Annotated in this window: 48 protein-coding genes and 1 pseudogene (1 of these 49 running past the window's edge); 27 read left to right on the forward strand and 22 right to left on the reverse strand. The window is 63.8% G+C overall.

Annotated elements, in window-relative coordinates; all coding sequences use genetic code 11:
- On the forward strand, positions 1-151 hold the final stretch of the coding sequence (gene lptG, locus AB4Y40_RS36230; protein WP_368691945.1) for an LPS export ABC transporter permease LptG. It extends 998 nt beyond the left edge of the window; only the last 151 of its 1,149 coding nucleotides appear in the window; its start codon lies beyond the left edge, outside the window; its stop codon occupies positions 149-151.
- A 54-nt stretch (positions 152-205) separates the two neighbouring features.
- On the forward strand, positions 206-583 hold the full coding sequence (locus tag AB4Y40_RS36235) for a sirohydrochlorin chelatase (protein ID WP_368691946.1): 378 nt from the start codon (positions 206-208) through the stop codon (positions 581-583).
- 83 nt (positions 584-666) lie between these two features.
- Here the strand turns inward: AB4Y40_RS36235 and cobA are convergent, their stop codons facing one another.
- The 6 genes from cobA to AB4Y40_RS36265 form a co-directional block, all read right to left on the reverse strand.
- Positions 667-1,440 carry a uroporphyrinogen-III C-methyltransferase gene (gene cobA / locus AB4Y40_RS36240; RefSeq protein ID WP_368691947.1) on the reverse strand — a complete coding sequence of 258 codons (774 nt, stop codon included), beginning with the start codon at positions 1,438-1,440 and terminating at the stop codon, positions 667-669.
- A 53-nt stretch (positions 1,441-1,493) separates the two neighbouring features.
- Positions 1,494-2,810, reverse strand: coding sequence for a sulfate adenylyltransferase subunit 1 (locus tag AB4Y40_RS36245; protein WP_368691948.1), 1,317 nt, complete (start codon positions 2,808-2,810; stop codon positions 1,494-1,496).
- A 25-nt stretch (positions 2,811-2,835) separates the two neighbouring features.
- Positions 2,836-3,798, reverse strand: a complete 963-nt coding sequence (cysD, locus tag AB4Y40_RS36250; protein WP_028207775.1) for a sulfate adenylyltransferase subunit CysD — start codon at positions 3,796-3,798, stop codon at positions 2,836-2,838.
- Between the two features lie 99 nt (positions 3,799-3,897).
- Positions 3,898-4,653, reverse strand: coding sequence for a phosphoadenylyl-sulfate reductase (locus tag AB4Y40_RS36255; protein ID WP_368691949.1), 756 nt, complete (start codon positions 4,651-4,653; stop codon positions 3,898-3,900).
- The gene (locus AB4Y40_RS36260; RefSeq protein ID WP_368691950.1) at positions 4,650-5,186 is read right to left on the reverse strand and encodes a DUF934 domain-containing protein; all 537 of its coding nucleotides are present in this window, start codon (positions 5,184-5,186) and stop codon (positions 4,650-4,652) included. Before AB4Y40_RS36260 ends, AB4Y40_RS36255 begins: the two co-directional genes overlap by 4 nt.
- A 43-nt stretch (positions 5,187-5,229) precedes the next feature.
- Positions 5,230-6,900: a nitrite/sulfite reductase gene (locus AB4Y40_RS36265; protein WP_368691951.1), complete on the reverse strand. Its 1,671-nt coding sequence runs from the start codon at positions 6,898-6,900 to the stop codon at positions 5,230-5,232.
- Positions 6,901-7,148: 248 nt separating this feature from the next.
- Here AB4Y40_RS36265 and AB4Y40_RS36270 point away from each other — a divergent pair, with 248 nt between their 5' ends.
- Both AB4Y40_RS36270 and AB4Y40_RS36275 read left to right on the forward strand, forming a co-directional pair.
- On the forward strand, positions 7,149-8,090 hold the full coding sequence (locus AB4Y40_RS36270) for a CysB family HTH-type transcriptional regulator (RefSeq protein ID WP_028210583.1): 942 nt from the start codon (positions 7,149-7,151) through the stop codon (positions 8,088-8,090).
- Between the two features lie 187 nt (positions 8,091-8,277).
- Positions 8,278-9,387: an ABC transporter substrate-binding protein gene (locus AB4Y40_RS36275; RefSeq protein ID WP_368691988.1), complete on the forward strand. Its 1,110-nt coding sequence runs from the start codon at positions 8,278-8,280 to the stop codon at positions 9,385-9,387.
- Between the two features lie 30 nt (positions 9,388-9,417).
- Here the strand turns inward: AB4Y40_RS36275 and AB4Y40_RS36280 are convergent, their stop codons facing one another.
- From AB4Y40_RS36280 to AB4Y40_RS36315, 8 genes are all read right to left on the reverse strand, one after another.
- Positions 9,418-9,705, reverse strand: a complete 288-nt coding sequence (locus tag AB4Y40_RS36280) for a type II toxin-antitoxin system RelE/ParE family toxin (RefSeq protein WP_368691952.1) — start codon at positions 9,703-9,705, stop codon at positions 9,418-9,420.
- Complete coding sequence (locus AB4Y40_RS36285; protein ID WP_368691953.1) at positions 9,702-10,025, reverse strand: type II toxin-antitoxin system RelB/DinJ family antitoxin; 324 nt, start codon at positions 10,023-10,025, stop codon at positions 9,702-9,704. Before AB4Y40_RS36285 ends, AB4Y40_RS36280 begins: the two co-directional genes overlap by 4 nt.
- A 169-nt stretch (positions 10,026-10,194) precedes the next feature.
- The gene (locus AB4Y40_RS36290; protein WP_368691954.1) at positions 10,195-11,343 is read right to left on the reverse strand and encodes a Gfo/Idh/MocA family protein; all 1,149 of its coding nucleotides are present in this window, start codon (positions 11,341-11,343) and stop codon (positions 10,195-10,197) included.
- A 25-nt stretch (positions 11,344-11,368) separates the two neighbouring features.
- Positions 11,369-12,418: a sugar phosphate isomerase/epimerase family protein gene (locus tag AB4Y40_RS36295; RefSeq protein WP_368691955.1), complete on the reverse strand. Its 1,050-nt coding sequence runs from the start codon at positions 12,416-12,418 to the stop codon at positions 11,369-11,371.
- Between the two features lie 13 nt (positions 12,419-12,431).
- Entirely contained in the window at positions 12,432-13,400 is a 969-nt protein-coding gene (locus AB4Y40_RS36300) for a substrate-binding domain-containing protein (RefSeq protein ID WP_368691956.1), read from the reverse strand.
- Positions 13,401-13,501: 101 nt separating this feature from the next.
- On the reverse strand, positions 13,502-14,524 hold the full coding sequence (locus AB4Y40_RS36305) for an ABC transporter permease (protein ID WP_368691957.1): 1,023 nt from the start codon (positions 14,522-14,524) through the stop codon (positions 13,502-13,504).
- A complete protein-coding gene (locus tag AB4Y40_RS36310; protein WP_368691958.1) occupies positions 14,505-15,992 on the reverse strand; it encodes a sugar ABC transporter ATP-binding protein in 1,488 nt (495 codons plus the stop codon). The genes AB4Y40_RS36305 and AB4Y40_RS36310 overlap by 20 nt, the downstream gene beginning before the upstream one ends.
- 169 nt (positions 15,993-16,161) lie before the next feature.
- Positions 16,162-17,238 carry a LacI family DNA-binding transcriptional regulator gene (locus tag AB4Y40_RS36315; protein ID WP_368691959.1) on the reverse strand — a complete coding sequence of 359 codons (1,077 nt, stop codon included), beginning with the start codon at positions 17,236-17,238 and terminating at the stop codon, positions 16,162-16,164.
- Between the two features lie 287 nt (positions 17,239-17,525).
- On the opposite strand from AB4Y40_RS36315, the gene AB4Y40_RS36320 reads away from it, so the two are divergent.
- The 7 genes from AB4Y40_RS36320 to urtE all read left to right on the forward strand — a co-directional run bounded on the left by AB4Y40_RS36320 (position 17,526) and on the right by urtE (position 24,859).
- On the forward strand, positions 17,526-18,179 hold the full coding sequence (locus AB4Y40_RS36320) for a protein-L-isoaspartate O-methyltransferase (RefSeq protein WP_321929254.1): 654 nt from the start codon (positions 17,526-17,528) through the stop codon (positions 18,177-18,179).
- 72 nt (positions 18,180-18,251) lie between these two features.
- A complete protein-coding gene (locus AB4Y40_RS36325; protein ID WP_368691960.1) occupies positions 18,252-18,575 on the forward strand; it encodes a rhodanese-like domain-containing protein in 324 nt (107 codons plus the stop codon).
- 423 nt (positions 18,576-18,998) lie between these two features.
- Positions 18,999-20,303: an urea ABC transporter substrate-binding protein gene (urtA, locus tag AB4Y40_RS36330; protein ID WP_368691961.1), complete on the forward strand. Its 1,305-nt coding sequence runs from the start codon at positions 18,999-19,001 to the stop codon at positions 20,301-20,303.
- Positions 20,304-20,418: 115 nt separating this feature from the next.
- A complete protein-coding gene (gene urtB / locus AB4Y40_RS36335; protein ID WP_368691962.1) occupies positions 20,419-22,068 on the forward strand; it encodes an urea ABC transporter permease subunit UrtB in 1,650 nt (549 codons plus the stop codon).
- Position 22,069: 1 nt separating this feature from the next.
- Complete coding sequence (urtC, locus tag AB4Y40_RS36340; RefSeq protein ID WP_368691963.1) at positions 22,070-23,263, forward strand: urea ABC transporter permease subunit UrtC; 1,194 nt, start codon at positions 22,070-22,072, stop codon at positions 23,261-23,263.
- Positions 23,260-24,141: an urea ABC transporter ATP-binding protein UrtD gene (gene urtD, locus AB4Y40_RS36345; RefSeq protein ID WP_368691964.1), complete on the forward strand. Its 882-nt coding sequence runs from the start codon at positions 23,260-23,262 to the stop codon at positions 24,139-24,141. Before urtC ends, urtD begins: the two co-directional genes overlap by 4 nt.
- Positions 24,142-24,163: 22 nt before the next feature.
- Positions 24,164-24,859 carry an urea ABC transporter ATP-binding subunit UrtE gene (gene urtE, locus AB4Y40_RS36350; RefSeq protein WP_368691965.1) on the forward strand — a complete coding sequence of 232 codons (696 nt, stop codon included), beginning with the start codon at positions 24,164-24,166 and terminating at the stop codon, positions 24,857-24,859.
- Positions 24,860-25,043: 184 nt separating this feature from the next.
- On the opposite strand, the gene AB4Y40_RS36355 is transcribed toward urtE, so the two are convergent.
- A complete protein-coding gene (locus AB4Y40_RS36355) occupies positions 25,044-25,682 on the reverse strand; it encodes a hypothetical protein (protein ID WP_368691966.1) in 639 nt (212 codons plus the stop codon).
- Between the two features lie 386 nt (positions 25,683-26,068).
- On the opposite strand from AB4Y40_RS36355, the pseudogene AB4Y40_RS36360 reads away from it, so the two are divergent.
- The 11 genes and pseudogenes from AB4Y40_RS36360 to ureG all read left to right on the forward strand — a co-directional run.
- Positions 26,069-26,185 (forward strand): annotated as a pseudogene (locus AB4Y40_RS36360) (ABC transporter ATP-binding protein); the annotation flags it as partial.
- Positions 26,186-26,328: 143 nt separating this feature from the next.
- Positions 26,329-26,757: an antitoxin Xre/MbcA/ParS toxin-binding domain-containing protein gene (locus tag AB4Y40_RS36365; protein ID WP_069269414.1), complete on the forward strand. Its 429-nt coding sequence runs from the start codon at positions 26,329-26,331 to the stop codon at positions 26,755-26,757.
- Positions 26,757-27,248, forward strand: coding sequence for an RES family NAD+ phosphorylase (locus AB4Y40_RS36370; protein WP_368691967.1), 492 nt, complete (start codon positions 26,757-26,759; stop codon positions 27,246-27,248). The genes AB4Y40_RS36365 and AB4Y40_RS36370 overlap by 1 nt, the downstream gene beginning before the upstream one ends.
- Before the next feature lie 611 nt (positions 27,249-27,859).
- Positions 27,860-28,435: a GNAT family N-acetyltransferase gene (locus tag AB4Y40_RS36375; RefSeq protein ID WP_368691968.1), complete on the forward strand. Its 576-nt coding sequence runs from the start codon at positions 27,860-27,862 to the stop codon at positions 28,433-28,435.
- A gap of 436 nt (positions 28,436-28,871) precedes the next feature.
- Positions 28,872-29,777 (forward strand): urease accessory protein UreD, encoded by a 906-nt coding sequence (locus AB4Y40_RS36380; RefSeq protein WP_368691989.1) that lies wholly within the window; start codon positions 28,872-28,874, stop codon positions 29,775-29,777.
- Positions 29,778-30,028: 251 nt separating this feature from the next.
- Positions 30,029-30,331 carry an urease subunit gamma gene (ureA, locus tag AB4Y40_RS36385; RefSeq protein WP_028208480.1) on the forward strand — a complete coding sequence of 101 codons (303 nt, stop codon included), beginning with the start codon at positions 30,029-30,031 and terminating at the stop codon, positions 30,329-30,331.
- Positions 30,332-30,348: 17 nt separating this feature from the next.
- On the forward strand, positions 30,349-30,654 hold the full coding sequence (locus tag AB4Y40_RS36390; RefSeq protein WP_368691969.1) for an urease subunit beta: 306 nt from the start codon (positions 30,349-30,351) through the stop codon (positions 30,652-30,654).
- Positions 30,655-30,695: 41 nt separating this feature from the next.
- Positions 30,696-32,402, forward strand: coding sequence for an urease subunit alpha (ureC, locus tag AB4Y40_RS36395; RefSeq protein ID WP_368691970.1), 1,707 nt, complete (start codon positions 30,696-30,698; stop codon positions 32,400-32,402).
- A 9-nt stretch (positions 32,403-32,411) separates the two neighbouring features.
- Positions 32,412-33,041, forward strand: coding sequence for an urease accessory protein UreE (gene ureE / locus AB4Y40_RS36400; protein WP_368691971.1), 630 nt, complete (start codon positions 32,412-32,414; stop codon positions 33,039-33,041).
- Entirely contained in the window at positions 33,028-33,708 is a 681-nt protein-coding gene (locus tag AB4Y40_RS36405) for an urease accessory protein UreF (RefSeq protein ID WP_368691990.1), read from the forward strand. The genes ureE and AB4Y40_RS36405 overlap by 14 nt, the downstream gene beginning before the upstream one ends.
- 16 nt (positions 33,709-33,724) lie before the next feature.
- Positions 33,725-34,369: an urease accessory protein UreG gene (ureG, locus tag AB4Y40_RS36410; RefSeq protein ID WP_368691972.1), complete on the forward strand. Its 645-nt coding sequence runs from the start codon at positions 33,725-33,727 to the stop codon at positions 34,367-34,369.
- A 603-nt stretch (positions 34,370-34,972) separates the two neighbouring features.
- Here ureG and betC read toward each other — a convergent pair.
- Positions 34,973-36,511, reverse strand: a complete 1,539-nt coding sequence (betC, locus tag AB4Y40_RS36415) for a choline-sulfatase (protein ID WP_368691973.1) — start codon at positions 36,509-36,511, stop codon at positions 34,973-34,975.
- Positions 36,512-36,790: 279 nt separating this feature from the next.
- Between betC and AB4Y40_RS36420 the strand changes: the two genes are divergently transcribed.
- The 5 genes from AB4Y40_RS36420 (at position 36,791) to tauC (ending at position 41,867) form a co-directional block, all read left to right on the forward strand.
- A complete protein-coding gene (locus AB4Y40_RS36420; protein WP_069269275.1) occupies positions 36,791-37,681 on the forward strand; it encodes a LysR substrate-binding domain-containing protein in 891 nt (296 codons plus the stop codon).
- A 199-nt stretch (positions 37,682-37,880) separates the two neighbouring features.
- Positions 37,881-39,038: a porin gene (locus AB4Y40_RS36425; protein ID WP_368691974.1), complete on the forward strand. Its 1,158-nt coding sequence runs from the start codon at positions 37,881-37,883 to the stop codon at positions 39,036-39,038.
- Positions 39,039-39,169: 131 nt separating this feature from the next.
- Positions 39,170-40,171, forward strand: coding sequence for a taurine ABC transporter substrate-binding protein (tauA, locus tag AB4Y40_RS36430; protein WP_368691975.1), 1,002 nt, complete (start codon positions 39,170-39,172; stop codon positions 40,169-40,171).
- Between the two features lie 51 nt (positions 40,172-40,222).
- The gene (locus AB4Y40_RS36435) at positions 40,223-41,005 is read left to right on the forward strand and encodes a taurine ABC transporter ATP-binding protein (RefSeq protein ID WP_368691976.1); all 783 of its coding nucleotides are present in this window, start codon (positions 40,223-40,225) and stop codon (positions 41,003-41,005) included.
- Between the two features lies 1 nt (position 41,006).
- A complete protein-coding gene (gene tauC, locus AB4Y40_RS36440) occupies positions 41,007-41,867 on the forward strand; it encodes a taurine ABC transporter permease TauC (RefSeq protein ID WP_368691977.1) in 861 nt (286 codons plus the stop codon).
- Between the two features lie 675 nt (positions 41,868-42,542).
- Here tauC and AB4Y40_RS36445 read toward each other — a convergent pair.
- From AB4Y40_RS36445 to AB4Y40_RS36470, 6 genes are all read right to left on the reverse strand, one after another.
- Entirely contained in the window at positions 42,543-43,247 is a 705-nt protein-coding gene (locus tag AB4Y40_RS36445; RefSeq protein ID WP_368691978.1) for a hypothetical protein, read from the reverse strand.
- Between the two features lie 270 nt (positions 43,248-43,517).
- Positions 43,518-44,099: a TrbG/VirB9 family P-type conjugative transfer protein gene (locus AB4Y40_RS36450; protein ID WP_368691979.1), complete on the reverse strand. Its 582-nt coding sequence runs from the start codon at positions 44,097-44,099 to the stop codon at positions 43,518-43,520.
- A 208-nt stretch (positions 44,100-44,307) separates the two neighbouring features.
- Positions 44,308-44,583, reverse strand: a complete 276-nt coding sequence (locus tag AB4Y40_RS36455) for a PAAR domain-containing protein (protein ID WP_368691980.1) — start codon at positions 44,581-44,583, stop codon at positions 44,308-44,310.
- A 65-nt stretch (positions 44,584-44,648) separates the two neighbouring features.
- Positions 44,649-45,389 (reverse strand): putative type VI secretion system effector, encoded by a 741-nt coding sequence (locus AB4Y40_RS36460; protein WP_368691981.1) that lies wholly within the window; start codon positions 45,387-45,389, stop codon positions 44,649-44,651.
- A gap of 21 nt (positions 45,390-45,410) precedes the next feature.
- Positions 45,411-46,151 carry a putative type VI secretion system effector gene (locus AB4Y40_RS36465; protein ID WP_368691982.1) on the reverse strand — a complete coding sequence of 247 codons (741 nt, stop codon included), beginning with the start codon at positions 46,149-46,151 and terminating at the stop codon, positions 45,411-45,413.
- 21 nt (positions 46,152-46,172) lie between these two features.
- On the reverse strand, positions 46,173-46,696 hold a 524-nt coding region (locus AB4Y40_RS36470; protein ID WP_368691983.1), incomplete at its 5' end, for a putative type VI secretion system effector.

Consider the following 46,696-nt stretch of genomic DNA (forward strand, 5'->3'; position numbering starts at 1 on the left):
CATGCTCGGCATGAGCTTCCAGCTCGTCAACACGCTGTTCTCGCACGTGGGTACACTGAACACCTGGCCCGCGCCGCTCACGGCGGCGACACCGGGGCTCATCTATCTCGCGGTCGGGCTGATCGGGCTCAAATGGGTCGACCGGCATTGATGCCGGTAGCGTTCAGCCGATAGTTCAGCCGCCAATTCGCACAGGCTCGCAAGCATGGGCACGCACGGCATGATTCTCTTCGGCCACGGCGCGCGCGACGCGCGCTGGCAGGAGCCGTTCCAGCGGCTCGCCGCGAAGCTTTCCGCCACGCGCGGCGATGCGGGGCCGGTCGGCCTCGCCTTTCTCGAACTGATGACGCCGAGCCTGCCCGATGCGATCGCCGGCCAGGCCGCGGCAGGCTGCGACACGATCACGGTCGTGCCGGTGTTCTTCGGCCAGGGCGGCCACGTGCGCCGCGATCTGCCCGCGCTGATCGCGCAATGCCAGAGCGAGCATCCGGATGTGCGCCTGCGTTGTGCGGGCGCCGTCGGCGAGGACGATGCGGTGCTCGAAGCGATCGTGCGGTACTGCATCGAAAACGACCGCGACTAGAACCGCTCACGCATAAAAAAACGGGCTCGCCTTTCAGCGAGCCCGTTTTGCTTTGCGAGCCTGTTTCGCGCGGCGCTTATACGTTAAGCGGCGGCGCGGCGGTGTTGACCATCGCCTTGCGCTTCATCATCGTGTTGCGCCTGCCCTGAGCGTTCAGCGAACGCATCGCCGATCATCAGCAGGCTCGGCTGCGCCGGGTCGAGCCACTCCTGCGCGTCGCCCGCTGCGAGACCCGCCAGCGTCAGCGTGAGCGTGCGCTCGCGCGCGGTGCTGCAGGCTTCGACGATCGCCACGGACGTCGCGCCCGCGCGGCCCGCCTCGATCAGCTGGCGCGCGATCTCGGGCGCGCTGTCGCGGCCCATGTAGAACACGAGCGAATCGGCGTTGACCTGCTCGCGAATCTCCTCGCTGCCCGCCGCGCGCGAATACGTGGCGAGCGCCACGCTGCGCGCCACACCGCGCAGCGTGAGCGAGCGTTGCAGCGTCGCCGCGCTCGCCAGCGCCGCCGTAATGCCCGGCACGACTTCGAACGCGATGCCGGCCGCTTCGAGCGCGCGCATCTCCTCGTCGGCACGGCCGAACAGCATCGGATCGCCGCCCTTCAGGCGCACGACCACGGCGTGCTCGCGCGCCGCGTCGACGAGTTGCTTGTTGATGAAGTGCTGCGCCGTGGAGCGTTGCCCGCAGCGCTTGCCGACCGCGATGAACTTCGCGGTTGCCGGCGCGTACTCGAGCATGGCCGGCTCGACGAGCGCGTCGTGCAGTACGACGTCGGCGCTCGCGAGCAGCCGTGCGCCGCGTACCGTGATGAGGTCCGCTGCGCCCGGTCCCGCGCCGATCAGATATACCTTGCCCATATGCTTCGAATCCATTGTTGCGGCCGCGCGCGGCCGCAACCTCGCGCAGCGCCTTACGCCGAGAACGCGCGGATCATGCCCGCGGCCACCGTGTGATGCGTCGCCTCGTCGATCAGCACGAATGCGCCGGTGCCAGGATTCGCATCATACAGGTCGCAGACGAGCGGCTTCTGCAGCGAGAGCGCCACGCGGCCGATATCGTTCATCGCGAGTTCGTGGCGGTCGGTGGCGTGCGAGAGCGTATGCACGTCGAGCACCTGCTTGACCGCGCCGATCTTCGCGAACACCGTGCTCGTGGTCTGCTTGAGCAGGTACTTGCGCTGCGGCGAGAGCGGCTCGTCGTCGAACCAGCAGAGGTCCGCTTCGAGCTTCTTCGCGGGTTGAGTGGCATCGGCCGCCGGCACGAAGGTGTCACCGCGCGAAACGTCCACGTCTTCCGCGAGACGGATCGTGACGGTCTGGCCCGCGAACGCGCGGTCGACCTGCGCCGTGCCGCCCGGCACCGGCGCGATGATTTCGGCGACCGTTGCGCTGCGGCCGGCCGGCAGCACCGTAATGGCGTCGCCGAGCTTCACTTCGCCCGCTTCGACACGGCCCATGTAGCCGCGGAAGTCGTCGGCACTGGAACCGTCCTGGCGCGCGACCCACTGCACCGGGAAGCGCAGCGCTTCGCCCGCCGCCTGCGCGACCGGCAGTTGTTCGAGCACGTCGAGCAGCGGCTCGCCCGCGTACCACGGCATCCGCTCGCTCGCGGCGACGATGTTGTCGCCCTTGAGCGCCGAAACCGGCACGAAACGCACGTCGGAGAGGCCAAGCTGGCGCGCGAGCGCAACATACGCTTCGCGGATCAGGTTGAACGTCGCTTCGCTGTAGTCGACGAGATCCATCTTGTTGATCGCGACGATCACGTGCTGCAGGCCCAGCAGCTTGACGATGGCGCTGTGACGCTTGGTTTGCGGCAGCAGTTGCGTCACGCCGTTCTCGACCGTCACGCGCGTCGGGTCGATCAGGATGATCGCGGCGTGCGCCGTCGAAGCGCCCGTGACCATGTTGCGCGTGTACTGCTCGTGGCCCGGCGTGTCGGCGATGATGAACTTGCGCTTGGCCGTGGCGAAGTAGCGGTACGCCACGTCGATCGTGATGCCCTGCTCGCGCTCGGCTTCGAGGCCGTCGGTGAGCAGCGACAGGTCGATCTCGTCGCCCACCGTGCGCTTGTTCTTCGCACGCGAAAGCGCCGAGAGCTGGTCGCTCAGAACCGCCTTGCTGTCGTATAGCAGGCGGCCGATCAGCGTGCTCTTGCCGTCGTCCACACTGCCCGCCGTGATGAAGCGCAGCACGCCGAGGTCTTCAGGTTGATGCGTCGTAACCATGTCTATTCTTTCCTCTGCGTGCTCTTTAGAAATAACCTTGCTTCTTGCGCTGTTCCATCGCGGCTTCCGACGCCTGGTCGTCCATGCGCGTCGCACCGCGTTCCGTGATCTCGGTCACGGCCGTTTCGGCGATGATCTTCTCGACGTTGTCGGCATCGCTCGCCACCGGGCACGTGCAGCTGATGTCGCCCACGGTGCGGAAACGCACCTGCGCCATTTCGCTGACTTCGCCTTCCTTCATCGGCGTGAGCGGCGTGACCGGCACGAGCAGGCCGTTGCGGCGCACGATCTCGCGCTGGTGCGCGTAGTAGATCGACGGCAGTTCGAGCTTCTCGCGCTCGATGTATTGCCACACGTCGAGTTCCGTCCAGTTCGAGATCGGGAATACGCGCAGGTGCTCGCCCTTGTGCAGGCGCGCGTTGTACAGGCTCCAGAGTTCCGGGCGCTGCGCCTTCGGGTCCCACTGGCCGAATTCGTCGCGGAACGAGAAGATGCGCTCCTTCGCGCGGGCCTTCTCTTCGTCGCGGCGCGCACCGCCGATCATCGCCGTGTAGCCGTATTGCTCGATGGTTTCCAGCAGCGTGACCGCTTGCGCGGCGTTGCGCGAATCGGTTTCGCGGCGCAGGCGCACGGTGCCGCGCTTGATCGAATCTTCGACGTGACCGACCACGAGTTCCGCGCCGATTTCGGCTGCCCGGCGATCGCGGAAGTCGATCACTTCCTCGTAATTGTGGCCCGTGTCGATGTGCACGAGCGGGAACGGCAGCGCGGTCTTGCGGTTCGCGCCGAGGCCGAACGCCTTCAGTGCGAGCGCCAGCACGACGACCGAGTCCTTGCCGCCCGAGAACAGCAGCGCAGGCTTGCTGCATTCGGCGACGAGTTCACGCAGGATGTGGATCGACTCGGCTTCGAGCCAGTCGAGATGGTCCATGCGGTTCGCCGTGACCTGGAGCGGTGCGTTCACTGCTGAGTCGAGCGTGGTGCTCATGTTCGGATCCTTCGTTTATTCGCACCCCTTTTGCTGGGCGCGCGGTACTCGGTATTCGACGTTCGCGCCGTCGTTTCGACAGCGCGACAAAATTCAATCTTAGTTCGCCTGGCCGATCGACGACACTTCGACGACCGGAATGGCCGACACGGACGTGATGTGCAAGCCACATTCCTTCGTGTCGCGCGACTCCCACCACCAGCGGCCCGCGCGGCTGTCTTCGCCGGGACGGATCGCACGGGTGCAGGGCTCGCAGCCGATGCTCGGGTAGCCGCGGGCGTGCAGCGGGTTCACCGGCACCTCGAAGGCGCGCAGGTAGGCCCAGACATCGGCTTCGGTCCAGTCGGCGAGCGGATTGAACTTGTCGATGTCGCGCGCTTCGTCGCGTTCTTCCTCGTGCAGCTCCGCGCGCGTGACCGACTGCTCGCGGCGCTGGCCCGTGACCCAGGCGGAAACGCCCGACAATGCACGGTTCAGCGGCTCGACCTTGCGGATTTCGCAGCAGCGCTTGCGCAGATCGACGCTCTCGTAGAACGCGTTCAGGCCGCGCTGGGCGACGTATTCGTCCACGGCGTCCTGTTGCGGATGAAACTGCTCGATCTCGTAGCCGTAGCGCTCGCGCACCACGTCGAGCATGCCGAGCGTTTCGGCGTGCAGGCGGCCCGTGTTCAGCGAGAAGACGCCGATTTTCACGCCGCGCGAGAGAATCGCGTGCGTGAGCAGCATGTCTTCGGCGGCGAGGCTGCTGGCCAGCTTCACGTCGGCGTGACGCGCCGCGATCGATTCGAGCAGCGCGTCGAGGCGCCCGATCTTCGCCTGCAACTCAGCCGTGATTTCGTTCGCGACGGTGCTCATGCCGCAGCGCCCTGTTGTGCAGCGCGGCGGCGGAACAGCGGCGACGGTTCGTCGAAGGCGCCCTGGTATTGCACCGTGAATTCGGTGAACGCCTTGAGCGCATCGTGGATGTCCTTGTCGGCGCGCACGGCGAACGCATCGAAGCCGCAGCGCTCGTGAAAGCGCAACTGGTCGCGCAGCACGTCGCCGATCGCGCGCAGCTCGCCCTGGTAGCCATAGCGCTCGCGCAGCAGGCGGCCGATCGAGAAGCCGCGGCCATCGCGGAACACGGGGAAGTCCACGCCGATCACCGCGAGCTTGTCGAAGTCGGCGGCGATATCGGCCGGTTCGCTGTCCGGCGCGAGCCACACGCCGAGTTCGTCCTTGCCGCGCGCAGCGACCAGTGCATCACGCTGCGCCTGCCAGTAGGCGAGCGGCACCAGCACCTTGCCCGCGGGCAGCGCGGCAACCTCGGGCAATGCGCCGTCTTCGGCCGCACGCACGACTTGCCAGTTGTCTTCAACGATCTCGCGTTTTTTGATGATCAATGCCATTGCTCGAATCTCGTAGTCTCGTTGCGTGCTTCAGTTGCGTACATTAAGCGTGGGCCGGCTGGCGCGATGCGTACACGCGCTCCTTGAACGGCGCGATGCCGATGCGCTCGTACGTGTCGATGAAACGCTCGTCGTCGATGCGATGCTCGACGAACGTATCGATCACCTTCTGCACCACGTCGGGCATCTCTTCAGCCGAGAACGACGGGCCGATCACGCGGCCAAGGCGCGCGCCGTTGCCCTGCTCGCCGCCGAGCGTGACCTGATACCACTCCGAACCATCCTTGTCGACGCCCAGCACGCCGATGTTGCCGACGTGGTGGTGACCGCATGCGTTGATGCAGCCCGAGATGTTCAGCGACAGGTCGCCCAGGTCGTAGACGAAGTCGAGGTTGTCGAAACGTTCCTGGATTGCGAGGGCGATAGGAATCGACTTCGCATTGGCGAGCGAGCAGAAGTCGCCGCCCGGGCACGCGATGATGTCGGTCAACAGGCCGATGTTCGCGGTTGCGAAACCTTGCGCCTTGGCCTTTTCCCACAGCGCGAACAGGTCGCGCTTCTTGACGTCGGCGAGGATCAGGTTCTGCTCGTGCGAGACGCGGATCTGGCCGAACGAGTATTCGTCGGCCCAGCCGGCCACGGCTTCCATCTGCGCGTCGGTGGCGTCGCCCGGCGCGATGTTGCGCGGCTTGAGCGAGAGCGTGACCGACGCGTAGCCCGGCACGCGGTGCGGGCGCACGTTGCGCTCGACCCAGCGCGCGAACGCACGGTTTTCCAGCAGATGCTTTTCGTACGACGTGTCGGTGTCGGCGATCTTTTCGTATGCCGGCGGCACGAAGTACTGCGAGACGCGATCGAGTTCTTCCTGCGTGAGCGTCGAGGGGCCGTCCTTGAGGTGCTGCCACTCTTCTTCGACCTGCTCGGCGAACTTCGCCGGCGAGAGCGCCTTCACGAGGATCTTGATGCGCGCCTTGTACATGTTGTCGCGGCGGCCATAGCGGTTGTACACGCGCAGCACGGCTTCGCAGTAGGTCAGCAGGTGCTGCCACGGCAGGTCGCGCTTGATGATGGCGCCGACGATCGGCGTGCGGCCAAGACCGCCGCCCGCGAGGATGCTCGCGACGATTTCGCCCTGCTCGTTACGGTCGAGGTAGACGCCCAGATCGTGAATCTGCACGGCGGCGCGGTCTTCCTTCGAGCCCGACACGGCGATCTTGAACTTGCGCGGCAGCCACGCGAATTCGGGGTGGAACGTCGACCACTGGCGCAGGATTTCGGCCCACGGGCGCGGATCGACGATCTCGTCGGGCGCGACGCCCGCGAACTGGTCGGCGGTGATGTTGCGGATGCAGTTGCCCGAGGTCTGGATGCCGTGCATCTGCACGGAGGCCAGCTTGCGCAGGATTTCCGGCGTTTCTTCGAGCTTGATCCAGTTGTACTGGATGTTCGAACGCGTCGAGAAGTGGCCGTAGCCGCGGTCGTGCTCGCGCGCGATCGTGCCGAGCATGCGGAGCTGGTCGCTGCGCAGATTGCCGTACGGAATCGCGATGCGGTGCATGTAGGCGTGGCGCTGGTAGTACAGGCCATTTTGCAGGCGCAGCGGACGGAACTCTTCTTCGCTCAATTCGCCCGACAGGCGGCGGCGGACCTGGTCGCTGTATTGCGCGACGCGTTCGTCGACGATGGTCTGGTCGTACTGATCGTATTGGTACATTCGGGGACCCCAGGGTTTGGTTCAATCGCGGCGTTCCGGTTACGCCGCGCTCCGACTTCTCGACTTCGCTCTTTCCGCTCTGTCCTGCCTCTGGCGAGGCGGCCGCGCCTTCAATCGCGCCGGTCATTTGCTAATGACCAAAACAGATATCCATATTGGAAAAGTTGGAGGAATGGTAATAAACTCGCCTTATATTTCAAACGACTCAAAAATCAGGTCGATATGCATACAGGTTATAAGGGTTATCTATGAACCTGCACCAGTTCCGCTTCGTCCGCGAGGCTGTACGCCAGAACTTCAACCTCACGGAAGCGGCCAAGGCACTGTATACAAGCCAGCCGGGCGTCTCGAAGGCGATCATCGAGCTGGAGGATGAGCTTGGGGTCGAAATCTTTACGCGCCACGGCAAGCGCGTGCGCTCGCTCACGGAGCCGGGCCGGATCATCCTCGCCTCGGTGGAGCGCATCCTGCAGGAAGTGGAGAGCCTCAAGCGCGTGGGCAAGGACTACGCGGCGCAGGACCAGGGCAACCTCACGATCGCCGCCACGCACACGCAGGCGCGCTATTCGCTGCCCGCCGCCATCGCCGAGTTCAAGCGGCGTTTTCCGAAGGTGCACCTCTCGATCCTGCAAGGCAGCCCGACCCAGGTCGCGGAAATGGTGCTCCATGACCAGGCCGATCTGTGCATCGCGACCGAGGCCATCTCCGGCTACAAGGAACTGGTGTCGCTGCCCTGCTTCACCTGGCATCACGTGGCGGTAATGCTGCCCGACCACCCGCTGCTCGAGCGCAAGCCGCTTTCGCTCGACGATCTGGCCCAATATCCGCTGATCACCTACGACAATGCGTTTGCCGGGCGTACCAAGATCAACGACGCGTTCCGCCTGCGCGCGCTCTCGCCCGACATCGTGCTGGAAGCCATCGACGCCGATGTGATCAAGACCTACGTGGAGCTGGGCCTCGGCGTCGGGATCATGGCCGACATCGCCTTCAACGCCGAGCGCGACCGGCACCTGCGCGCGGTGCCCGTGGGGCATCTTTTCGGCAGCAACGTCACACGCGTCGCGCTCAAGCAGGGCGCTTACCTGCGCAGCTATGTGTATACGCTCGTCGAGCTGCTTTCGCCGAGCCTGAACCGCAAGCTCATCGAGCAGGCACTCAAGGGCGAGCACGAGACTTACGAACTGTAAGCCGCTGCGCGAGCGCCGGAAGAAAAATCAGACAAAATCCGCAAGACAACAACATCACTTCTCGCCAGATCTGCATGGGGTCAGAGTAAGGCGCTGAAGCGCCAACTCTGATCGACAGGAGACTCAACGGATGAAGCTGTACACGCTTTTGCGCCCGCTCGCCGCGGCTGCCGCCCTTGCCGCCGCCATGTTCGCCCCGGCCGCCCACGCCGACATCAAGGTCGGCATCGACCTCTCGAGCACAGGGCCCGCTGCCGCCATCGGCATCACGAGCAAGAACGCCATGCTGATGTGGCCCGACACGATCGCGGGCCAGAAGGCCGACTACATCGTGCTCGACGACGGCTCGGACCCGGGCGCGGCCGTACGCAACATCCACAAGCTGATCAACGAAGATCACGTGGACGTGATCGTCGGCCCGAATATCACGCCAGCCGCGCTCGCGGCGCTCGATCCGGTGGCGGAAAGCAAGACGCCGATGATCACGCTGGTCGGCTCGGGCTCGGTGGTCGAGCCGCAGCAGGGCGCACGCGTGTGGGCCTTCAAGATGGCGCAGACCGATGCCGCCATGGCCGACGTCATGACGCGCTACATGGCCGCGCACGGCGTGAAGAGCGTGGGCTTTATCGGCTTCGCGGACAGCTACGGCGACAGCTGGCTCAACGAATTCACGAAGTACGCAAAGGCGCGCAACATCCAGATCGTGGCGACCGAGCGCTACAACCGCACCGACGCCAGCGTGACGGGCCAGATTCTCAAGCTGATGGCGGCCAGACCGGACGCCATGCTGATCGCCGGCGCAGGCACGCCGACCGTGCTGCCGCAACGCACGCTGATCGAGCGCGGCTACAAGGGGCCGATCTACCAGACGCATGGCATCGCCACGCCTGAATTCATCAAGCTGGGCGGCAAGGACGTGGAAGGCACCCTGTTCCCGACCCAGCCCGTGGTGGTGGCGCGCACCCTGCCGGCCGACCAGCCGGCGCAAAAGGCGGCGCTCGCCTTCGTCGATGCCTACGAGGCGAAGTACGGCCCGGGCACGGTCACGCAATTCGCGGGCGACGCGGCGGGCGTGTACCCGCGCCTGCAGGATGCGGTTGCGCGCGCGCTCAAGACCGCGCAACCGGGCACCGAGGCGTTCCGCGTGGCGTTGCGCAGCGAGCTCGAGCACGCGCACGAAGTGGTCGTGCCCAACGGCATGGTGAACACGAGCCCGACGGACCACGTGGGCCTCGACCAGCGCGCGAGCGTGATGGGCACGGTACGCGGGGGCAAATTCGTGTATCTGGGGCAATAGACGCTACGAGCGGCGGCGCCCTGCCGCCGCTCAATCGATGGCGTCGGGCCAGCGGCGCGCGCTATGCAGGACGCGCAATATCGTGAGCGCCTCGTTCTCGTACCGGTAAGCGAGCACGAACGGCGTCGATTCGACCACCAGTTCGCGTGTGCCACTCACGCGGCCAACCCGGCCAAGGTTGGGAAAAAGCCGCAGACGTCGAACGGATGCCGAAATCCGCTCGTCCCACGCGATCGCTCTGCGCGGATTGCTCGTCATAGTGAAGTTGAACAGCGCCTCGCGGTCGGCCAGCGCGAGCGGCGACCAGCCTGGCTTCAACTTTTCGCCTTGCGGTTGCGAGCGGGCCCAGGCTCGCCGCCCGCCGCCGCGCGCCGCTTCGCGAAGTGCGCCTCCACTTCTTCATCCGCCACAGCCGGCCGCGGGTCCTTCAGCGCTTCATGTACCTTCGCCCGAAACCACGCGTCATGCGCCACCGGATCGACGGCGAAATCGAACGGCAACGCACCCTCGTTCGCGATACGCGTGAGCAGAATGCGCACGGCGTCCGATACCGTGAGCCCCATGTTGTCGAGCACTTCAGCCGCGCGCTGCTTGAGCGCGTGATCGATGCGAACCTGTACCAATGCATTTGCGTTCATCGACTCGCTCCCTGGTTTGGTCGTTGCCGCTGATTTCGTCGGCGATTTCGTCGAATACGCAGTGTAATGCAATTGAATGACGTTGGACATGCTTCACCTTTGAAGTGGGTTAAACATGCCGCAAGTTTCACTGCCAGGCCCTATCTCCTCAATTCATCCAGATGGCCAGTCACGGCCGCACGATGCTGCGCCAGGCACCGCCCGCCGCGCTGCTCGCCAGTACGGCCTCGATGAAGCGCAGTCCCTCCACGCCGTCGTCGACCGTCGTCAGCAGCCGGCTCGCGGGCGGCGCGGGCTCGCCGGCCTCGCGCGCGAGGATCTGCGCCGCGGCGTCGCGATAGAGCTGCGCGAACGCCTCCAGATAGCCTTCCGGGTGCCCCGGCGGCACGCGCGTGGCGTGCCGTGCGGCGGCCCCCGTCACGCGGCCGCGCGTGAGCCGCTGCGCCTCGCCGCCCTGCGGCGTGAACCACAGCAGGTTGGGCTCCTCCTGATCGAACGCGAGGCCCGCCTTCGTGCCATACACGCGCAGCCGCAACGCGTTCTCCGCGCCGCTCGCCACCTGGCTCGCCCATAGCATGCCGCGCGCGCCGTTGGCGTAGCGCAGCATGGCCTGCACGTGGTCGTCCACGCGGCGACCCGGCACAAAGGTATGCACGTCGGCCGCGAGCGACTCCGGCACGAGCGCGCTCACGAACGCCGCCAGCTGATAGGCATGCGTGCCGATGTCGCCCAGACACCCCGCCGGCCCCGCCAGAGCGGGATCCGTGCGCCACACTGCCTGACGGTTTGCGCCATCGCGCTCGACGGGATTGGCGAGCCAGTCCTGCGCATACTCGACCTGCACGATGCGCACCTCGCCAATCTCCCCCGCCTCGACCATCTCGCGCGCATGCCGCACGAGCGGATAGCCCGAATACGTATGCGTGAGCGCGAACACGAGATTCGCGTCGCGCGCGTGTTGCGCGAGCGCTTCGCCCTCGGCGAGCGAGACCGCGAGCGGCTTGTCGCAGATCACGTGTATGCCCGCGTCCATGAACGCATGCGCCACCGGCGCGTGCAGATGGTTCGGCGTGACGATGGCCACCGCGTCGATGCCGTCCTCGCGCGCGCCTTCCACGCTCGCCATCTCGCGCCAGTCGGCGTAGCTGCGCGCGAGGCCGAGCGCTTCGGCGCTCGACTGCGCGCGCGTCGCATCGGACGACAGTGCGCCCGCGACGAGTTCGAAACCGTCGTCGAGACGCGCCGCGATGCGATGCACGGCGCCGATGAACGCCCCCTCGCCGCCGCCGACCATCCCGAGCCTGAGTCTTCGCGTCATTGCGTGTCTCCTGCGAGAATCGCGTTCAGAGGCCCAGCACGCCCTTCACCTGCGCCGTATCGACGCCGCTGCCCGCGAAGTCGTCGAACGCGTGCTCGGCCACGCGGATGAGGTGCCGCTTGATGAACTCCGCGCCCTCGCGCGCGCCGTCGTGCGGATGCTTGAGCGCGCACTCCCATTCGAGTACCGCCCAGCCCGGATAGTCGTACTGCGTGAGCTTCGAGAAGATCGCGCCGAAGTCGATCTGCCCGTCGCCGAGCGAGCGAAAGCGCCCCGCGCGCTCCACCCATGCGCTATAGCCGCCGTACACGCCTTGTTTGCCCGTGGGGCGGAATTCGGCGTCCTTCACGTGAAAGGCCTTGATGCGCGCGTGATAGAGGTCGATGAACGCGAGGTAATCGAGTTGCTGCAGCACGAAGTGGCTGGGGTCGTAGAGGATGTTCGCGCGGGGATGATCGCCCACTGCCGCAAGAAAGCGCTCGAACGTCACGCCGTCGTGCAGATCCTCACCCGGATGCAGCTCGTAGCAGACGTCCACGCCCGCCGCGTCGAACGCATCGAGAATCGGTCGCCAGCGGCGCGCGAGTTCGTCGAAAGCGGCTTCGACGAGACCTGCCGGCCGCTGCGGCCACGGATAGACGTACGGCCACGCTAGCGCGCCCGAAAACGTCACGTGCGCACTGAGCCCCAGATTCTTCGAAGCGCGCGCGGCCAGCATCAACTGCTCGATGGCCCATGCCGTGCGCGCTTCGCGATCGCCGCGCACCTGCGGCGGCGCGAAGCCGTCGAACAGCGTGTCGTAGGCGGGGTGCACGGCCACGAGCTGTCCTTGCAGATGCGTGGAAAGCTCGGTGATCGTCACGCCCGCGTCGTCGGCCTGCTGGCGCAGGTCATCGCAGTACGCCACACTCGACGCGGCCTGCGCGAGATCGACGAGACGCGCATCCGCGGGCACCTGGATGCCCTTGTAGCCGAGCTGGGCCGCCCAGCCGGCCATGTGCGCGAAGCTGTCGAACGGCGCGTCGTCGCCGAGGAACTGCGCGAGGAATATCGCTGGGCCCTTGATCGTCTTCATCGCAATCCCGTCCTCAGAACGGCGAATCGGGGAAGTAGAACTGCTTCGCGTTCTCCCTGGTGATCAGCACCGAAGGGATGATCGTGGTGGGCGGCAACGCCTTGCCCTGCAAACGCGCTTCGGCCGTGAGCTTGATCGCGTCGTAGATGAACTTCGGCGAATACGACACATCGGCCTTGATGAGCGCATCGCCGTCCATCACGCGCTTGACCATCTCCTTCGATCCCGCGCCGCCGAACACGATCTTGATGTCGTTGCGCTTGGCCTGATCGATCGCCTTGAGCACGCCCACGGCCATGTCGTCGTCGGCGGCCCAGACCGCGTCGATGTGCTTGAAGCGCGTGAGGTAGTCCTGCATCGTCTTGAAGGCGTCGTCGCGGTTCCAGTTCGCGTACTTCGCGTCGAGGATCTTGATGCCGGGATTGCCCTTCAGCACCGACGTGAACGCGGTCCAGCGCTCGTTGTCGAGCGTGGTGGGAATGCCGCGCAACGCGACGATATCGCCCTTGCCGCCCAGCTGCTTCGCGAGGTATTCGGCGGGAATCTTGCCGAACGCCGTGTTGTCGCCGGCCACATAGGCGTCCTGCGCGCTCGTGTCGGTCAGGCCGCGATCGACCACCGTCACGTACACGCCCTGCTTCTTCACCTGCGCAACGGGCTGCGTGAGCGAAGCCGATTCATACGGGAAGATCACGAGCGCGTTGATCTTGTTGACGGTCACGAGGTCCTGCAACTGGTTCGCCTGATCGGGCGCGTTCGCCGCTGTCTTGACGATGACCTTGAGGTCCGGGTGCGCCTTTTCGAGGTCCTTCTTCGCCTCGTTCGCCCACCAGACGATGCCGCCCGTAAAGCCATGGTCGGCCGTGGGAATCGCCACGCCCAGCGTGACCTTGTCGTCGGCGCGCGCCGCGCCCGCACCGAACGTCGCCGCTACGCCAAGCGCCAGCGCGCCCGCACACATCGTTCGAATCATCTTCTTCATGATGCCGTCTCCTATCGTGCGCTCCCGCGCCAATTCTTGCGTTGAGTTTTCGCTGCCTCCTTTTACTTCCCCACCGCCCTGCCAGATCTGCTTCGACATCTTTACCGTCTGCCGCGCTGCAGGAACGCGACCGCGATGATCGCCACGCCCTGCACCGCCGCATTCAGATACACGCTGATGATGCTCGTGAGATTGAGAATATTGGCGATGACCGAGAGCAGCACCGCGCCGACCACGGTGCCCGCCACGCGCCCTTCGCCGCCCTTGAGCGCCGTGCCGCCCACCACCACCGCGGCGATCGCCTCCAGTTCCCACAGCAAGCCCGTCGTCGGCGTGGCGGAGCCGAGGCGCGGCACATAGAGCACCGTCGCCACGCCCACGCACACGCCCAGCAGCACGTAGGTCGCGCACTTCACGCGATCGACGCGGATCGCCGCATAGCGCGCGACCTGCTCGTTCGAACCGATCGCCTGCACGTGCCGCCCGAACGCCGTGCGGTTGAGAATCAGCGCGCCGCCCGCCGCCGTGAGCGCGAACACCCACACGGGCACCGGGATGCCAAAGAGGCTCGCGTAATAGACCGGCCCGTAGAGATCGACGAGATTGTTCTGCAGCGTGAGCGCGCCGCCATCGGCGAGCCAGGTGAGCACCGAGCGGAAGATGCCGAGCGTGCCGAGCGTGACGATGAAAGGCTCGATGCGCCCGCGCGTGATCAGCAAACCATGCGCGAGCCCGAACATCGCGCCGAGCACGAGCGCGATCGCCATGCCGATCGCGACGATGGCCAGGGGCGCAAACGCGTGTTCGCTCGCGGCCAGCGTATTCATCACCCAGATCATCACGCCCGCGATCAGCGCGGCCATCGAGCCGACCGACAGGTCGATGCCGCCCGAAATGATCACGAACGTCATGCCCACGGAAATGATGCCGATGAACGAGGTGCGCGTGAGCACGTTGAGCAGGTTGCCGGCGGTGGCGAAATCGCGGTTGAGCAGCGTGCCGAGCACGCACAGCAGGATCAGGCCGATGAGCGGCCCGACGCCCGCGAGCCGGTGCACGAATCGCGCCGCGGCCGAGCGCGCGCCCCGGCCTTCGGACGCCGCGTCAGTGGGTGCCGGTTGCATGAGCGATCAGCTCCTCTTCGTTCAGATGTTCGTGCCCGAGCGTGGCGACGAGCCGGCCCGCGCGCATCACGGCCACGCGATGCGCGAGCCCGATCAGCTCGACCAGTTCGGACGAGATCACGACGACCGCGCGCCCGGAGGCCGCGAGCCGCTGGATCAGGAAATAGAGGTCGCGCTTCGCACCCACGTCCACGCCGCGCGTGGGCTCGTCGAGCACGATCACGCGCGGGTCGGGCTGCAGGAACTTGGCGAGCGCGAGCTTCTGCTGGTTGCCGCCCGAGAGCATGCGCGCGCGGCTGTCGAGGTCGCCCGTGCGGATGCCGAATTCGCGCACCGCCTTCTCCAGCGCGCGGCGGCCCGCCTTGAGGTCGAGCAGCGGATGGCCGTAGCGCTCGAGCGTCATGAGCGTGAGGTTGTCCTGCAGCGTGAGGTTCATGTGCAGGCCGCGGCCCTTGCGGTCTTCGCTCAGGTACGTGAGGCCGTGGCGCATCGCGTCGCGCGGATGGCGCAGCGTCACCGGGCGGCCGTCGATCTCGATCTCGCCCGCTTGCTTGTGGCGCAAGCCCACGATTGCCTCGAACGCCTCGCTGCGCCCCGCGCCCACGAGTCCCGCGAAGCCGAGAATCTCGCCCGCGCGCACCTCGAAGTCCAGATCCTCGACCCAGCCCGGCACGGTGAGATGCGTCACGCGCAGCGCCACGGGGGCAAGCTCGGGCGCCGCGCCTTTCTCCGGAAACATGTCGGAGACGTCGCGGCCCACCATGAGGTTCGCCATCTGCTGGCGCGCCAGGCCCGCCGTCGCGCTCGCGGCCACGAAGCGGCCATCGCGCATCACGACCACGTCGTCGGTGATGGTCTCTACCTCGTCGAGCTTGTGCGAGATGTAGACGAGCGTCGTGCCAGATGCGCGCAGCTTCGTCATGAGCGCGAAAAGGCGCGCGGTTTCGGCAGGCGTGAGCGTGGCCGTGGGCTCGTCCATGATGAGCAGGCGCGCGTGCCGCGAGAGCGCCTTGGCGATCTCCACGAGCTGTTTCTCGGCGACGATCAGATCGCGCACCTTCACGTCCGGGTCGCGCGTGAGCCCTACCTGCGCGAGCAGTTCACGCGCTTCGCGGCGCATGGCGGCGTCGTCGACGAGCCAGCCTTTGCGCTTTTCGTGCCCGAGGAAGATGTTCTGCGCGATCGTCAGGTGCTCGGCCAGGTTGAACTCCTGGTGGATCAGCACGATGCCGGCGGCTTCGGCCTCGCGCGAGCCGTCGAAGCGGCGCGCCACGCCGTCCACCAGCATCTCGCCCGCGCTCGCGTTCTCGTAGCCCGCGAGGATCTTCATAAGCGTGGACTTGCCCGCGCCGTTCTCGCCCAGCAGCCCGTGAATGCGCCCCGGCGCGAGTTCGAAGCTCACGCCGTGCAGCACGCGCACGGGACCGAAGTCCTTGCGGATGTCGTTGAACTTCACGGCGACGCTCATGCGCGTGCGCTCCTCCAGTACTGGCGCTTGTGGCTTTGCGGGTTGCGCCGAGCGGCTTGCGCCGCCCGCCTGTCGACCGGAGTCAGGGCTTTAGCCCTGACTCCGGTCCCATGCACAGCAGAACACCGCTGGTCTCCCCTGCTATGTGTTCGTCTACGTTTCCTGCGTTTCATCCGCTCTCGCGCACCACCAGCCTGTGCGGCAGCAGCACGCCCGGCACGCTCGCGCGCGGGTCGGCGAAACGCCGCAGCAACAGGCGCGCGGCCGTCTCGCCCAGCTCCCGCATGGGCTGCGCGATCGTCGTGAGCGGCGGGTCGATCTGCGCGGCGAGCGCGATATCGTCGAAGCCGACCACGGCGACGTCGTGCGGCACGCGCCGCCCCGCGCCGCGCAGGCCGTTGACCACGCCCACCGCGAGCGTGTCCGACACCGCGAAGATCGCGTCGGGCGCCTCGCCCGCCGGCAACCGCATGAGCGCGGCGGCGGCCTGCGCGCCCGCGTCGTAGTCGAGGCAGTTCACGTTCACGCGCCAGGCGTCGCGCATCGCGATGCCCGCTTCGCCGAGCGCGTCGCGCCAGCCGTCGCGGCGCTGCTGCGCGTAGAGATAGTGCTCGTCGGAGTTGATGAGCGCCACACGGCGCCGCCCCCGCGCGATCAGATGCCGCACGGCGTCGTGCGCGGCCCGGTAGTTGTCGATACCCACGTACGGCACGCCCACGTCCGGATCGAACTCGCAGCAGGCTACCCACGGCAGCGCCGTCGATTCGGCGGCCAGCGCATGCTGTACCGTCGCCGGGTCGAGGCAGATCGCCCCGTCCGCGCGATGGCGGCGCAGCAGGTCGAAGTAGCTGCGCTCGCGGCCGGCGTCGGCGCCCGTGTCGCACAGCAGCAGGAAAAAGCCGTGCTGGCGCGCGACGCTGTCGATGCCGCGCACGATCTCCGCGTAAAACGGGTTGCCGAAGTCGGGCACCATCGTCAGGAGCAGGCGGCTCTCGGCGGTGCGCAGGTTGCGCGCGAGTTCGTTGACGCGGTAGCCGCTCGTCTCGATCTCGGCGAGCACGCGCTCGCGGGTCGCGGCGCGCACGTTCGCATGGCCGTTGAGCACCCGCGAAACCGTCGCGACCGAGACGCCCGCGCGCTGCGCCACCGCCGCGATCGACCCGCCGCGCGAGGCGGTGGCGGCGCTGGCGTCTTCGGCTTGCGGCTGCGGCCGCAGTGGCGACGTTCTGGACGAGCGAGCGGACATGGGCAAAGACGTTGGTGACCGGTTCGGAAACCTGCGGCGGCCGAAGAAGCGTGAGCCGTTTGACCGCGTCAAAATGTAATCGATTACATTTTTGGTACGAGAAACGTAAAACCGCAAGGCGCACGTAGCCAGGACAAACACCGATCCGCCAATGCCCCCGGAATCCCCTGGGGCTGCCGGCGGCGCGGCCAGGCCAGTAGCCGGTTTGCTACAATTCTCCGATTGCCCGACGCCCTTTTTCGCCGGGCTTCGACCCGAACCGATCCCGACCACAACGCCGAGTCACCATGAACATCGAACAAGCGCGTTTCAACATGATCGAACAGCAGATTCGCCCCTGGGAAGTGCTCGACCAGGACGTGCTGAACCTGCTCTCGATCGTCAAGCGTGAGCATTTCGTCCCCGAGGCCTATACTGCCCTCGCGTTCGCCGACCTCGAAGTGCCGCTGCCGAACGGCCAGCACATGATGGCGCCGCGCGTCGAAGCGCGCGTGCTGCAGGAACTCGCGGTGAAGAAGCACGAGAGCGTGCTGGAAATCGGCGCGGGTTCCGGCTACATGGCGGCGCTGCTCGCGCACCGGGCGCAGAAGGTGCTGACCGTGGAGATCGACACGGAACTCGCCGAATTCGCGCGCGCGAACTTCGTGAAGAACGGCGTGCTGAACGCCGAAGTCGTGGTCGGCGACGGCGCGCGCGGCTGGGCCGCGAACGCACCGTACGACGTGATCTGCGTCTCGGGCGGCCTGCCGGTCGTGCCGCAGGAGTTGCTCGAACAGCTCAAGGTGGGCGGGCGTCTGGCCGCTTTCGTGGGCGGCGCGCCCGTCATGGAAGCGCAGATCATCACGCGCATCGACGAAAAGCAGTTCCGCATTGCCGGCGTGTTCGAAACGTATGTCGAACCGCTGCAGAACGCCGTGCATCCGCCGCGCTTCAAGTTCTAAGGCGCTGCCAACCTGCCGCATCGCCGGGTTCCTTGCACGGCAGCCCGGCTTACTTACCCGATTGAGTGTTCCATGCAGAATCTGACCGCCCCCGCCCTCGCCGAATGGCTTGCCGACACCTCGCGCGAGACTCCCGTACTGCTCGACGTGCGCGAGCCGTGGGAAATCGAAACGGCAAAGATCGCCGGCAGCCTGTCGATCCCGATGCGCGAGATTCCCGCGCGCAGCGAGGAACTGGACGACGAGGCGCAGATCGTCTGCATTTGCCACCACGGCGCGCGCAGCGCCCAGATGGCGATGTTCCTCGAATCGCGCGGCCACACGAAGGTGTTCAACCTGCAAGGCGGCATCGACGCGTGGTCGCGTCAGGTGGACCCCAAGGTCCCGACGTACTAAGCAGGCGCACGCCAGCTTAACCAAATGGCGCGAGAGGGCGCGGCTCAGGCCGCGCCCTTTGTCATTTCTGGGCCGCTCGCTCCGGCCCACGGCGTGCCGCACCGGCATGCCCCTCATGCACAACGATGCAGCGCGCCCAGCCGCACCGTTCGTCCCGCTTCATGCATGCGCGCACTGAGACGATGCAGCGCGCCCGAACATGCATCTCACTGCACCACAATCGCCCGCCCGTTCCATGGCCGCCGATGCGCCCCGCATCGCCGCGCGCCTTATGGGGCAAGCCTGGCGCTTGACCTTCGCGCTGGCACAACGCTTGCAGAAGGCTGTGCGCAAGACACGCCACACACACACCGGGCGGCGCGCAAGACGACAAACGACCACGCGCCACGGCCCACGACTCACTCACGGACAAGAGGCACAAAAATGAAACGTCGCAGTCTGTTGAAACTCGGGACGATGTCGGGCGCACTCGCGGCTGCGGGGCGCATGCCGTTCGCGCACGCGGACACCGGCAGCGGGCCGATCAAGGTCGGCATCCTGCATTCGCTCTCGGGCACGATGGCCATTTCGGAGACCTCACTGAAAGACACCGCGTTGATGACGATTGCCGACATCAACAAGAACGGCGGCGTGATGGGGCGTCAGATCCAGCCCGTGGTGGTCGACCCGGCCTCGAACTGGCCGCTCTTCGCCGAAAAGGCGCGCCAGCTCCTCACCCAGGACAAGGTGGCCTGTGTGTTCGGCTGCTGGACCTCGGTGTCGCGCAAGTCGGTGCTGCCGGTGTTCGAGGAACTCAACGGCCTGCTCTACTACCCCGTGCAATACGAAGGGGAAGAGATGTCGCGCAATGTGTTCTACACGGGCGCGGCGCCCAACCAGCAGGCCATTCCGGCGGTGGAATACCTGATGAGCGCCGAAGGCGGCGGCGCGAAGCGCTTCTTCCTGCTCGGCACCGACTATGTGTATCCGCGCACGACCAACAAGATCCTGCGCGCCTTCCTGCACTCGAAGGGCGTGAAGGACAGCGATATTCAGGAGGTCTACACGCCGTTCGGCCATAGCGACTATCAGACCATCGTCGCGAACATCAAGACGTTTTCGCAAGGCGGCAAGACCACGGTCGTATCGACCATCAACGGCGACTCGAACGTGCCGTTCTACAAGGAGCTCGGCAACCAGGGCATCAAGGCGACCGATGTGCCCGTGGTCGCGTTCTCCGTGGGCGAGGAAGAGTTGCGCGGCATCGACACGAAGCCGCTCGTGGGACACCTCGCGGCGTGGAATTACTTCATGTCGGTCAAAGGCCCGAACAACACGAAGTTCAAGGAGCAGTTCGAAGCCTGGGTGCAGGCGAACAACCTGCCGGGCGGCAGCAAACGCGTGACCAACGACCCGATGGAAGCGACTTTCGTCGGCATCCACATGTGGAAGCAGGCCGTGGAAAAGGCGAAGAGCACCGACGTCGACAAGGTGCGCGTGGCCATGATCGGCCAGACCGTGGCGGCGCCCTCGGGTTTCACGCTGACGATGGACGGCAACCACCACCTGCACAAGCCCGTGATGATCGGCGAAATTCGCGGCGACGGCCAGTTCAACGTCGTGTGGAAGACGAAGACCGCCGTGCGCGCGCAGCCGTGGAGCCCGTTCATCGCCGGCAACGCGGGCAAGCCGGATGTCGTCACCTCGAACGCGCTGCCCGCTTTCCTGCGCCGCTCGCGCGTGGCCTGATGTTGTCTTCGCGAGCGCCGCGCCGCAATGTGGCGCGCGCTCGCGTGCCCTGTCTACGGGCTGCGGCGTAACTTCAGTCTGTTGCGCTGTGGTCCGCACCAAAAAAGAAAGCACCATGGCTCACTCACTCCCGAGGTACGCGCGCGCGGGCTTGCGCCACGCGCTCGCCGCGGCTGCGCTCTTCACGGCGCTATGCACTGGCGCGCACGCACTCGAGGCGGCCGACGTCGCGCCGCTCGGCGGCGACGATTTCGACGCGAAATCCGCAGCCATCGACAAGCTCATCGCCACGCACGACGCCGCTTCGCTCGCGCTCCTGAAAGCGCTCGCCGACGACAGCGTCACGGCAACCGATTCGGGCGAAGTGCTCGTGCAGGATGGCGCGGATGGGCAAAGCGCGCGCGACGCCGCCACGGGTCAGCCCGTCGCCGCGAACTTTGCATCGAGCGCGCAGCCCATCACGCTGAACAACCTCTTGCGCTCGAAGGTAGCGGGCGCGGTCTCGGGCCTGCAACTCGCCTCGCCCGACCTGGAAATGCGCCGGGCGGCCATTGACGGCTTGCTCAAGAACCCCGACCCGGCCATGAAGCCGCTGATCGACGCTGCGCGCGCGAAGGAAACCGACCCGGCGCTCAAGCGCCGTCTCGACACGCTCTGGGCGATGACCGCGCTGCACGACCCGAATGCGGCCACGCGCCTCGAAGCGGCGAAGCTCGTCGCCGCGCGCCACGACCTCGACATGTACGAACTGCTGCGCCCGCTCGTCGCGAAGAACGCAAGCGGCGCGTACAGCGAGCCCGACGCCGATGTGCGCGCCGCCGCGCAGCAAGGCATCGACGCGCTCGACGCCATCCAGCGCCGCAGTGAGATCGCCGGCACGCTGTTCGCGGGCCTGTCGCTCGGCAGCGTGCTGCTGCTCGCGGCGCTCGGCCTCGCCATCACCTATGGCCTCATCGGCGTCATCAACATGGCGCACGGCGAGTTCCTGATGATCGGCGCGTACGCAACCTATGTCGTGCAAACGCTCGTGCAGCGCTATGCGCCGGGCGCGTTCGACTGGTATCCGCTCTTCGCGATTCCCGCTTCGTTCGTCGCCGCAGCGCTCGTGGGCGCGGGAATCGAGCGGCTCGTGATCCGCCACCTCTACGGCCGCCCGCTCGAAACGCTGCTCACCACGTTCGGCATCAGCCTTATCCTCATTCAGGCCACGCGCATGATCTTCGGCGCGCAGAACGTGCAGGTCGAAAACCCCTCGTGGATGAGCGGCGGCGTGACCGTCATGCCCAACCTCATCCTGCCGTACAACCGCCTTGCGATCCTCGCGTTCTCGCTGATCGTGGTGGGCATTGCATGGACCGTCCTCACCAAGACGCGTCTTGGCCTGTTCGTGCGCGCCGTCACGCAAAACCGCCGCATGGCCGCCTGCGTGGGCGTGCGCACCGCGCGCGTGGATGCGTGGGCTTTCGCGTTCGGTGCGGGCGTGGCAGGCCTCGGCGGCTGCGCGCTCTCGCAGATCGGCAATGTCGGCCCCGATCTCGGCCAGAGCTACATCATCGATTCGTTCATGGCCGTGGTGCTGGGTGGCGTCGGGCAGATCGCGGGCACCGTGATCGGCGGCTTCGGTCTCGGGCTCGTCTCCAAGGCCATCGAGCCGTTCTGGGGCGCCGTGCTCGCGAAGATCGCCGTGCTCGTGCTGATCGTGCTCTTCATCCAGAAGCGTCCGCAGGGGCTGTTCGCCCTCAAGGGCCGCAGCGCGGAGGCATGACATGACGAGCGTCACTTCCACTTCCACGCGTCACACGCTGGGCGCCTCGCGACCTTCCGGCGACGGCGCCGAAACGTTCGCGCTCGGCTTGCCCGCGCGGCCGGCCCTGCTTTCGCCGCGCGCCTGGCTCGCGCTCATCGTGCTGATCCTCGTGATCGGCGTGGGCGTGCCGCTTTGCGCGCTGGTGCTGCCGCAAGCGAGCGCGCTGCATCTTTCCGCGTATGCGATGACGCTCGTTGGCAAGCTCATGTGTTATGCGATCGCCGCGCTCGCGCTCGATCTCGTGTGGGGTTATTGCGGCATTCTGAGCCTCGGTCACGGCCTCTTCTTCGCGCTGGGCGGCTATGCCATCGGCATGTACCTCATGCGCGAGATCGGTCACGACGGCAAGTACGGCAGCGACCTGCCCGACTTCATGGTGTTTCTCGACTGGCATGCGCTGCCGTGGTACTGGCAAGGCACGCAGCACCTCGGGTATGCGCTCCTGCTCGTCGTGCTGGTGCCGGCCCTGGTCGCCTGGGTGTTCGGCTTCTTCACGTTCCGCTCGCGCGTGAAAGGCGTGTACCTCTCGATCATCACGCAGGCCATGACGTTCGCCGCCATGCTGCTCTTCTACCGCAACGAAACGGGCTTCGGCGGCAACAACGGCTTCACCGACTTCAAGCGCATCGCGGGCATGCCGATCACGCATCCGGGCACACGCACCGTGCTGTTCCTCCTGACGTTCGCCGTGCTCGTGCTCGCATTTCTCGGCGCGCGCGCCATCGTCACCTCGAAGCTCGGGCGTGTGGTGAGCGGCGTGCGCGACGGCGAAACGCGCCTCATGTTTCTCGGCTACAGCCCGCTTGGCTACAAGCTGTTCGTGTGGACCGTCTCGGCGGTTCTGTGCGGCATCGCGGGCGCGCTTTACGTGCCGCAGGTCGGCATCATCAACCCGAGCGAGATGTCGCCCGGCAACTCGATCGAAATGGCGATCTGGGTAGCCGTGGGCGGACGCGGCACGCTCATCGGACCGATCATCGGCGCCTTCGCCGTGAACGGCGCAAAGAGCTTCTTTACCGCCCATTTCGCCGAGTACTGGCTGTTCTTCCTCGGCCTGATGTTCGTGCTCGTGCCGCTGCTGCTGCCCAACGGCATCATGGGACTCATCGAACTCATCCGGAACCGGATCACCACGCGGAGCGAACGCCCATGAACGGACATAGCGTGATCAGCGACCCGCTCAACCACAACCCGTTCGACGACGCCCTCAAGTCCGACGAACTCGCCCTCTCCGGCGTGGCGGAGCTCGGGCACGTGGTCGAACCCGGCGCGATCGACATCTCGCACGGCACGATCCTGTATCTCGAAGACGTGACCGTGAGCTTCGACGGCTTTCGCGCGCTCAACAAGCTTTCGCTCGTGATCGACGCGGGCGAGCTGCGCTGCGTGATCGGCCCGAACGGCGCGGGCAAGACCACGATGATGGATGTCATCACCGGCAAGACCGCGCCCGATGCGGGCAAGGTGTTCCTCGGGCAAACGCTCGACCTCACGCGCATGAACGAGCCGGCCATCGCGCGCGCGGGCATTGGCCGCAAGTTCCAGAAGCCCACGGTGTTCGAGCAGCATCCCGTCTGGGAGAACCTCGAACTCGCGATGAAGGCCGACAAGGGCTGGTTCGCCACGCTGCGCGCGCGCCTGGGCCGCGAGGCGCAGGCAAAGATCGAGGAAACGCTCGAAGTGATCCGGCTCGAGAGCGACGCGCGACGCCTCGCCGGCGAGCTCTCGCACGGCCAGAAGCAGCGGCTCGAAATCGGCATGCTGCTCATGCAAAAGCCACAACTGCTGCTGCTCGACGAGCCTGCCGCCGGCATGACCGACGACGAAACCATGGAACTCGCGACGCTCCTCAACCGCCTGCGCGGGAGCTGCTCGATGATGGTGGTCGAGCACGACATGGAGTTCGTTGCGGCGCTCGCGGGGGAAACCGGGCGCGTCACGGTGATGGCCGAAGGCAGCGTGCTCGCGCACGGCACGCTCGACGACGTGAAGCGCGACGAAGCGGTCATCGAATCGTATCTGGGCCGCTAGGTCCGCTTTCAACCGATCAGCTATGCTAACTATCGAATCGCTGAATCAGTACTATGGCGGCAGCCACATCCTGCGCAACGTCTCGATGACGGTGCCCGAGGGCGAACTCACCGTGCTGCTCGGGCGCAACGGCGTGGGCAAGACCACGCTGCTGCGCTGCCTCATGGGCGTCGTGCCGACGAAGAACGGCTCGATCGCGTGGCGCGGCGAGGCGCTCACGAAGCTGCCCACGCACGCGCGGGTGGCGCAGGGCCTCGCCTACGTGCCGCAAGGGCGCGATATCTTTCCGCGCCTGAGCGTCGAAGAGAATCTGCTGGTGGGCGCGGCAAGCAAGAAGCGCATGCCGTCAAGCGTGCCCGCGCATATCTACGAACTCTTTCCCGTGCTCAAGGACATGAAGGCGCGCCGCGGCGGCGACCTCTCGGGCGGCCAGCAGCAGCAGCTCGCCATCGGCCGCGCGCTGATGAGCGATCCGCAGCTGCTCATTCTCGATGAGCCTACCGAAGGCATCCAGCCTTCGATCATTCAGGACATCGGTCGCACGTTACGGCAGCTCGTCGAAGAGATGCACATGACGGTGCTGCTGGTCGAGCAGTACTACGACTTCGCCAAGGCCATCGCGGACCGCTATTGGGTAATGAGCCGCGGCGAAATCGTGGCCGGCGGCGCCGGCGCGAGCATGGATGCGGACGGGGTGCGGGAGTTGATCGCGGTGTGAAGCCTGAAATTGGCGACCCGCCGCCACGACGAATGCCGGGCAGCCTTACGAAAGTTCTACGTGGATCTGCAGGGACCGGACGGCGCTCGTCGCCCTGAACCACCTTTCAGGCGCATGCAACGTCAAGGCACCTTCCAAAGCGCAACAGACCGCTGGTTGTGCGCTGGGGTCTGCGCATCTGGCGTTATGAAAGAACATATTCGAATTTATCAATCATCTGGTCGATAAGATTCGTGTCGATATTTTTCTTGCTGGGAACGATGAATAGGCACTGCCGGCCGAAAGTGTCGGCGCGAGAAATGAAGTCCTCGACTATATGATAATGGGGACGATTTGTGTAATCATCGAAGATAATTTTCGTCCCTTCATTGGATAATTTCAGTGTTGTTAAAAAACAGAGAACGCGAAATCGTCCATCAATAAGAACAATATCGGGGTTCTGATGATTTGCCCATGGAGCATTGGCGTATCTAAGAAAATTTTGCCTTTTTTGGTAATTGATTGGAGCGCCCCACTGCCCCAGCTCACCGCAATCTACCCACTCGATTGTGGCATCTTTCCGGTCAATTCTATTCTCCACAAAATCAATCCATTCCTTGCTCGTGTCTATGCTATAAATTTTTGCATTGGTATTCTGCGCTACCCAAATCGTGCTTTCTCCGCAGCCGTACTCGAAATAAAGCCTCGATGAGGCCGTGAGTCGCTTGAACATTGCGTCATCGCCATCGAAAAGAACCTTCTTCTTTTCGGGGGATAGCAATTTCCTGGCTCCAATGGTAATCAGGGGAGGAGTGATAAGTTTAAGGCAATTAATTGCTGACATTGTTGTCTCCGATCATAATTTGAGACAATAAAAAATCCATCAATTGGGGTGGTGCAGTTTCCGAATAATCTTTAACGAACGCTTTCAGAAAAGTTTACGATTTCCTGTCTGTTACGACACGAACGTTTCCCCCATGACCATGCAGGACATACAGGCGAACTTCTGTGGCCTTTCGCACAGTAGTGCCACTAACCAGGGATCCGCGCAGGCAGGCGCCATCCTCCCCGTCCGCGCTTCGTGGCGTAGCGCTTAGCCGCGAGTTTCGCGGCGACATGTCTGGGGACTACGCGCGCGCTGGCACGCGCAGTGCGCTCGGAGGGATTCGTGGTCTGGGATGGAAGGGGCGACGCGATCCCTGTGAGGGGCTTGCAGCAGACGTGCCCATGAAGAATGGCTCGATCGCCTGGCGCGGCGAAGCGCTCACAAAGCTGCCCACGCATGCGCGCTTGGCGCAGGGCCTCGCTTATGTGCCGCAAGGGCGCGATATCTTTCCGCGCTGTACGCAGCGGTCATCCCCGCATTGCCGTTATGCGCGGCGGCGCCGGGCTTGAGCTTGCTGTGATGGAGAGCGGGTACTTAGCCTTAATCGCGACGAGATCAAATGAGCTATAATGGAGGCTCATTTGATTTACGACGGGAGCGCGCCATGCAACTCGTTTCCCCCGAGAAGATCGCTGCAGTCATGGGCCTGAGTCCGGTGCCCCATTCGATCGCCGAACTTGAGGCGCAGGTCGCAGAAGGCCTGCCCAAATCCGCCTTGCGTAACGGCGTCGAACAGATCGCCCTGACCGCGGAGGCGAGGCGCGCGCTCCAGGCACGCATCGTCCCTGAGGCAACCTACAAGCGCCGTCGCGACAGGCTGACACCTGATGAATCGGAGAAGACAGAGCGCCTCGCACGGGTCTACGCGAGCGCGGCCTATGTCTGGGACGATCCGGCGGATGCACGCACCTTCCTTGCCACGCCCCATCCCCTGCTGGAGGGGCGCGTGCCCCTTGAGGTTGCCCTGACCGAGTTGGGTGCGCGCCGCGTGGAAGAACTCCTCTGGAAGCTCTTCTACGGGCTACCGGCCTGATGAGGATTTTCCGCATTGCCGACAGCCGGCATCCGCTATGGAGCGGCACCGGCGCCATGGTCGTTGGCGGTCGATTCAACAGCCCCGGCCGTCCCGTGATCTATGGCGCGCTCACGTTCGCAGGAGCCATGCTCGAGGTACTGGTACACGCACGGATCGGCAAAGTGCCGAAGACACACGTCTGGGTCGAGGCGCAGGTTCCTGATGATCTTCCCGTCGAAAGGTTCACCCCCGGCACACTGCCTGCAGGTTGGGAGGGGCCATCCACTGAAATCGCACGTGATTTCGGAAACCGCTGGCTGGAGGAATGCCGCTCCGCGGTCCTGATCGTGCCTTCTGTAGTCGCACGTGCCGAGTCCAACGCGCTGGTAAATCCCGCCCATCCAGACGCTGCGCGGATCGTCGTATCCGAAGCGCTGCCGGTCTTATGGGACGAACGCCTGTTCGTTCTACCTGCAACAGGGAGTCCGGGAAAACCGGAACAGCACTGAACGCGCAGTCACCGTGCGGTCGCAATCTTCCAGACTGGTATCACCTCGGAATTTCACCAGGCAGAGACGAACTGGCCGTTGTCCGACTGGCTTGGGCAACAAAGTAGCGCCGCTGGGAGCGCTTAATGCGTTGCGCCGCATTCCGTGCCACGGCAAACAACGGGGCCTTGGACCTCTGGTGACAAAGCTGCGAATGGCTCGACGAAAAGAATTGGCAGCAAGCGGACTTCTAGCACTCCCACTCCATCACCACACTGCCGTTAGCAGGGACCTGGCAGCATCGTTATGCGCCCTCTGGTTACGACAGGTTACATAGAGTGGTCTTCGTAAAAGATGGTAAGTATCCGCGCTGAGGCGCCGAAAAACTCGTCCGACCTGGCTGCTATGCTTCATTCAGTCGCCCAGTTCTACCGTGTTTTGCGCGCGTAACCCGAAAACGCACGTCTGAATCCCGCTTCACAGACCTGCAGGCGTGCACTCGGATAGCCTCATGATCATGCTGTTGCAAGTCGCGAACTATGACCGTGGTGGGCGCTTCTGTGCGAGTGTCGAAAGCTTGCTGCACTCTGCCGGTCCTTTTTCATCGAAGCTAGTCAACGCGCGACAAACCAATGCTTCCACTTTTTACCGAGGTCGACGTCTCTAACGCAGCCCGGATTCAGCTTCGCCCGATCGAGATGTCCGACGCCCAAAGGATATTCGAAATCTGGTCCGATCGCGAAGTGATGCGCTTTTACGACTTGGCGCCGCTAAACAGCATCGACGATGCCCGGCTGCTTGTCTCAGCTATGCTCAAAGAGCTGGCGGAAGGACTAAGTGTGCGCTGGGCCATCGTATCGAAATGCGGCATGCGTTTCATTGGCTCATGCGGGTTTAGATTCGATTCCAAGTTCTTTTCCGCAAGCATTAGCTTCGAATTGGAACGTCATTCATGGCGACAGGGATTGATGCGCGAAGCGCTAAACGCGGCGATTGCACATGCATATGACCACTGGCAAATCAACCGTATCCAGGCGATTACGAACCTCGACAACTACGCCTCGATTGGACTTCTGAGGAGCTTGGGATTTGTGGAAGAAGGTGTGATGCGGCAATGGGGCTACTGGAAAGATGCATTTCACGACGTCCATCTTTTCTCCCGGATCAGGGCCGATCAACGGACAATGCAGACATCACTGCCTGCGTGAGGTGACATGCCGACGGTCGCGCGCTGGCTGTTCCGGTGTAATGCTCACTCTGGCATCTCATTCGTCAGCGATGAGATGGCGGATGACGAGCGCCCGGATCGACAATGTCCAGGATCAGCCGGCGAAGTATGCGTCCAGCGGCCCAGTCCCTGCTGGAGCAGGCGGTAAGCATGAAGGCTGATGTGACGTTCTTCAGCCACGGGGGGGACTCGTCATCTCACCAGTGGTTTGTTCGGTCGCAATCGGCACCGAGGCGTACGGTGTGGCCTCGCGCGGGCTCGTGAAACTTGCTGACGGCGGAAAAGGCTATCTGAGCGCTGGCCGCCGGCGCGATATGCAATAGGATTTGACGCACAGGCCCCCTGGCCCCTGGTCAGCGCTCGCGAGCATGCGTGCTATCCTCCACGCCATTCCCCGCTTTTTCCCCTCGCCACGCATGTCGCTCCACGTCGATCACGCCGCTTTCGCCAACACCACGTTTCGCAGCACCGCGCATCAGGAATGGGCCGCGAAACTCGAGCTCGGCTTCGAGCGCCAGGGCGCGCGCACCGCGCTCACGCATCGCCTGCACGTGGGGCCGTTGCGCGTGCAACGGCCACTCTACCCCGAAGGCGACGCGATCTGTCACGCGGTGATCGTGCATCCGCCGGCAGGCATCGCAGGCGGCGACCGTCTCGACATCGACGTGAACGTGGGCGAAGGGGCTCACGCCGTGCTCACGACGCCTGGCGCCACCAAGTGGTACAAGTCGAACGGCCGCGTGGCGCGCCAGCGCATCAACGTGCGCGTGGGCGCGGGCGCGAAACTCGATTGGCTGCCGCAGAACAACCTCGTATTCGACCACGCTCACGCCGAACTCGAATTCGCGCTCACGCTCGGCGAGGGAGCCACGGCCATCGGCTGGGACGCCACGCAACTGGGCCGCCAGGCCGCGGGCGAACGCTGGTCGGCGGGCATGGTGCGAGCGCTCACGCGCGTGACGCGCACCGCGCCGGAAGGCGAAGCCGACGATCAACTGCTCTGGCTCGAGCGCGCCCTCATCGACGCGAACGACCCGCTGCGCGACGCGCCGCAAGGCCTTGCGGGCTACCCGGCTTTCGGCGTGCTGTGGGCGATCGGCCCAGCGTGCAACGAGGCGCTCGCACAAGACCTCGCCGCCATCCTGCCTTTCGACGACGCGCTGCGCTCGGGCGCGACCTGCATCGCGCCGGGCGTGCTGCTCGTGCGCGTGGTCGGTCGGTCGATGGAACCGCTGCAGAGCACGCTCACGCAATGCTGGACGGCGCTGCGGCCGTTCGTGCATGGCGTGAAGGCCGCGCCGCTGCGCTTGTGGACGACTTGAGCGCACGTCATACGCACCTCGGCGGTGCGCATCGGCGCCTTCACGCACGATAACGCAGCGCAACATCGCCATCGCGGTGCATAAGCACCTCGTGATTGGTGCACTCACGCTGTCCCCTTCATTGGCACACACCTTGCTGTGAGCTTGCATCGATTCGTGCGCGCCGCGCGCGAGGTCGCAAGCTGCGCGTAACCTCGCTCCCGTAAGCTGGGTCGGCAGACTTGCCCCAACCGACCCACTACGATGACGCGATGAAGCTCACGCCACGCGAGAAAGACAAGCTCCTGATTTTCACCGCCGCGCTGCTCGCCGAAAGGCGGCGCGAGCGCGGCCTCAAGCTCAACTACCCGGAGGCGGTCGCCTTCATCAGCGCCGCGCTGATGGAAGCGGCCCGCGACGGCAAGACCGTCGCCGAGGTCATGCACTACGGCACCACCCTGCTCACGCGCGATGACGTGATGGAAGGCGTGCCCGAGATGATCCCCGACATTCAGGTCGAAGCGACCTTCCCCGACGGCACCAAGCTCGTCACCGTCCACCATCCGATCCCCTGAGCCGGGAGGAGCCAGCCATGATCCCCGGCGAAATGCTGATCGACGACGGCGAAATCGAACTCAACGCGGGCCGCGACATCATCACCGTAAAGGTGGCGAACACAGGCGACCGCCCCGTGCAGATCGGCTCGCACTTCCACTTCTACGAGGTCAACGCCGCCCTCTCGTTCGATCGCGAAGCCGCGCGCGGCTTTCGCCTGAACATTGCGGCGGGCACGGCCGTGCGCTTCGAGCCAGGACAGGAGCGCACCGTGGAACTCGTGGCGCTTGCGGGCGAGCGCGCCGTGTACGGCTTCAACGGCCAGGTGATGGGCCCGCTCTGAGCGCGGCCAGCGAATTCAGGCGAATTCATCAGGAACCCGACATGACATTGAAGATCGGCCGCCGCGCCTACGCGGAGATGTTCGGCCCCACCACCGGCGACCGCGTGCGTCTCGCCGATACCGAACTCATCATCGAGATCGAGCGCGACTACACCGTCTACGGCGATGAAGTGAAGTTCGGCGGCGGCAAGGTGATCCGCGACGGCATGGGCCAGTCGCAGCGGGTGCACGCAGAAGTCGCGGACACCGTGGTCACGAACGCCGTGATCATCGATCACTGGGGCATCGTGAAGGCCGACATCGGCATCAAGGACGGCCGCATCTGGAGGATCGGCAAGGCGGGCAACCCCGACGTGCAGCCGGGCGTGACGATCCCCATTGGCGCCGCAACCGAAGTGATCGCGGGCGAAGGCCAGATCGTCACGGCGGGCGGCATCGACACGCATATCCACTTCATCAGCCCGCAACAGATCGACGAAGCGCTCGCCTCGGGCGTGACGACCATGCTGGGCGGCGGCACCGGCCCCGCCACGGGCACCAACGCCACCACCTGCACACCGGGCCCGTGGCATATGGAGCGCATGCTCCAGGCCGCGGACGGCTGGCCGATCAATCTCGGCTTTCTCGGCAAGGGCAACGTGAGTTTGCCGAAACCCGCTGAAGAACAGATCGCAGCGGGCGCGATCGGCCTGAAACTGCACGAGGACTGGGGCTCGACGCCCGCCGCCATCGATAACTGCCTGAGCGTGGCGGACGCAACGGACACGCAGGTGGCCATCCACACCGACACGCTCAACGAGTCGGGCTTCGTGGAAGCGACCGTGGCCGCCTTCAAGGGCCGCACGATCCACACGTACCACACCGAAGGCGCGGGCGGCGGCCACGCGCCCGACATCATCAAGGTGTGCGGCGAAGCGAACGTGCTGCCCTCCTCGACGAACCCCACGCGCCCCTTCACGATCAACACGCTCGACGAGCATCTCGACATGCTGATGGTGTGCCATCACCTCGACCCGTCGATTGCCGAAGATATTGCGTTTGCCGAGTCTCGCATCCGCCGCGAGACCATCGCCGCCGAGGACATCCTCCACGATCTCGGCGCGCTGTCGATGCTTTCTTCGGATTCCCAGGCGATGGGCCGTGTGGGCGAAGTCATCATCCGCACGTGGCAAACCGCGCACAAGATGAAGGTGCAACGCGGCGCGCTGCCCGGGGACAGCGCGCGCCACGACAACTTCCGCGTGAAGCGCTACGTGGCGAAATACACGATCAATCCCGCGCTCACACACGGCATCGCGCACGAAGTGGGATCGCTCGAACCGGGCAAATGGGCCGACCTCGTGTTCTGGGAACCGGCGTTCTTCGGCATCAAGCCTTCGCTGATTCTCAAGGGCGGCATGATCGCGCTCGCGCAGATGGGCGACCCGAACGCCTCGATTCCCACGCCGCAGCCCGTGCACTACCGCGAGATGTTCGCCACGCGCGGGCGGGCGCTCGCACAAACCTCGCTCACCTTCGTTTCGCAGTTCTCGCTCGACAAGCGCATGCCCGAGCGCTACGGCCTGCAAAAGCGTGTGGTGGCGGTACGTAACTGCCGCAGCGTGACGAAGGCCGACATGATTCACAATGCGTGGCAGCCCACGATCAGCGTCGATCCCGAAACGTACCAGGTCGTCGCCGACGGCCAGTTGCTCACCTGCGAGCCCGCCACGGTGCTGCCGATGGCACAGCGTTACTTCCTGTTCTAAAGTTTAGCCATGCGCACGATCGACAAACGACTCAATGCGAAGCTCGCGCCCGTTCTTTTGAAGCGGGCGCCTACGCTCACGCTGCCCTACGACGCGCGCTGCAAGAGCCGCCTTGCGGCCACGCTCGACACGGGCGAGGAAGTGGGCGTGGTGCTGCCGCGCGGCACGGTGCTGCGCGACGGGGACCTGCTCGTGGCCGACGACGGCGGCCTCGTGCGCGTGATCGCGGCGGCCGAGAGCGTGTTGCGTGTACGTGCGCCCGACCGGCTCACGCTCACGCGCGCCGCCTATCACCTCGGTAATCGCCACACGCCGGTGGAAGTGGGCGCGGACGAGCTCAAGCTCGAAGCCGACCCCGTCCTCGAAGATATGCTCAAGCGCCTGGGCGCGCAGGTGGAGCGCGTGGAGTTGCCGTTCCAGCCGGAATCGGGCGCATACGGCGGCGGCCACCGCCACGGCCACGACGACACCTTCGCCGACGACTACGCGCTCGCGCAACGCGTGTACGACGAGCACCATGGTCACGCGCATTCGCACAGTCACGCTCATGGCGACGATCACGCGCATGACCACGATTGCGGACACGACCACGGTCATTGCGACGGCCACGCGCACGACCACAGCCATGAACATCGCTGAGCTGACCGCCCTGCTGCATCTCGCGTCGCCGGCGCTGCCCATCGGCGCGTTCAGCTACTCGCAGGGACTCGAAGCCGCGATCGAAGCGCAACTCGTCACGAACGCCGACGACGCCGCGCGCTGGATAGCCGCTGGCCTCGCGAACGTGCTCGCCTGCGGCGAGCTGCCTTTTGTGGCGCATCAGATGGAACGCTGGCGCTCGCACGACGCGCCCGCGCTGATCGTGGCGAACGAGGAATTCGTTGCGAGCCGCGAGTCGGCGGAACTGCGGCGCGAAACCGCGCAGATGGGCTGGTCGTTGCGTCAGCTCTGCGCGCAGCTCGAATGGGGCGACGCCGACCACCGCGCCACGCTGGAGCGCATGACGCCCATTGCGCAGCCCACGGCCTTCGCATTCGCCGCGTGGGCCCACGCGGCCGCGCCAGACGCCGCGCTCGCCGCTTACGCGTTCAGCTGGATAGAGAACCAGACGGCCGCCGCGCTCAAGGCGGTGCCGCTGGGCCAACTCGCCGGGCAGCGCATCATCGTCGCGCTGCGGCCCGCAATCGAACGAGCTGTGGCGCGCGCGCTTGCCACACCGCCCGAGGCGCTCAACACCTTCGCGCCGCAACTCGGCGTGCTTTCTGCGCGCCACGAATCGCAGTACTCGCGGCTTTTCCGCTCCTGAAACACACACACGAACCATGAATTCGCACGCACCCAGCAAACGAACCAGGAAATTGCCACCGCTGCGCGTCGGCGTGGGCGGGCCCGTCGGCTCCGGCAAGACGACCTTGCTCGAAATGCTCTGCAAGGCCATGCGCGAGCGCTACGACCTCGTCGCCATCACCAACGACATCTATACGAAGGAAGACCAGCGCCTTCTGACCGTCGCGGGCGCCCTGCCCGCCGAGCGCATCATGGGCGTGGAAACGGGCGGCTGCCCGCACACCGCGATCCGCGAAGATGCTTCGATCAACCTCGAAGCCGTCGACCAGATGCTCACGCGCTTTCCCGATGCGGACATCGTCTTCATCGAATCGGGCGGCGACAATCTCGCGGCGACCTTCAGCCCCGAGCTTTCTGACCTCACGATCTACGTGATCGACGTGGCGGGCGGCGAGAAGATTCCGCGCAAGGGCGGACCTGGCATCACGAAGTCGGACCTGCTCGTCATCAACAAGACCGACCTCGCGCCGCTCGTGGGTGCGAACCTCGACATCATGGCCTCGGACGCGAAAAAGATGCGTGGGGAGCGGCCGTTTGTGATGTGCAATTTGAAAGCGCTCGACGGGCTTGGTGAGGTGATCGCGTTCATTGAAAAGCACGGGTTGCTGAAGACTGCGTAGAACGCCTCACCGGCAAGCGCCCCACTCGTAAAGCGACCCATCCTGCACCGACTTCACGCGCCTCGCGTCGCATTCGTCGTTATCGAACAGATGCGCGGGCAGCGGCTTAGTATGGCGCACGAAGAAATGACGATACAAGCGCCCGTCCACCTTGTGCCAGTCGAACGCGCCAGTCGAACGTGCCGGGCGGTCGTCAAGGGGGCCGGGCCACGGCGGCGGAATATGGTCGGATTCGAAGCGCGTGACCTCGGGCAGAAAGAGCGCGCAGTTGAAATCGACGAAGCCCTTGTCCTTCGCCTGATATCGGAGCGCAAAGGTGTGATACGTTCACGGGTTGGCGACACGAATTTCAGTATTTGCCACGAGGCCGTGCGACCGCGCGTTCGGTCGGTCGTTCGACTGTCGGCTTCACTTAGTTGAGGAACACTCCGTCCATGATCCTGTTGGTCTCGTCATCAAGCTTTCTTCGACGTCGGCCGATGGCTGCAAGCTCAAGAGCGCGCGAATAGATTGCGGACAGGCGTTTGACGGACCTCAGGTCGAGTAGCTTGCGCGCTCCATAAGGCTTGATGCGCACATACGGTAGACTCCGTCAGCATTGCCTCAAGGTCTAACGCGCGGAAAACGCGCGTTCTCTTCGAGCGAATCGAGATCGAGATGGCTGCGAATGTAGCGGTCGTTCGCGTCGGCGCGCGGCTGCCAGTCCCAATGCTCGATGCGGCCTTGGCGCGTCGCACGAAAATGAAAACTGCGCCTGCGCTGGCTCGCCAGCACGGCCTCATGTAAATCGTCGAGATTCCATCGGCGCGCCACTTCCACACGGAACTCCGTGCAGCGCTGCTCGTGCCTGGGATCGCCAGCGAGATTGAGCAGTTCCACCGGGTCGTCCCACAAATCGAATAGCTGTTCAGGGTCAACCGGCGAATAGACATACTTGTAGCGCTCACGGCGAATCATCACGATCGGTGCAACTGCGCCTTCGCCCAGATATTCGCCGATGGCCTCGTCATGCGCCGATTGCCCATGCAGGTACGGCACGAGGCTGCGCCCGTCGATCGCATCGGGCCACGCGTTACGGCGCTCGCCCGTCGCCATTTCCACGAGTGTCGGCAGCAGATCGACGTGCGAAACCGTTGCATTCACGCGCGCGGGCGCAAAACGGCCTGGCGCATGCACGATCAGCGGGACGCGCGCGGCACCCTCGAAAAACGTCATCTTGTACCAGAGCCCGCGCTCACCCAGCATGTCGCCGTGATCAGCAGTGAAGATCACGATGGTGTTATCGGCAAGACCTGTCGCCTCCAGCGTGTCGAGGATCACGCCGAATTGCGCGTCCAGATATGAAAGCGCGCCGTAATAAGCGCGACGAGCGCGGCGCACGTGCTCTCGCGAAATCGGCTCGCGATCGATTTCGCACGCTTCGCGCAGGCGGCGCGAATGCGGGTCGCTTTCCTCGAAGCCAAGCGTCACCTTGGGTAAATCGATTTCTTCCCCTTCGTAGAGGTCCCAGTATTCGTGCGCAATCGCATAGGGATCATGCGGATGCGTAAACGATGCGACCATCACGAATGGCCGCAGGTCCTTGCCGCTCGCCTGCTCGCGTGCGATATCGAACAGATGCTGGCGCACCGTGTAACCTACTTCATCGTCGAAATCGAGCTGGTTCGTGCGTACGCACGGTCCCGCACCGAACACGGAACTCATGTTGTGATACCAGCTCTGGCGGCGTTGCGGATTGGACCAGTCGGGCACCCAGCCGAAATCGGCGGGATAGATGTCTGTGGTCAGGCGCCTTTCGAACCCGTGCAACTGGTCAGGTCCGCAGAAGTGCATCTTGCCCGAGAGCACCGTGCGATAACCCGACTCGCGCAGATAGTGCGCGAACGTGAGCGTCTGCGCAGGGAGTTCGGCGGCGTTGTCATACGCGCCGATGCGCGAAGGCAGGCTGCCTGCCATCAGCGCATAGCGCGAGGGCGCGCATAACGGGCTCGCGCAGTACGCAGAATCGAACACGACGCCGTCGCGTGCGAGTGCGTCGATGCGCGGCGTCTTCGATACCGTGTTGCCATAGACGCGCAGCGCAGCGGGCGTGACCTGATCGCCCATGAGGATAAGGATATTCGGTTTCGCGTTATGAGCCATGAGCGGGCGTCGATAGAATGGACTATTGCGATTGCAGGACGCGCGCCGCTGCTGGATCTTATGCTGATCCAGCATGGTGTCGTCTGTTCCTGTCACACCATAGGTCAGCGGCCGCAACCGCGTGAACCCCTGGCGCGCTTATGAGGCCATAAGCAAACGCACGAACGCCGCCTTTTGCGCATTACCGGATGCCAAATGAATACCTCCGTCGACATCACCGCGAATCTCCACCAGCCTTCGCGCGCCGCACGCGACACGGCCCAAAATCGTCTGCCACCGATGCAGGCGCTGCTCGCCTTCGAATCGGCGGCGCGCCTCAAGAGTTTCACCGCCGCCGCACGCGAACTGGGCACCACGCAGCCCGCTGTGAGCCAGCGCATTGTCCAGCTCGAAGCCGATCTGGGCGCACCGCTATTCGCTCGCGGCCATCGCGGCGTGACGCCCACCGCCGAAGGCGAGCGGCTGTTCGATACGGTGCGCACGAGCCTGGAGACGATCCGCGCCACCGCCAGCGGGATTCGCACGAGCCGAGCGGACAACGCACTCACGATCCTCACCGATCCGGGTTTCGCCGCGTACTGGCTGATGCCGCGTCTCGCCTCGCTCAAGCACGCGATGCCCACGCTTGACGTCAAGATTGTCACCTCGCAGGCCGTCTACGATCCGCAGCACGATCGCGCGGACGTGGCCATCGCATTCGGAGACGGCAACTGGAAGCCCTGCACCTCCACCCGCCTGTTCGAGGAGCAGGTCACGCCGGTCTGTTCGCCCGCTTTTGCCAATGCGCATCGCCATATCGCACAGCCCTGCGATCTGGCCGACTTGCCGCTATTGCACGTTCATGCGCCGCAGCCCGCGCGCTGGCTCTCGTGGGATGAGTGGTTCGCGGCACACGCTGCGCCGCCGCCCGAAACCACTTGCAGCGCCACCTTCAACAGCTATTCGCTGGTGATTCAGGCGGCATTGCTCGGGCATGGCGTGGCGCTGGGCTGGACGCCGCTCGTCGACGAGCTGATCGACAAGGGCCTGCTCGTGCGCCTGCTGGACGCGCCCGTATCGACCGAGCGCGGCTACTTTCTCGTGCGCCCGCCCGCGCGTCCCGAAGCGCCGGCCGTGCAACGCTTTCGACGCTGGCTTTTCAGCGTCTGCGAAGCCGAAGCACTTCCATAAGCACCGGTTATGACCGAATAACGGGGCGGTGTCTTCACGCGCGTGATACCCGTGCACGATAGTGGCAGCTCGGAAGTCTGCTCGGCCACGCACAATAGTTCGGATTGCAAATCAGATTTCTGAATACGCTTATTCCGATGTCTGATATAGCAATTCGGTCTGACGCGATGGCACTCTTGCCAATCCACGCGCCTACATCATGCAAACAAATAAAACGATTCCCTTTTCGCCCACCCTGCGCAGCATCGCCGCCCTGCTTGCGCTCGGCGCCGCCCCACTCGCTCATGCCCAAAGCAGCGTGACGCTCTACGGTATCCTCGATGCAGGCGTCACTTACGTCAGCAATAGCGGAGGCTCGCACCTGTTCGAATTCAGCGACGGCGTTTCCTATGGAAATCGGTGGGGCATCAAGGGTACCGAGGATTTGGGCGGAGGGCTTTCGGCGGTGTTCGTGCTGGAGAGCGGTTTTCACCTCGGCAATGGTCAACTCGGCTTCGGCGGCGCCGAATTCGGCCGCCAGGCCTATGTGGGGCTGTCCAATCAATGGGGCACGCTGTCGTTCGGCGACCAACTCGACATGACGGCCGAAATGGCCTACGCCTACAATATCTCCGCATGGGGCAGCGGCTACGCGATTCACCAGGGCGACTTCGACCGCTTCAACGGCGACCGCCTGCCAAATTCGGTGAAATTCCTCTCAAAGGACTTCGGTGGCGTCACGCTCGGCGGCATGTGGTCGTTCGGCAATGTAGCCGGTAGTTTCCATGAGAACAGCGCCTATAGCGTCGGAGCGCATTTTGCGCGCGGCAGCTTCACGATCGGCGCAGCGTATACGCAGCTGAATAATCCCAGCGGCATCTATGCATTCGATCCTTACGCGATGATCGGCACGCGCACCTTCCTGAGCCGGCCGACCGTGAGCGTGAACGCCGCCACGGGCGCGGTCACCGATCTCTACTCCAGCACAAGCTTTCCGGTAGATCGTCAGGGCACCTTCGGCGTGGGCACGAGCTACGCAATCGGCACCGTCACGCTGATGGGTAACTACACCTATACGACCATCAAGGCCTTCGGCAACAGCTCGCACATGCAGGTCGCCGAAGGCGGCGCAGACTGGCAGATCACGCCCGCCTTCAGCGCGATCGGCGGCTACCAGTACACGCACTTCGAAGGCCATCACTGGAACCAGCTTTCAGCGGGCCTGCATTACCTGCCGTCCAGGCGCACCGATGTCTATATCTCTGCAGACTGGCTCAAGGCTTCGCAGGGCGTGGACGCCGTGATCGGCTACAGCTTCGCGCCGTCGAGCACGTCCACGCAGGCGGATGTGCGTATCGGCATGCGTCATTCGTTCTAACGCGCCGGTGCATTTGCAATGCACGTTTGCTTCGTTCGCGCAGCGCAACGCTGACGCTAAGCTGGCCATATCTCTTGTCGAACAACGACCGCGAACGTCATTCGCGGACAACACACAGGACACTATCCAACATGAAACTCAAACAATTCGTTCACGCCATCGCCGCGCCAACTGCCCTCGCGCTGCTCGTCGCGCACGGCGCCACCGCGCGCGCGGAAACTGTCAACATCGCCTATCAATACGGCGCCGATCCGGCGAAGCTCGCGCAAGCCAGCGCCGCTTATGAAAAGGCGACGGGATGGACCATCAACTGGCGGCGCTTCGACACCGGCGCCGACGTCGTGGCCGCTTTGGCCTCGGGCGACATTCAGATCGGCGATGTGGGTTCCAGCCCGTTTGCCGCCGCAGTGAGCCGGGGGGTGCCGGTCGAGGCTGTCGTGCTCAACGCTCTCACGGGCGGCTCGGAAGCACTCGTCGTGCGCAATGGCGCGCATATCGACAAGCCGCAGGATCTGATCGGCAAGACCATCGCCACGCCGTTCGTGTCGACCGCGCATTACAGCCTGCTCGCTGCGCTCAAGCATTGGGGCATCAAGCCGGATCAGGTCCATATCGTCAATCTGGGGCCGACGGAAACGGTCGCGGCCTGGTCGCGCGGTGAAATCGATGCGGCCTATACGTGGGATCCGGCACTGGGCAAGGCGCGCGAAAGTGGTCATGTTCTCGTGGATTCGGCGCAGGTCGGCAAGTGGGGCTCACCGACTTTCGATGTCTGGGCGGTGCGCAAGGACTTCGCGCAGGCGCATCCCGAGTTCGTGCAGAAGTTCGTGGGCGTGACGCTGAGCGCAATCTCAGACTATCGCGCTAACGGCAAGACGTGGACGCCCGCTTCTTCGCAGATCGCTGGAATCGCGAAGCTCTCCGGCGCGAGCCCCGCCGACGTGCCACAACTGCTCGCAGGCAATCAATATCCGGACGCGGTCGAGCAGCGCTCGCCGGCACTGCTCGGCGGCGGCACCGCGAAGGCCGTGGCCCAGACCGCGCGCTTCCTGGAAGAGCAGAAGAAGATCGATCAGGCGCTGCCCGATTACAGCGCATCAATCACGCCGCGCTTTGTTGCGGCCGCAAGGTAACCCGATCTAGAGCACGAAGGGCGCTCCCTGTATGCGTCGAAGGAGTCGAACATGGCGGAGCTGAAAGCAGAACACGTCAGCGTCATATACGAAAGTGCGCGCGGTGCGCTCACCGCGTTGCAGGATGTCTCGGTGTCGGTGAAGAGCGGCGAGATCGTCGTGGCGCTCGGTGCATCCGGTTGCGGCAAGAGCACCTTGCTCTCGCTGCTCGCCGGTTTCCAGCGGGCCACCTCGGGCACGGTGACGCTCGACGGCGTTTCAGTGAGCGGCCCTCATGCGAGCCGCGGCGTGGTCTTCCAGGACGATGCGTTGATGCCGTGGCTCAACGTGATCGACAACGTCTCTTTCGGCCTGCGCATGCAGGGCGCGAGCCGCGCTCAACGCGCGCATCGCGCGTCCGAAGTACTCGAACTCGTGAAGCTCGGCGGCTTCGAGCGGCACCGCATCAGCGAGATCTCGGGCGGCATGCGTCAGCGAGTGGGCCTTGCACGTGCGCTCGCCGCCGACCCCGCGTTTTTGCTGATGGACGAGCCGCTAGGCGCACTCGATGCGCTCACGCGCGAACGCATGCAGAGCCTGCTGCTTGATGTCTGGAAGCAGACCAGCAAGGGCATTTTTCTCATCACGCACAGCATCGAAGAAGCCGTGCTGCTGTCGACCGAATTGCTGATTCTCTCGCCGCGCCCGGGCCGCGTCGTCGCGCGCCATCGGCTCGATTTCTCGCGCCGTTATGCTCAGGGCGAATCGCTGCGCTCCATCCGCAGCGATCCGGCATTCACCGCGATTCATCTGGAGTTGCTCGACCAGTTGATGCGCGAAACCGAAGGAGCCTGATATGGCGATTAACGACTCCCCTAGTGCGACGCTTGCAGCAGCAGAAGCCCATCAAGATGCCCGGGAGCCAACGCGAGCGCGCAACGATGCTCCGCGCTTTCACGCAGGCCATGTTGCCACTGCCGCGACGCTCGGGTCACTGCTGGCGCTCTGGTGGCTCGCGAGTCATCTGCAATGGCTGCCTCCTGTGCTGCTGCCCACGCCTGAGGCCGTGTTGCGCAAACTCGTGCGTCTCTATACCGATGGCTTCGACGATGCCACGCTCACGCAGCATCTCGCCGCCAGCCTCTCGCGCATTGCGCTTGCGTTCGCGCTCGCAGTCGTCACCGCGATTCCGGCAGGCATCGGCATCGCCACGAGCCGCGTCGCGCGCGGCGTGCTCGACCCCATCATCGAGTTCTATCGCCCAGTGCCGCCGCTCGCCTATCTGCCGCTGATGGTGATTTGGTTCGGCATCGGCGAACTTTCGAAGGTGCTGCTGATCTACTTCACGATCTTCGCGCCGCTGGCCATCGCCACTGCTGCGGGTGCGAACCGCGTAGCGAAAAGCCGATTGCTTGCGGCGCAGTCGCTAGGCGCGACTCGTTTTCAGTTGCTCGTCCACGTAGTGCTGCCCAGCGCGCTGCCGGAAATCCTCACGGGCGTGCGAATTGCGCTGGGCGCGGGATGGTCCACGCTCGTGGCCGCCGAACTGATCGCTGCCACGCGAGGCCTGGGCTTCATGGTGTATTCGGCCTCGCGCTTTCTCGTCACGGATGTTGTGGTCGCCGGCATTCTGCTGATCGGCGCCATTGCGCTCGTGCTCGAACTCGGATTGCGTGCCGTGCAGCGCAATCTCACACCCTGGCACGAGGAAGGTTGAACTCCTTCCTGCTGCCCCACACCGCGCGCACACTGAAACTCGAGTGAGCGGCGCTGATTCGGATGTTCAACCTTGGCTGATAGCGTCCGTTGACTGCGTCGTCTCTCCCCGTGACCTGTGCCAGCCGAGTTTTACACCTGCCGAGCAGCGGCAGGCGAGCCTATTGGTTTTTCACGGCTGTCAGTGCGCTGCGCTTTAGACGCACAGGTCTTCACTTGCGTTTCAGGTGCCTGACGTGGACTTGAGAGGAGTCTTTGTAATTCCGCTTGATAATCGGACCACAATTCCTTTGCGCGCAGTCATGGCTGAGCAAGAACCGCGAAACGATTCACTGTCTCGATCGAGCATCGCTTGCAACGGCACGACATGACTGGACGGGAGGGCCTGAGGTGGAGGCGTTCCATCCAGGCTTCCAGGCGGTTGTTCACCGCGTCCTGCGGCATATTCTTTGCTCAATCCGCAAGCTCATTCCAATGCGTCTATGTTCACTCCAGCGTCAAGGAACCAGACCAGGGATGCCGCCGAGCCACCTTGTGCCGCGGGTTCGAGGACGGACGTCCTTCTCCACCAGTGCCTCCATCAAGCGTGTCGAGCCGGCGATCGGGCGATCGTTGCCACGTAGAACACGTTGTCGAGTTGTCGCCGGCCTCCAGAGCGGCACAAACTGCCTGGTGATTACCGTTTCTCGTCAGCTTCGCGCACAAGGACGGCAGACACTTTAAGCTTTCTCGCATCCGGATACCACATCCGCTTGCACGCCCGACATCTGTAGAAGATACGTTGAGTTCTAGCCTCGTTAATCTTCGCAATATCGCGACCGTCGCAGTGCGGGCAAGCTACGTCCTGCGGCACAGGCAATCGTTGCCGATGTTTCGCAAGTAAGTATGTCTGGTACCCGCAGGCAATACATTGAACGCCGGGATTGTCGCCATCGCTACGGTGGAAATACTGCACGGGTGATCCGCAGCGCAGGCACTGGAGCCCTTGGTCGGCCGGCGAAAAGCCCAACCGGTAGCGCGGTCGCGAAACAGGCAACGTCCCTGCCTCGCGACACTGCTCCAGCACATCGGAAAACAGGGTTTCAAGTCGCTTACGGTATCGCCTGAACAGGCCCGCATCACTGGCTCCCGAGATCCGCCACGCTTCAAACGGCGTCCATGAGGCCCACAGCAAAACGGCCGTTGCATATATGCGTGGATAGCTCTGACGCTGAAGGCGATAAAACGGTGTGTTCTTCGAACGGGAAAAATTCGAATCGCAGGCGTCGCAATGATAGAACGCCTGGCCGGGTTTTATCACTGAGACATTCCGGTTCTCGCAATATGGGCACGCAATTGTCGCCAGATGTTCCGGTTGCAGCGCTGACAATGTTGCGGCCATGTCCCGCAATGCCGGCTCCTCACTCCAGACCTGCACGAGTTTCCGATACTCGTCCTGAGTGACGTGCGCGAACGCCGACTTAAACCAGACGGGCAGGCTCGGACCGGCGTCTGGGACTGTCCGTCGCTCACATTCGCTCGACATATCCGTCATGGGAATCCGATTACTTTGTGATGTACCAGAGCGCATCGGTGCTCGTGCCGGGCACCGGAGACTTCGGCGATGCCGGCTGCCGATCGACAAACTGCGCTGGCGTCGCAGAGGGCTGCTTCACGGGCACCCCGGTCGACGTCGATCGAATCGCATACACAGGGCGTCGGATGAGACCGACGCGGTGTTCTTCGACACAGCGGGTGCGCTGATGACATTTGGCGGCGCAGCCGATTGGTTTGCCAGCGTGCCACCTGATGGCGAACTTGCCCGCGCAGCATTGCCCGGCGTGCGTTGCGCACGCGCCTCGTACACGCCCATCTGAAATACGAGCGTTTGCTCCGAGCGGGAAATGATCGCATAAGGAAACTGAAGGTCACAGCGCAGCAATACGCGCGAGTCGGTTGATGTCTCGGCGAAGATGGCCGGGACCTGTTTCATGTCCGCAAACTGGACAAAAATCTTCGACCCGTCATCGAACACCTGAATGGGCCTTGCCGGATCCGCGCCCTTGACCGTCCAGCCGAAGTTGTAGGCAGCCGAGGACGCGACAGCGCCGCCCACGGCACCGATGGGCGATGGCATACCGGATGACATGCGCTCGCTGGCGCCGTTGCGCGCGATCTGGACAGAATTGATTTCGAGGCCCGCAAACGGGCTGTACGCCTGAGGCGACGTAAACGAGGGCGGGAGAATGGGCATGGGCGTATCCGATGAACCGGAAATGGACTGAGCGGCATCATAAACCTTGCGCGCATACGCAAACCGCCTGTCGGGCGACGCGGCGTTGTATGCACCTACCGCGTTCCATGTCGGGCCGAACTGGCGGATATTCTGCGCGAGGATCAGCGAGCAGACGTTCGAGGGAACGTGAATCTTCGGGCCAGGTCGACATGGTACGTATTCCGCGTCAGTCAGTCGCGCACCCGGCGCCGCCGCCGGCCTTGACGTGGTTGTCCTTGCACGGACACAGCACGAGATCGCCGTCGAGCACACAGGCCCGGCCATCTTCCTCCGTGTCTGTCCCGGTGCCCTGGATCGGATGTTCGCCCGGGCACTTGCCGCACGTGGCCATCTCGTGATCAAGGGCGATACGTTTGTCGCCGTCGTACATGCTAGATGCCGTCGCGATGACATGTCCGCCAGTCGTGGTCGGGTCGCCATCACATACCAGGGCCTTGCTCATAGGACTACCTCGCTTGCCGCCGTTGCCCAAATCAGGTGTCACGTTATCCGGAATTTCGGACCCCGCTATTCCTTATACCTGAAGTAAAGATTGCCAAATTTCGCAGATTTATCGCCCTGGCGATTTTCCCGTGAAGTCTTGCGGAGATCGATGTTCTTTACATTCTCCCATTCGAATATCGAGAAAATCAGTTCAGCCATCCTGACAAAACCCATGAGCTTCCACGAGACCCTCAAGGCAATGATTCCAGTAAAAACCATCAAAAATGGGATGACCATCAAGAAAAAGAATCTTGCACCTTCGTCATGAAATAATTCCCCCCCGGCCTGAATTACCATTAGCGTGGTTACCGCTAAATAACCCACAATTGTCCAGCATAGCCATGCCTTGACCGATTTCCGGAAATGCGCGCTGCGCCCTGCGGTTGCATGGGGATAAATCGCCAGTAAGCCGTCTTCCTTTCGCCTGACTGCATACGCGACGTACCGGTTCTCGCCGATCTGTTCTGCGGCGACCTCAACAGAGTCACCGTTAAGCATCGGCATCATCCATAGCCAGCCCTCGACCTGTTTGCCGTCCAGATTGAACTGCACCCAGTCCGCCTCCTCTTCCGAGTTACCTGCCATACTGATCAGTCCAATGCCGATGGCTCCACTTCCCATCAGCGACGCAGCCACGGCAGTCGCACCGATCTGTCGATGCTGAACCTGCGTCAGAACAAAATCACGAGTCCGGCGCGAACGTTTCAGTTCCGAGATCGTGCCTGACAGAACGACCGTAGATTGGCCTAAATCTTGGCGTCTCATATAGCAGGATACCGAAATCAGCTATTCCTTGTACCTGAAATAGAGGTTTCCGAATTTGGCGGATGTGTCGCCCAAGCGATTTTTCCGAGAAATCTTGCGGAGATCGATGTTCTTTATGTTGCTCCAGCCAAACGTCGAGAAAATCAGTTCAGCCAACCTGACAAAGCCCATAAGCTTCCAGGCGACACGCAAGGAAACAATTCCGGCAAACACTACAAGAAATGGGGCGGATATCAATAAAAATGTTATGAAATTGTCGCTCATGAATATTTTCACACCCATTTTTATCACCCCGATAATCATCAACACCAGATAAGTTGCAATCACCCAATATAGCGATGCCTTACCCGCTTTCCAAAAATGCGCACTCCTTCCTGCGGTCGCGTGCGGATAAATCGCGAGTAGACCATCCTCCTTTCGCCTGACTGCATAGGCGACGTACCGGTTCTCGCCAATCTGTTCTGCTGCGACCTCAACAGAATCACCGTTAAGCATGGGCATCATCCATAGCCAGCCCTCGACCTGTTTGCCGTCCAGATTGAACTGCACCCAGTCCGCCTCCTCTTCCGAACTACCTGCCATACTGATCAGGCCAATGCCGATGGCTCCGCTTCCCATCAGCGACGCAGCCACGGCAGTCGCACCGATCTGTCGATGCTGAACCTGCGTCAAAACGAAATCACGAGTCCGGCGCGAACGTTTCAGCTCCGAGATCGTCCCTGACAGAACGACCGTAGATTGGCCCAAATCTTGGTTTCTCATATAGCAGGATACCGAAATCAGCTATTCCTTGTACCTGAAATAGAGGTTTCCGAATTTCGCGGATGTGTCGCCCAGACGATTCTTCCGGGAAATCTTGCGGAGATCGATGTCCTTTATGTTGCTCCACCCAAACGTCGAGAAAATCAGTTCAGCCATCCTGACAAAACCCATGAGCTTCCACGAGACCCTCAAGGCAATGATTCCAGTAAAAACCATCAAAAATGGAATAAATGCCCAAGCAAAGACTTGCATACCGTCTTTCTGAAAGGTCTCAACGCCTCCCTGGACAAGAAAAACTGTCATCAACATCAAATAACTAGCAATTGTCCAGTATAGCCACGCCTTAGCCGATTTCCGGAAATGCGCACTCCGTCCTGCCGTAGCATGTGGATAAATCGCCAGCAAGCCGTCTTCCTTGCGCCTGACTGCATAGGCGACGTACCGGTTCTCGCCAATCTGTTCTGCTGCGACCTCAACAGAATCACCGTTAAGCATGGGCATCATCCATAGCCAGCCCTCGACCTGTTTGCCGTCCAGATTGAACT

The organism is Paraburkholderia sp. EG287B (genome assembly GCF_040965595.1).
In the GTDB taxonomy this organism is placed as follows: Bacteria; Pseudomonadota; Gammaproteobacteria; order Burkholderiales; family Burkholderiaceae; genus Paraburkholderia.

Coding starts and splice junctions, on each gene's coding strand:
- AB4Y40_RS36355 (WP_368691966.1), bottom strand. CDS start 25,682: ATGTCAGCAATTAATTGCCTTAAACTTATCACTCCTCCCCTGATTACC.
- AB4Y40_RS36320 (WP_321929254.1), top strand. CDS start 17,526: ATGAACATCGAACAAGCGCGTTTCAACATGATCGAACAGCAGATTCGC.
- AB4Y40_RS36235 (WP_368691946.1), top strand. CDS start 206: ATGGGCACGCACGGCATGATTCTCTTCGGCCACGGCGCGCGCGACGCG.
- AB4Y40_RS36310 (WP_368691958.1), bottom strand. CDS start 15,992: ATGAGCGTCGCCGTGAAGTTCAACGACATCCGCAAGGACTTCGGTCCC.
- AB4Y40_RS36450 (WP_368691979.1), bottom strand. CDS start 44,099: ATGCCCATTCTCCCGCCCTCGTTTACGTCGCCTCAGGCGTACAGCCCG.
- tauA (WP_368691975.1), top strand. CDS start 39,170: ATGAAACTCAAACAATTCGTTCACGCCATCGCCGCGCCAACTGCCCTC.
- AB4Y40_RS36325 (WP_368691960.1), top strand. CDS start 18,252: ATGCAGAATCTGACCGCCCCCGCCCTCGCCGAATGGCTTGCCGACACC.
- AB4Y40_RS36465 (WP_368691982.1), bottom strand. CDS start 46,151: ATGAGAAACCAAGATTTGGGCCAATCTACGGTCGTTCTGTCAGGGACG.
- AB4Y40_RS36295 (WP_368691955.1), bottom strand. CDS start 12,418: ATGAAGACGATCAAGGGCCCAGCGATATTCCTCGCGCAGTTCCTCGGC.
- AB4Y40_RS36270 (WP_028210583.1), top strand. CDS start 7,149: ATGAACCTGCACCAGTTCCGCTTCGTCCGCGAGGCTGTACGCCAGAAC.
- urtD (WP_368691964.1), top strand. CDS start 23,260: ATGAACGGACATAGCGTGATCAGCGACCCGCTCAACCACAACCCGTTC.
- tauC (WP_368691977.1), top strand. CDS start 41,007: ATGGCGATTAACGACTCCCCTAGTGCGACGCTTGCAGCAGCAGAAGCC.
- AB4Y40_RS36390 (WP_368691969.1), top strand. CDS start 30,349: ATGATCCCCGGCGAAATGCTGATCGACGACGGCGAAATCGAACTCAAC.
- AB4Y40_RS36405 (WP_368691990.1), top strand. CDS start 33,028: ATGAACATCGCTGAGCTGACCGCCCTGCTGCATCTCGCGTCGCCGGCG.
- AB4Y40_RS36435 (WP_368691976.1), top strand. CDS start 40,223: ATGGCGGAGCTGAAAGCAGAACACGTCAGCGTCATATACGAAAGTGCG.
- AB4Y40_RS36265 (WP_368691951.1), bottom strand. CDS start 6,900: ATGTACCAATACGATCAGTACGACCAGACCATCGTCGACGAACGCGTC.
- AB4Y40_RS36455 (WP_368691980.1), bottom strand. CDS start 44,583: ATGAGCAAGGCCCTGGTATGTGATGGCGACCCGACCACGACTGGCGGA.
- AB4Y40_RS36445 (WP_368691978.1), bottom strand. CDS start 43,247: ATGGCCGCAACATTGTCAGCGCTGCAACCGGAACATCTGGCGACAATT.
- ureC (WP_368691970.1), top strand. CDS start 30,696: ATGACATTGAAGATCGGCCGCCGCGCCTACGCGGAGATGTTCGGCCCC.
- AB4Y40_RS36285 (WP_368691953.1), bottom strand. CDS start 10,025: ATGAACGCAAATGCATTGGTACAGGTTCGCATCGATCACGCGCTCAAG.
- ureG (WP_368691972.1), top strand. CDS start 33,725: ATGAATTCGCACGCACCCAGCAAACGAACCAGGAAATTGCCACCGCTG.
- AB4Y40_RS36375 (WP_368691968.1), top strand. CDS start 27,860: ATGCTTCCACTTTTTACCGAGGTCGACGTCTCTAACGCAGCCCGGATT.
- AB4Y40_RS36260 (WP_368691950.1), bottom strand. CDS start 5,186: ATGGCATTGATCATCAAAAAACGCGAGATCGTTGAAGACAACTGGCAA.
- cysD (WP_028207775.1), bottom strand. CDS start 3,798: ATGAGCACCACGCTCGACTCAGCAGTGAACGCACCGCTCCAGGTCACG.
- urtC (WP_368691963.1), top strand. CDS start 22,070: ATGACGAGCGTCACTTCCACTTCCACGCGTCACACGCTGGGCGCCTCG.
- ureE (WP_368691971.1), top strand. CDS start 32,412: ATGCGCACGATCGACAAACGACTCAATGCGAAGCTCGCGCCCGTTCTT.
- betC (WP_368691973.1), bottom strand. CDS start 36,511: ATGGCTCATAACGCGAAACCGAATATCCTTATCCTCATGGGCGATCAG.
- AB4Y40_RS36315 (WP_368691959.1), bottom strand. CDS start 17,238: ATGTCCGCTCGCTCGTCCAGAACGTCGCCACTGCGGCCGCAGCCGCAA.
- urtB (WP_368691962.1), top strand. CDS start 20,419: ATGGCTCACTCACTCCCGAGGTACGCGCGCGCGGGCTTGCGCCACGCG.
- AB4Y40_RS36305 (WP_368691957.1), bottom strand. CDS start 14,524: ATGCAACCGGCACCCACTGACGCGGCGTCCGAAGGCCGGGGCGCGCGC.
- AB4Y40_RS36425 (WP_368691974.1), top strand. CDS start 37,881: ATGCAAACAAATAAAACGATTCCCTTTTCGCCCACCCTGCGCAGCATC.
- AB4Y40_RS36290 (WP_368691954.1), bottom strand. CDS start 11,343: ATGACGCGAAGACTCAGGCTCGGGATGGTCGGCGGCGGCGAGGGGGCG.
- cobA (WP_368691947.1), bottom strand. CDS start 1,440: ATGGGCAAGGTATATCTGATCGGCGCGGGACCGGGCGCAGCGGACCTC.
- AB4Y40_RS36275 (WP_368691988.1), top strand. CDS start 8,278: ATGTTCGCCCCGGCCGCCCACGCCGACATCAAGGTCGGCATCGACCTC.
- AB4Y40_RS36245 (WP_368691948.1), bottom strand. CDS start 2,810: ATGGTTACGACGCATCAACCTGAAGACCTCGGCGTGCTGCGCTTCATC.
- AB4Y40_RS36300 (WP_368691956.1), bottom strand. CDS start 13,400: ATGAAGAAGATGATTCGAACGATGTGTGCGGGCGCGCTGGCGCTTGGC.
- AB4Y40_RS36380 (WP_368691989.1), top strand. CDS start 28,872: ATGTCGCTCCACGTCGATCACGCCGCTTTCGCCAACACCACGTTTCGC.
- AB4Y40_RS36365 (WP_069269414.1), top strand. CDS start 26,329: ATGCAACTCGTTTCCCCCGAGAAGATCGCTGCAGTCATGGGCCTGAGT.
- urtA (WP_368691961.1), top strand. CDS start 18,999: ATGAAACGTCGCAGTCTGTTGAAACTCGGGACGATGTCGGGCGCACTC.
- AB4Y40_RS36370 (WP_368691967.1), top strand. CDS start 26,757: ATGAGGATTTTCCGCATTGCCGACAGCCGGCATCCGCTATGGAGCGGC.
- AB4Y40_RS36255 (WP_368691949.1), bottom strand. CDS start 4,653: ATGAGCACCGTCGCGAACGAAATCACGGCTGAGTTGCAGGCGAAGATC.
- AB4Y40_RS36460 (WP_368691981.1), bottom strand. CDS start 45,389: ATGAGACGCCAAGATTTAGGCCAATCTACGGTCGTTCTGTCAGGCACG.
- urtE (WP_368691965.1), top strand. CDS start 24,164: ATGCTAACTATCGAATCGCTGAATCAGTACTATGGCGGCAGCCACATC.
- ureA (WP_028208480.1), top strand. CDS start 30,029: ATGAAGCTCACGCCACGCGAGAAAGACAAGCTCCTGATTTTCACCGCC.
- AB4Y40_RS36420 (WP_069269275.1), top strand. CDS start 36,791: ATGCAGGCGCTGCTCGCCTTCGAATCGGCGGCGCGCCTCAAGAGTTTC.